This window comes from Catellatospora coxensis (assembly GCF_016862635.1).
In the GTDB taxonomy this organism is placed as follows: Bacteria; Actinomycetota; Actinomycetes; order Mycobacteriales; family Micromonosporaceae; genus Catellatospora; species Catellatospora coxensis.
Genome location: NZ_BONI01000076.1, coordinates 1 through 45,943, shown reverse-complemented (window position 1 = coordinate 45,943; position 45,943 = coordinate 1). Strand labels below are relative to the sequence as shown.

At 71.5% G+C, this 45,943-nt stretch carries 45 protein-coding genes and 2 pseudogenes; 29 read left to right on the top strand and 18 right to left on the bottom strand.

Annotation, left to right across the window (positions count from 1 at the left end; translation table 11 throughout):
• Positions 1 to 32: 32 nt before the first annotated feature.
• Positions 33 to 1,160: a sensor histidine kinase gene (locus Cco03nite_RS33250; protein ID WP_203697608.1), complete on the bottom strand. Its 1,128-nt coding sequence runs from the start codon at positions 1,158 to 1,160 to the stop codon at positions 33 to 35.
• Complete coding sequence (locus Cco03nite_RS33245) at positions 1,157 to 1,813, bottom strand: response regulator transcription factor (RefSeq protein WP_203697606.1); 657 nt, start codon at positions 1,811 to 1,813, stop codon at positions 1,157 to 1,159. Before Cco03nite_RS33245 ends, Cco03nite_RS33250 begins: the two co-directional genes overlap by 4 nt.
• Positions 1,814 to 1,916: 103 nt before the next feature.
• On the opposite strand from Cco03nite_RS33245, the gene Cco03nite_RS33240 reads away from it, so the two are divergent.
• From Cco03nite_RS33240 to Cco03nite_RS33220, 5 genes are all read left to right on the top strand, one after another.
• Positions 1,917 to 2,441 (top strand): hypothetical protein, encoded by a 525-nt coding sequence (locus Cco03nite_RS33240; protein ID WP_203697604.1) that lies wholly within the window; start codon positions 1,917 to 1,919, stop codon positions 2,439 to 2,441.
• Complete coding sequence (locus Cco03nite_RS33235) at positions 2,438 to 3,487, top strand: efflux RND transporter periplasmic adaptor subunit (protein WP_203697602.1); 1,050 nt, start codon at positions 2,438 to 2,440, stop codon at positions 3,485 to 3,487. The genes Cco03nite_RS33240 and Cco03nite_RS33235 overlap by 4 nt, the downstream gene beginning before the upstream one ends.
• A gap of 74 nt (positions 3,488 to 3,561) precedes the next feature.
• Positions 3,562 to 4,227: an ABC transporter ATP-binding protein gene (locus tag Cco03nite_RS33230; RefSeq protein ID WP_203697625.1), complete on the top strand. Its 666-nt coding sequence runs from the start codon at positions 3,562 to 3,564 to the stop codon at positions 4,225 to 4,227.
• Positions 4,228 to 4,421: 194 nt separating this feature from the next.
• The gene (locus Cco03nite_RS33225; protein ID WP_373314389.1) at positions 4,422 to 5,576 is read left to right on the top strand and encodes an ABC transporter permease; all 1,155 of its coding nucleotides are present in this window, start codon (positions 4,422 to 4,424) and stop codon (positions 5,574 to 5,576) included.
• A gap of 128 nt (positions 5,577 to 5,704) precedes the next feature.
• Positions 5,705 to 7,777, top strand: a complete 2,073-nt coding sequence (locus Cco03nite_RS33220) for a hypothetical protein (protein WP_203697598.1) — start codon at positions 5,705 to 5,707, stop codon at positions 7,775 to 7,777.
• 57 nt (positions 7,778 to 7,834) lie between these two features.
• On the opposite strand, the gene Cco03nite_RS33215 is transcribed toward Cco03nite_RS33220, so the two are convergent.
• Entirely contained in the window at positions 7,835 to 9,505 is a 1,671-nt protein-coding gene (locus Cco03nite_RS33215; RefSeq protein ID WP_203697596.1) for a DUF885 domain-containing protein, read from the bottom strand.
• Between the two features lie 120 nt (positions 9,506 to 9,625).
• Here Cco03nite_RS33215 and Cco03nite_RS33210 point away from each other — a divergent pair, with 120 nt between their 5' ends.
• Positions 9,626 to 10,570 carry a DMT family transporter gene (locus Cco03nite_RS33210; protein WP_239167865.1) on the top strand — a complete coding sequence of 315 codons (945 nt, stop codon included), beginning with the start codon at positions 9,626 to 9,628 and terminating at the stop codon, positions 10,568 to 10,570.
• 34 nt (positions 10,571 to 10,604) lie between these two features.
• On the opposite strand, the pseudogene Cco03nite_RS33205 reads toward Cco03nite_RS33210, so the two are convergent.
• Positions 10,605 to 11,387: pseudogene (locus tag Cco03nite_RS33205) on the bottom strand (PHP domain-containing protein); the annotation flags it as partial.
• A 164-nt stretch (positions 11,388 to 11,551) separates the two neighbouring features.
• Here Cco03nite_RS33205 and Cco03nite_RS33200 point away from each other — a divergent pair.
• A complete protein-coding gene (locus tag Cco03nite_RS33200; RefSeq protein WP_239167864.1) occupies positions 11,552 to 13,402 on the top strand; it encodes a M48 family metallopeptidase in 1,851 nt (616 codons plus the stop codon).
• Between the two features lie 40 nt (positions 13,403 to 13,442).
• Entirely contained in the window at positions 13,443 to 14,429 is a 987-nt protein-coding gene (locus Cco03nite_RS33195; protein WP_203697592.1) for a hypothetical protein, read from the top strand.
• 64 nt (positions 14,430 to 14,493) lie between these two features.
• On the opposite strand, the gene Cco03nite_RS33190 is transcribed toward Cco03nite_RS33195, so the two are convergent.
• Positions 14,494 to 15,645 (bottom strand): PQQ-binding-like beta-propeller repeat protein, encoded by a 1,152-nt coding sequence (locus Cco03nite_RS33190; RefSeq protein WP_239167863.1) that lies wholly within the window; start codon positions 15,643 to 15,645, stop codon positions 14,494 to 14,496.
• Between Cco03nite_RS33190 and Cco03nite_RS33185 the strand changes: the two genes are divergently transcribed.
• The 4 genes from Cco03nite_RS33185 to tadA all read left to right on the top strand — a co-directional run bounded on the left by Cco03nite_RS33185 (position 15,633) and on the right by tadA (position 18,520).
• On the top strand, positions 15,633 to 16,739 hold the full coding sequence (locus Cco03nite_RS33185; RefSeq protein WP_373314388.1) for a prephenate dehydrogenase/arogenate dehydrogenase family protein: 1,107 nt from the start codon (positions 15,633 to 15,635) through the stop codon (positions 16,737 to 16,739). The genes Cco03nite_RS33190 and Cco03nite_RS33185 overlap by 13 nt on opposite strands.
• A 43-nt stretch (positions 16,740 to 16,782) precedes the next feature.
• Entirely contained in the window at positions 16,783 to 17,091 is a 309-nt protein-coding gene (locus Cco03nite_RS33180; RefSeq protein WP_203697586.1) for a hypothetical protein, read from the top strand.
• A 449-nt stretch (positions 17,092 to 17,540) separates the two neighbouring features.
• A complete protein-coding gene (locus tag Cco03nite_RS33175) occupies positions 17,541 to 18,050 on the top strand; it encodes a tRNA adenosine deaminase-associated protein (protein WP_203697583.1) in 510 nt (169 codons plus the stop codon).
• Positions 18,047 to 18,520, top strand: coding sequence for a tRNA adenosine(34) deaminase TadA (gene tadA / locus Cco03nite_RS33170; RefSeq protein ID WP_373314386.1), 474 nt, complete (start codon positions 18,047 to 18,049; stop codon positions 18,518 to 18,520). Before Cco03nite_RS33175 ends, tadA begins: the two co-directional genes overlap by 4 nt.
• Here tadA and Cco03nite_RS33165 read toward each other — a convergent pair.
• Positions 18,510 to 19,310, bottom strand: a complete 801-nt coding sequence (locus Cco03nite_RS33165) for a MaoC/PaaZ C-terminal domain-containing protein (protein ID WP_203697582.1) — start codon at positions 19,308 to 19,310, stop codon at positions 18,510 to 18,512. The genes tadA and Cco03nite_RS33165 overlap by 11 nt on opposite strands.
• Positions 19,310 to 20,611 carry a 3-oxoacyl-ACP reductase gene (locus Cco03nite_RS33160; protein ID WP_203697580.1) on the bottom strand — a complete coding sequence of 434 codons (1,302 nt, stop codon included), beginning with the start codon at positions 20,609 to 20,611 and terminating at the stop codon, positions 19,310 to 19,312. Before Cco03nite_RS33160 ends, Cco03nite_RS33165 begins: the two co-directional genes overlap by 1 nt.
• Before the next feature lie 46 nt (positions 20,612 to 20,657).
• Here Cco03nite_RS33160 and Cco03nite_RS33155 point away from each other — a divergent pair, with 46 nt between their 5' ends.
• Positions 20,658 to 21,920, top strand: coding sequence for an acetyl-CoA C-acetyltransferase (locus Cco03nite_RS33155; RefSeq protein WP_203697578.1), 1,263 nt, complete (start codon positions 20,658 to 20,660; stop codon positions 21,918 to 21,920).
• A 119-nt stretch (positions 21,921 to 22,039) separates the two neighbouring features.
• Here the strand turns inward: Cco03nite_RS33155 and Cco03nite_RS33150 are convergent, their stop codons facing one another.
• Entirely contained in the window at positions 22,040 to 22,978 is a 939-nt protein-coding gene (locus Cco03nite_RS33150; protein ID WP_203697576.1) for a DUF559 domain-containing protein, read from the bottom strand.
• A gap of 123 nt (positions 22,979 to 23,101) precedes the next feature.
• Between Cco03nite_RS33150 and Cco03nite_RS33145 the strand changes: the two genes are divergently transcribed.
• Positions 23,102 to 23,599 (top strand): SigE family RNA polymerase sigma factor, encoded by a 498-nt coding sequence (locus tag Cco03nite_RS33145; protein ID WP_203697574.1) that lies wholly within the window; start codon positions 23,102 to 23,104, stop codon positions 23,597 to 23,599.
• Positions 23,596 to 24,327, top strand: coding sequence for a hypothetical protein (locus tag Cco03nite_RS33140; protein ID WP_203697572.1), 732 nt, complete (start codon positions 23,596 to 23,598; stop codon positions 24,325 to 24,327). Before Cco03nite_RS33145 ends, Cco03nite_RS33140 begins: the two co-directional genes overlap by 4 nt.
• Here the strand turns inward: Cco03nite_RS33140 and Cco03nite_RS33135 are convergent, their stop codons facing one another.
• Both Cco03nite_RS33135 and Cco03nite_RS33130 read right to left on the bottom strand, forming a co-directional pair.
• Complete coding sequence (locus Cco03nite_RS33135) at positions 24,328 to 24,750, bottom strand: PIN domain nuclease (RefSeq protein WP_203697570.1); 423 nt, start codon at positions 24,748 to 24,750, stop codon at positions 24,328 to 24,330.
• Entirely contained in the window at positions 24,747 to 24,962 is a 216-nt protein-coding gene (locus tag Cco03nite_RS33130; RefSeq protein WP_203697568.1) for a type II toxin-antitoxin system VapB family antitoxin, read from the bottom strand. Before Cco03nite_RS33130 ends, Cco03nite_RS33135 begins: the two co-directional genes overlap by 4 nt.
• Positions 24,963 to 25,057: 95 nt before the next feature.
• Between Cco03nite_RS33130 and purB the strand changes: the two genes are divergently transcribed.
• The 7 genes from purB to Cco03nite_RS33095 all read left to right on the top strand — a co-directional run bounded on the left by purB (position 25,058) and on the right by Cco03nite_RS33095 (position 32,680).
• Positions 25,058 to 26,500 carry an adenylosuccinate lyase gene (gene purB, locus Cco03nite_RS33125; RefSeq protein WP_203697566.1) on the top strand — a complete coding sequence of 481 codons (1,443 nt, stop codon included), beginning with the start codon at positions 25,058 to 25,060 and terminating at the stop codon, positions 26,498 to 26,500.
• Positions 26,501 to 26,672: 172 nt separating this feature from the next.
• Positions 26,673 to 27,275, top strand: a complete 603-nt coding sequence (locus Cco03nite_RS33120; protein WP_203697558.1) for a TMEM165/GDT1 family protein — start codon at positions 26,673 to 26,675, stop codon at positions 27,273 to 27,275.
• Positions 27,276 to 27,394: 119 nt separating this feature from the next.
• A complete protein-coding gene (gene purS / locus Cco03nite_RS33115; protein ID WP_120317757.1) occupies positions 27,395 to 27,637 on the top strand; it encodes a phosphoribosylformylglycinamidine synthase subunit PurS in 243 nt (80 codons plus the stop codon).
• Complete coding sequence (gene purQ, locus Cco03nite_RS33110) at positions 27,634 to 28,320, top strand: phosphoribosylformylglycinamidine synthase subunit PurQ (protein WP_203697551.1); 687 nt, start codon at positions 27,634 to 27,636, stop codon at positions 28,318 to 28,320. Before purS ends, purQ begins: the two co-directional genes overlap by 4 nt.
• Complete coding sequence (gene purL / locus Cco03nite_RS33105) at positions 28,317 to 30,815, top strand: phosphoribosylformylglycinamidine synthase subunit PurL (RefSeq protein ID WP_239167862.1); 2,499 nt, start codon at positions 28,317 to 28,319, stop codon at positions 30,813 to 30,815. Before purQ ends, purL begins: the two co-directional genes overlap by 4 nt.
• Before the next feature lie 157 nt (positions 30,816 to 30,972).
• Positions 30,973 to 31,491, top strand: coding sequence for an RNA polymerase sigma factor (locus Cco03nite_RS33100; RefSeq protein WP_203697549.1), 519 nt, complete (start codon positions 30,973 to 30,975; stop codon positions 31,489 to 31,491).
• Positions 31,484 to 32,680 carry a hypothetical protein gene (locus Cco03nite_RS33095; protein WP_203697547.1) on the top strand — a complete coding sequence of 399 codons (1,197 nt, stop codon included), beginning with the start codon at positions 31,484 to 31,486 and terminating at the stop codon, positions 32,678 to 32,680. Before Cco03nite_RS33100 ends, Cco03nite_RS33095 begins: the two co-directional genes overlap by 8 nt.
• Positions 32,681 to 32,725: 45 nt before the next feature.
• Here the strand turns inward: Cco03nite_RS33095 and Cco03nite_RS33090 are convergent, their stop codons facing one another.
• Together Cco03nite_RS33090 and soxR are read right to left on the bottom strand one after the other, a co-directional pair.
• Positions 32,726 to 33,385: a transglycosylase domain-containing protein gene (locus Cco03nite_RS33090; protein ID WP_203697545.1), complete on the bottom strand. Its 660-nt coding sequence runs from the start codon at positions 33,383 to 33,385 to the stop codon at positions 32,726 to 32,728.
• Between the two features lie 58 nt (positions 33,386 to 33,443).
• The gene (soxR, locus tag Cco03nite_RS33085; protein WP_203697537.1) at positions 33,444 to 33,881 is read right to left on the bottom strand and encodes a redox-sensitive transcriptional activator SoxR; all 438 of its coding nucleotides are present in this window, start codon (positions 33,879 to 33,881) and stop codon (positions 33,444 to 33,446) included.
• A 50-nt stretch (positions 33,882 to 33,931) separates the two neighbouring features.
• Between soxR and Cco03nite_RS33080 the strand changes: the two genes are divergently transcribed.
• A complete protein-coding gene (locus Cco03nite_RS33080) occupies positions 33,932 to 34,609 on the top strand; it encodes a thiamine pyrophosphate-binding protein (RefSeq protein WP_203697535.1) in 678 nt (225 codons plus the stop codon).
• 2 nt (positions 34,610 to 34,611) lie between these two features.
• The gene (locus Cco03nite_RS33075) at positions 34,612 to 35,487 is read left to right on the top strand and encodes a transketolase family protein (protein WP_203697533.1); all 876 of its coding nucleotides are present in this window, start codon (positions 34,612 to 34,614) and stop codon (positions 35,485 to 35,487) included.
• A 246-nt stretch (positions 35,488 to 35,733) separates the two neighbouring features.
• On the opposite strand, the gene purM is transcribed toward Cco03nite_RS33075, so the two are convergent.
• The 3 genes from purM to Cco03nite_RS33060 form a co-directional block, all read right to left on the bottom strand.
• Positions 35,734 to 36,876 (bottom strand): phosphoribosylformylglycinamidine cyclo-ligase, encoded by a 1,143-nt coding sequence (purM, locus tag Cco03nite_RS33070; protein ID WP_203697531.1) that lies wholly within the window; start codon positions 36,874 to 36,876, stop codon positions 35,734 to 35,736.
• A gap of 65 nt (positions 36,877 to 36,941) precedes the next feature.
• On the bottom strand, positions 36,942 to 38,465 hold the full coding sequence (purF, locus tag Cco03nite_RS33065) for an amidophosphoribosyltransferase (RefSeq protein WP_203697529.1): 1,524 nt from the start codon (positions 38,463 to 38,465) through the stop codon (positions 36,942 to 36,944).
• A gap of 192 nt (positions 38,466 to 38,657) precedes the next feature.
• On the bottom strand, positions 38,658 to 39,014 hold the full coding sequence (locus Cco03nite_RS33060) for a sterol carrier family protein (protein ID WP_203697527.1): 357 nt from the start codon (positions 39,012 to 39,014) through the stop codon (positions 38,658 to 38,660).
• Between the two features lie 551 nt (positions 39,015 to 39,565).
• Between Cco03nite_RS33060 and Cco03nite_RS33055 the strand changes: the two genes are divergently transcribed.
• The 3 genes from Cco03nite_RS33055 to amcA all read left to right on the top strand — a co-directional run bounded on the left by Cco03nite_RS33055 (position 39,566) and on the right by amcA (position 42,638).
• Complete coding sequence (locus Cco03nite_RS33055; protein ID WP_203697525.1) at positions 39,566 to 41,221, top strand: carboxypeptidase-like regulatory domain-containing protein; 1,656 nt, start codon at positions 39,566 to 39,568, stop codon at positions 41,219 to 41,221.
• A 159-nt stretch (positions 41,222 to 41,380) separates the two neighbouring features.
• Complete coding sequence (gene amcB, locus Cco03nite_RS33050; protein WP_203697615.1) at positions 41,381 to 42,469, top strand: cyclophane-forming radical SAM peptide maturase AmcB; 1,089 nt, start codon at positions 41,381 to 41,383, stop codon at positions 42,467 to 42,469.
• The gene (gene amcA, locus Cco03nite_RS33045) at positions 42,453 to 42,638 is read left to right on the top strand and encodes a multiple cyclophane-containing RiPP AmcA (RefSeq protein ID WP_203697523.1); all 186 of its coding nucleotides are present in this window, start codon (positions 42,453 to 42,455) and stop codon (positions 42,636 to 42,638) included. Before amcB ends, amcA begins: the two co-directional genes overlap by 17 nt.
• A gap of 20 nt (positions 42,639 to 42,658) precedes the next feature.
• Here the strand turns inward: amcA and Cco03nite_RS33040 are convergent, their stop codons facing one another.
• Both Cco03nite_RS33040 and Cco03nite_RS33035 read right to left on the bottom strand, forming a co-directional pair.
• The gene (locus Cco03nite_RS33040; RefSeq protein WP_203697521.1) at positions 42,659 to 42,907 is read right to left on the bottom strand and encodes a DUF3073 domain-containing protein; all 249 of its coding nucleotides are present in this window, start codon (positions 42,905 to 42,907) and stop codon (positions 42,659 to 42,661) included.
• 318 nt (positions 42,908 to 43,225) lie between these two features.
• Positions 43,226 to 44,287: a Glu/Leu/Phe/Val family dehydrogenase gene (locus tag Cco03nite_RS33035; protein WP_203697519.1), complete on the bottom strand. Its 1,062-nt coding sequence runs from the start codon at positions 44,285 to 44,287 to the stop codon at positions 43,226 to 43,228.
• Between the two features lie 189 nt (positions 44,288 to 44,476).
• Between Cco03nite_RS33035 and Cco03nite_RS33030 the strand changes: the two genes are divergently transcribed.
• Both Cco03nite_RS33030 and Cco03nite_RS33025 read left to right on the top strand, forming a co-directional pair.
• Complete coding sequence (locus tag Cco03nite_RS33030) at positions 44,477 to 45,304, top strand: DUF8083 family protein (RefSeq protein WP_203697517.1); 828 nt, start codon at positions 44,477 to 44,479, stop codon at positions 45,302 to 45,304.
• Positions 45,305 to 45,521: 217 nt separating this feature from the next.
• On the top strand, positions 45,522 to 45,731 hold the full coding sequence (locus Cco03nite_RS33025) for a BldC family transcriptional regulator (RefSeq protein WP_020522548.1): 210 nt from the start codon (positions 45,522 to 45,524) through the stop codon (positions 45,729 to 45,731).
• 100 nt (positions 45,732 to 45,831) lie between these two features.
• Here Cco03nite_RS33025 and Cco03nite_RS42615 read toward each other — a convergent pair.
• Positions 45,832 to 45,943 (bottom strand): annotated as a pseudogene (locus Cco03nite_RS42615) (ABC transporter ATP-binding protein); the annotation flags it as partial.

The following is a 45,943-nucleotide window of genomic DNA, read 5'->3' as shown; positions in this document are numbered from 1 at the left end:
AGCCTCTAAGAGTTGCGGCGGGTTGGTGGGCGTCAGAGGGTGGTGGTGAGGGTGAGGCCGCCGCCGGGGCGGGGGGTGGCGGTCACGGTGCCGCGGTGGGCCTGGGCGATGGCGCGCACGATGGACAGGCCCAGGCCGAGGCCGCGGGACGGGCCACCGACCCGCTCCCGGCCGAGGCGGCGGAACGGCTGGAAGATCGATTCCAGCTCGTACGCCGGCACGACCGGCCCGGTGTTCACCACCACCAGCCGCGCCCGCCCGTCCACGGTGGCCGTCTCCACCCGCAGCCACCCGTCGGGCACGTTGTGCCGGACCGCGTTCTCGACCAGGTTCTGCACCAGCCGCTCCAGCAGCACCGGGTCCCCGGTGACCGGAGCCGGGTCGAGCAGGCTGGTCACCGCGGGCCCGCCCGCGGGCAGCGCCTCCAGCACGTACTCGGCGACGTCGGCCAGGTCGACCGAGGTCTGCTCGGCCACCTCGTGCTCGCTGTCGGCGAGCATCAGCAGCCCGTCGATGAGCCGCTCGTGGCGCTCGTTGACCTTCAGCAGGGCGTCGCCGAGCTGCCGCGCGTCGGCGCTCGCCTCGGGGCGGGTGATGGCCAGCTCCACCAGCGCCCGGTTCAGCGCCAGCGGCGTACGCAGCTCGTGCGACGCGTTCGCGACGAAGCGCCGCTGCCCGTCGAACGAGTGGTCGAGCCGGCTCAGCATCGCGTCGAACGTGTCGGCGAGCTGCTTGACCTCGTCCTTCGGCCCCTTCAGCGCGATCCGCTCGTGCAGTCCCCGGCCTCCGGCACTCGCCGCGATACGCGCCGCGGTCGCCGTGATGCGGTGCAGCGGCTGCAGGGCCCGCCCGGCGAGGGCCCAGGCGACGCCGGTCGCGGCGGCCAGCACCAGGGCGAGGGCGATGCCGCCCTGGGTGAGGATCGTGGTGAGGGTCGCGTCGTTGGACTCCTCGGTCTTGGCCTGCAGCAGCTCGCGCAGCGCCTTGAAGTCGCCGCCGGTCTTCAGCAGGTCGGTGACGATCAGCTTGGTGTCGAACGGGTTGGCGTTCATCTGCCAGCGCACCAGGAAGTACGTGATGGCCAGCAGGGCCAGCCCGGCGACGGTGAACAGCACGACGTACAGCAGGGTCAGCCGGGCGCGGATGGTCAGCCTGTTCACGGTATGCGGTACCCCACTCCGGCGACGGTCTCGATCGGCTGCGGCTCGCCGAGCTTGCGGCGCAGTTTCATGACGGTGACCCGGACCACGTTGGTGAACGGGTCGATGTGCTCGTCCCAGGCCCGTTCGAGCAGCTGCTCGGCGGAGACCACGGCCCCGTCGGCGCGCAGCAGCTCGGCCAGCACGGCGAACTCCTTGCGGGCCAGGCCGAGGTCGCGGCCGCCGCGTTCGGCGGTGCGCCGGGCCGGGTCGAGCACGATTCCGGCCCGCTGCAGCACGGCCGGGTTCTTCACGACGGCCCGCCGGGCCAGCGCGTGCACCCGTGCCGCCAGCTCGACCATCGCGAACGGCTTGACCAGGTAGTCGTCCGCGCCGAGGGCCAGCCCCGCGACGCGCTCACGTACAGCGGCCGCCGCGGTGAGCATCAGCACCCGCGTCTGCGGCAGCCGGTCGGAGATCTGGCGGCACAGCTCGTCCCCGGGCACGCCGGGAAGATCACGATCGAGGACCACCACGTCGTACGGATGCACCGCGAGCCGCTCGTGCGCCGTGTCCCCGTCGTACGCCACGTCCACGGCGAACGCCTCCCGCCGCAGCCACTCGGCCACGGCGTCCGCCAGCACGTCCTCGTCCTCCACCACCAACACCCGCACGCGGCAATGATGCCCGCCCACCGGGTAACCCCGGCATAACCAAGATCATCGCGGCCGGCCGAGGTTACGCCGGGGTTATGCGGGGGCGGGTCTGATGGGCCGCATGAGGACGAGACTGACGGCCGTCGCGGCGGTGCTGGCGTTGGCGCCGGTGCTGGTGGCGTGCGGCGGGACGAAGGACGAGGGTGTGGCGACGGCGGGCGGGGCCCGGCCGGGCGCTTCGGCCTCGGCGGCGGCGCTGGACAAGCAGGAGCAGGGACGCAAGTTCGCCGCCTGCATGCGCGAGCACGGCGTGGACATGCCCGACCCCGAGCCGGGTGACCAGATGCGGGCCGACATCGCGAAGATCGACAAGGACAAGCTGCAGCCGGCGATGGAGGCGTGCAAGACGTTGCTGCCGAACGGCGGCGAGGCGGTGCAGTTCGACCCCGAGCAGGTGGAGAAGCTGCGGACCTTCGCCAAGTGCATGCGCGAGAACGGGGTGCCGGAGTTCCCGGAGCCCGACGACACCGGCAAGCTGCGGCTGGACGGCGCACTCGGCCAGTGGCGTACCAGCCCGGCGTTCACCAAGGCACTGGAGAAGTGCCGCGCGATCGTGCCGGACTTCAAGGGCGGCGGTGGCAAGTGAGGGCTCGCTACCTGGTCGGCGGCGTCGCCGTGCTCGCGCTCGCCACGGCGGCGGGGCTGGCCGTGGGCCTGCCGGGCCTGTCCGGCGAGACGGAGCCGGCCGCCGCCGGTCCGCCCGAGACGGCCACGGTGACCCGGCAGTCGCTGGCGGACACCGAGACGAAGAGCGGCACCCTCGGCTACGGCGCCGAGCACACCGTCGGCGCGCGCAGCGCGGGCACGGTCACCTGGCTGGCCGCGGAGGGCGCGGTGATCGGTCGCGGCAAGCCCCTGTTCCGCCTCGACGACCAGCCGGTGGTGCTGCTGTACGGGGCGCTGCCCGCGTACCGGCAGCTGCGCGACGGGGTCGAGGGCGCCGACGTGAAGCAGCTGGAGCAGAACCTCAAGGCGCTCGGGTACGACGGCTTCACCGTGGACCGCGAGTTCACCGCCGCGACGGCGAGTGCGGTGCGGCAGTGGCAGGAGGACCTGGGCCTGCCCGAGACGGGGGTGGTCGAGCCGGGCCGGGTCGTGTTCGCGGCCGGGCAGGCGCGGGTGGACGCGCTCAGCGCGACCGTCGGCGACCTGGTGCAGCCCGGCACGCCGATCCTCACCCGCACCGGCGTGGACCGCGCGGTCGTGGTGGAGCTGGAGGTCGCCGACGAGCGGCTGGCCGTGCCCGGCGCGACGGTGGAGGTCGAGCTGCCCGACGGCAAGCGGGTGCCCGGCAAGGTCGGCGCGGTGCAGACGGTCATCGCGCCGGGCGTCAACGGGGCCGACCCGACGACGAACCTGGAGGTCACCGTGTCGCTGACCGCGAAGGACGCGGTGCAGGGCTTCCAGCAGGCCGCCGTCGACGTCGACTTCACCGCGGAGACCCGCGAGGGTGTGCTGACGGTGCCGGTCGCGGCGCTGCTCGCGCTGGCCGAGGGCGGTTACGGCGTCGAGGTGGTCGAGGGCGGCGCGAGCCGGATCGTGGCCGTGCGGACCGGGCTGTTCGCGACCGGCCGGGTCGAGGTCAGCGGGGACGGCCTGGCCGAGGGCACGGTCGTCGGGATGCCGTCGTGACCGGCGTACCCCCGGGTGGGCCGAGCCGGGCCACCGGCCTGCCGGCCGAGGGCGACGGACCGGGACCGGCCGCGATGATCGCCCTCACCGACGTGGCCAAGGTCTATCCGGGCGGCGTGACTGCCCTGGCGGGGGTGAGTCTGCGGATCGAGCGCGGCGAGGCGGCCGCGATCGTCGGGCCGTCCGGCTCGGGCAAGTCGACGATGCTGCACATGATCGGAGCGCTGGACCGGCCGTCCGGCGGCCGCGTCGAGATCGACGGGTACGACCTGGCCGAGTTGTCGGACCGGCAGCTGTCCGCGCTGCGCGGCAGCCGGATCGGGTTCGTGTTCCAGCAGTTCCACCTCGCGCAGGGGACGTCCTGCGTGGACAACGTCGCCGACGGCCTGCTCTATGCGGGTGTGCCGTTGCGGGAGCGCCGGGAGCGGGCGACTGCCGCGCTGGACCGGGTGGGGCTGGCGCACCGGCTGACCCATCGACCGCACGAGCTGTCCGGTGGCGAGCGGCAGCGGGTCGCGATCGCCCGCGCCGTGGTCGGCGACCCGCCGCTGCTGCTGGCCGACGAGCCCACCGGCAATCTGGACTCGCACTCCGGCGGTGTGATCCTGGACCTGCTGCGTGAGCTCAACGCGGCGGGCACCACGCTGGTCGTGATCACCCATGACCGGGAGATAGCCGCGTCCTTTCCCCGCATGATCGCCTTACGCGACGGCGCGCTGATCACCGAGGCCCCCGCATGAGTACCCATGGCACCCGGCCCGCCCCCACGAACCGCCCGTCGGCCGCGACCCGGGCGGCGGCCTCACCAAGGTCGTCCGACTTGCCAGGCAACCGGGCGAAAGGACGGTCAAGATACGCACAGGTGCCGGGCAAGTCCGGTGATCAAGGACGGGGGGCGGGCCTGACCGCGCCGCGGCTGCGGTGGGCGGATCTCGTGCGGGTGGGGGCCATCGGGCTGCGTACCCGGCCGACCCGGGCGCTGCTGTCCGCGCTGGGTATCGCCATCGGGATCGCGGCGATGGTCGCCGTGGTCGGCATCTCCGCGTCGTCGCGGGCGGAACTGGACCAGACCCTGGACCGGCTCGGCACCAACCTGCTCACCGTCAGCCCGGGCAGCAGCCTGTTCGGGCAGGACGCGAAGCTGCCGGTCGAGGCGGCCACGATGATCGAGCGGATCGGCCCGGTCACCGACGTGTCCGCGGTGGGCCGGGTCGACACCAAGGTCTACCGCTCCGACCGGATACCCGCGGCCGAGAGTGGCAGCCTGGGCGTACGCGCCACCGACCTGGACCTGCCCGCCACCGTCGGCGCGGAACTGGCCGACGGGACGTGGCTCAACGCGGCGACGGCCCGTTACCCCGCGACGGTGCTCGGGGCGACCGCGGCGAGCCGGCTCGGGGTGCCCGAGGCCGGGCCGGACCGGCAGGTGTGGCTGGGCGGCCGCTGGTTCACCGTGGTGGGCATCCTGCGGCCGGTGCCGCTGGCCGCCGAGCTGGACACCGCCGCGCTGATCGGCTGGCCCGCGGCCGAGTCCTACCTGGACTTCGACGGGCACGCCACGACGGTGTACACCCGGTCCGCGGAGTCCCAGGTGGAGGCGGTCAGTGGCGTGCTCGCCGCGACCGCGAACCCGGAGGCGCCGAATGAGGTCAAGGTGTCCCGGCCCTCGGACGCGCTGGCCGCGCAACTGGCCACCGACAAGGCCTTCACCGGGCTGCTGCTGGGCCTGGGTGCGGTGGCGCTGCTGGTCGGCGGGGTCGGGGTGGCCAACACGATGGTCGTCTCGGTGCTGGAGCGGCGGGCCGAGATCGGCCTGCGCCGCTCGCTCGGGGCCACCCGGGGCCAGGTGCGCGGCCAGTTCCTCACCGAGTCGCTGCTGCTGGCGGCGCTCGGCGGAGTCGGCGGGGTGCTGCTGGGCGGGCTGGTGACCACGGCGTACGCCCTCTTCCAGGGCTGGCCGGGCGTCGTGCCCGCCTGGGCGACCCTCGGCGGTCTGTGCGCGACCCTGGTGATCGGCGGAGTCGCGGGCCTCTACCCGGCGGTCCGCGCGTCGCGGCTGTCACCCACGGAGGCGCTGTCCACGCCCTGAGCCGCGGGCACCGGGCACGCGTCGGAGCGCGACATCGCGGTGGGCCGAAATGGTGAGGCGACCTATCGGATCCTGTTGATAGCCTCCCCGTCGTCTCGGACACGTGTGCGAGACGACGGGGAGGTTCGATGTTCGCAAGAAGACTGCTGGCAGGTGCCGTCACGGCAGCCGCCGCAGCCTCCGCCGCACTGCTGAGTGGACAGTCGCCCGCCGCGGCCTACGAGGTCTCCTCGATCTCGGCGTCGTCGTGGGCGTACACGAACTCGCATGACTCGTCGGCGAGCTTCGTCAAACTCGCGGTCGACACGCCGGTCGGGCGCCAGGAGCCCGCGGGTGGCACCAAGTACAAGGCCCGGTTCTACTTCACGTTCGACCTGGCCAGATTGAACGGCAAGAAGCTCTACGAGGCGAACCTGCTCGCCCGGGAGCGGTCGGCGGCGGACTGCACCGCGCCGGCACCGTTGGAGCTGTGGCGCACCGCACCCATCGGCTCCGCGCCGACCTGGAACAACCCACCGGCCGAGCTGGAGAAGCTGGGCACCCCGGTGCCCGGCGTGAACTACGAGTGCCCTGGTTACCTGGTCTTCGATCTGCGGGAGACGGTACTCGCGGCCCAGGCGCGCGGCGACGCCCAACTGACGCTGGAACTGCGGATCGCCGACGCCGCGGAGGGCGACCGCCTGTTCGGCCGGACCTTCGTCTACCGGCCGGACCTGCAGTACAAGGCCAACACCGTGCCCGTCGTCAGCGCCGTGAAGCTGTATCACCAGAACACCTGCGCCACGCAGGCCGCGCCGACGACCGTGTCGGGCCTGGGCACGACGCTCTCCGCGAAGGTCGTCGACCCTGACGTCGAGCCCGTCGGGGCCGAGTTCGCCACGTGGCCGGTCGACCAGCCCGAACAGCGCCGCACCTACACCGGTTACGGCTACAGCCGGGGCGACATCCGCCGGGACGTCCCGACGAACGTGTACGCGCACGGCGCCGTGGTGGCCTGGTCCGCGCAGGCCACCGACACTCACGACCTGTCGGAATGGGCGGCGCCGTGCTACTTCACGGTCGACTCGGTCGCCCCGGCCAAGGCACCGCTGGTCAGCTCGGAGCTGTACCCGCAGGGCGGGCCGGCGAGCGGTGGCGTGGGCGTTCCGGGCACGTTCGTGCTCGACGCCCAGGGCGATCCGGACGTGGTCCGTTATGAGTTCCGCGACGGCCAGGGCGGCCAGCAGATCGTCGAAGCGCCCGCGCCGGGTGCGCCGGTGACTGTCACCTACACGCCGAACCGGCAGGGTCAGGCCACGCTGTACGCCAGGGCGATCGACCGGGCCGGCAACCGCAGCCCGGAGACGTCGTACTCGTTCCTGGTCCGGGACACCCGGCCCGGCGTGACGGTGGAGATGAACGGGCTGCACCTGACCAGCCGGCTCCTGCTCACCCCGACCATCGAGGGCGTCACGGAGTACCGGTACCGCCTCGACGGCGGTCCGGAGCAGACCGTGCCCGCGGGCCAGGACGGCAAGGCGGTCGCCGAGCTCGTCTTCACCGAGCCGGGCTGGCCGCGGCTGACCGTGACCAGCTACACGGCGGCAGGTCCGGCCGGCGTCTGGAGCGAGACCATCCGTGTGTCGGACGCGCCGGCGGTCGGCTCATCCGGATACGACGGCTTTGCCTGGCACATGGCGCTGGTGGGCAAGCCGTTGACGTGGACGTTCCGTCCTGGAGCGCCGAACGTGGTCGCTTACGAGTACCAGCTCAACTGGGACCAGGAGTTGCTGCGGGTCGACGCGGACACGAGCGGCGTCGCCGTGTTCGACTGGACGCCGACCGAGCCGGGGGTCTGGCAGTCGCTGATACGCAGCGTCTACGCCGACGGGACCACCTCCGAGTGGAACTACGACCAGTCGATCCTGATCCAGGACGCCCGCCCGTACATCGACTCGTACCTGTACAACCCGTGGTACGCCGCGGGCGGGGTCGGCGTGGCCTCGACGTTCACCGTCTACGAGGAGATCCCAGGCGTCACCGCGTTCGTCCTGAAACTCAATGACGGGGCGGAGTTCACCGTGTCGGCCGAGGGCAGCAACACCGTATGGGTGGAGCTCGCACCGGACCGCGCCGGGGAGAACGTACTGACTGCGCAAGCACGCTTCGAGGACGGCTCCCTGTCGCCCGCACGCGTGTGGACCTTCCTGGTCGCCGAGTAGAGAAAAATGTGAACGGGCCGGTGGTCGATGACCACCGGCCCGTTCACGTTGCCGAACTCAGAGGCGCGCTAGGGCCTTGCGGAGGGGGTCCAGGCCGAGGGAGCCGAGGTCGAGGGCGTCGGAGTGGAACTGGCGCAGGTCGAACGCGGCGCCCTTGCGGGCCTTGGCGTCGTCGCGCGCCTGCAGCCAGATGCGCTCGCCGACCTTGTAGGACGGGGCCTGTCCCGGCCAGCCGAGGTAGCGGTTGAGCTCGAAGCGCAGCGTCTCGTCGCCGATCCGGCAGTGCGCCCGCAGGAACTCCCAGCCCAGCTCGGGGGTCCACCGCTCGCCGGGGTGGAAGCCGAACGGGTTGTCGCGCGGGATCTCCAGCTCCAGGTGCATGCCGATGTCGACGATCACCCGGGCGGCCCGGAACGCCTGCCCGTCGAGCATGCCGAGCTTGTCGGCGGGGTCGGCCAGGTAGCCGAGGTCGTCCATGAGGCGCTCGCTGTACAGCGCCCAGCCCTCGCCGTGGCCCGAGGACCAGCTCAGCAGCCGCTGCCAGCGGTTGAGCTTCTCCGCCTGGTACGCCGCCTGGGCGACCTGCAGGTGGTGGCCCGGCGCGCCCTCGTGGTAGACGGTGGTCACCTCACGCCAGGTGGAGAAGTCGTTGACGCCCTGCGGCACCGCCCACCACATCCGGCCGGGACGGCTGAAGTCCTCGCTTGGGCCGGTGTAGTAGATGCCGCCGTCGCTGGTCGGGGCGAGGCAGCACTCGATGCGCCGGATCGCCTCGGGGATGTCGAAGTGGGTGCCGTTCAGGTCGCTGATGGCCTTCTCGGCGAGCTGCTGCATCCAGTCGCGGAACTGCTCCTTGCCCTCGATCCGGTACTTCGGGTCGGCGTCGAGCTTGGCCACCGCCTCGTCGATGGACGCGCCGGGACCGGCGATGACCGCGGACACGGCCCGCATCTCGGTCTCCAGCCGGTGCAGCTCCTCGAAGCCCCAGGCGTACGTCTCGTCCAGGTCCACCCGGGCGCCGAGGAAGTACTGCGAGGCCAGCTCGTAGCGCTCGCGCCCGGCGGCCTCCTTCTCCCGGCCGAGCGGGGCCATCTCGGTGCGCAGGAACTGCCCGAACTCGCGGGTCGCCTCGTTCGCGGCCGCCGCGCCGCGGTCCAGCTCGGCGCGCAGCGCGCCGTCGGCCTCGATGCGCCGGGCCAGGCCGAAGTAGAAGTCGTCACCGTCGGCGCTGGTCCAGATGTCGCACTGCTTGGCGACCTCCTCGATCTGGCGGCGCGCGCTGACCTTGCCTGCGCGCGCGGCGTCCAGCAGGGTCTGCCGGTACTGCGTGAGCGCGGTGGGGAAGGCGTTGAGCCGGGCGGCGATGTTCGCCTTCGCGTCCTCGCTGTCGGTCGACATCAGGTCGAACGTGGCCCGCAGGTTGTGCAGCGCGCTGGAGATCACGTTCAGCTCGCTGGTCACCTCGCCCGCGTCGAACCGGGCGACGCCCAGCTCCAGCCGCTCGATCATGGCTTCCTTGGCGACGAACTCGCGCTCGTTCTCGGGCTCGATCGACCGGAGTTCGGCCAGCGTACGGCGCTCCAGGTCGGCGCCGGCGGCGAAGCCGTCCGCGGAGAGGTCATCCAGTTTGTCGTCATAGCCGCTGATACCGACATAGGTGGCGCCGGTGGGGCTCAGCGGTGCCCACTCGTCGACATAGCGATCGGCCAGGTCATCAACTCGTCCCATGCGTGAAACCTAGCCGACCGGACCGGCCGGGCGCAGGCGACATAGTTGTGGCGCGAATCAGCTGTTCGATGTCTGGAACTCGCTGGCCCGGGACCCGGCGACTCTGGCAGTGTGTCAGGGGTGACTACCACTATCGCTCCTGACACCACCGCGTCCGCCACCAGGTCAGCCTGGTTGCCCGCATTCGCGGCGAACGCGGTGATCTGGGGCTCCAGCTTCATCTTCATCAAGATCGGCGTACGGGAGCTGCACCCGACCTGGGTGGCCGCCGGCCGGATCGTCATCGGCGCGTTGACGCTGCTGGCGCTGCTGCTCATCGCCGGGCAGCGGCTGCCGGGCGACCGCCGGCTGTGGGGTCACATGCTGCTGCCGGGCGTGGTCGGCGTGGCGCTGCCGTTCACCCTTTTCGCGTACGGTGAGGAGCGGGTCGACAGCCTGGTCGCCGGCATCTGGAACGCCACCACCGCGCTGTGGGTGCTGCCGTTCGCGGTGCTGGTGTTCCGCACCGAGAAGTTCACCGCCCGCGCCGCCGCGGGCCTGCTGCTCGGCTTCGCGGGCGTGCTCATCGTGCTCGGCTTCTGGCACGACGCCGGGGCGTCCTCGCTGAGCGGGCAGCTCATGTGCGGGGCGGCGGCCGCCTGCTACGGCGTGTCGATCCCGTACCTCAAGCGCTTCGTCACCGGCCGCGACTTCGGCGGCACCCGGCCGTCCGGGGTGTCGCTCGCGTTCGTGCAGACCGCGGTCGCGGCGCTCGCCTCGGTGCTGGCCGCCCTGCTGATCTCCGGTATGCCGCCCGCGGTCACCGACCTGTCCTGGCCGGTCATCGGCTCGGTGGTGGCGCTCGGCGTGTTCGGCAGCGGCATCGCGTTCGCCCTGAACATGCGCGTGATCACGGCCGCCGGCGCGTCCACCGCCGCGTACGTGACCTACCTCGTCCCCGTGGTGGCCACCCTGCTCGGCATCCTGGTGCTGGGCGAGTCCCTGCACTGGAACCAGCCCGTCGGCGCGCTGATCGTGCTGCTCGGCGTGGCCGTCGCCCAGGGCGCCCTCTCCCGCCGCCGCTGACCCGCCCGGTGCGGGCCGGGGGTGGGCACGCTGCTCAAGCCTGGTGGGTACGGGTCCAGTCCAGCAGCTCGTCGGCCGGCAGCGTGTTCACGATCCGGTCGGCGGTGAGGCCGGCCGCCTCGGCGCGGGCGCACCCGTTGCCCAGCCAGTCGAGCTGCGCGACCGCGTGCGCGTCGGTGTTGATCGCGAAGCGCAGCCCGGCCACCTTGGCGGCCTTGCGCAGCAGGTTCGACGGCGGGTCGAGGCGGTCCGGCCGAGAGTTGATCTCGATCGCCTTGTCGTGACGGGCCGCCGCGGCGAACACCGCGTCCACGTCGAAGCTGCTCGGCGCGCGACGGCGGAGCGTGCCGCCGCGGGCCGCGTGCCGCGCGTCGGTCGCGACGGGAAGCTTGCGGCCGGTGCAGTGGCCCAGGATGTCCAGGTGCGGGTGGGCCAGCGCGGCGAGCAGGCGCCGGGTCATCTTCGCCTTCTCCATGCGCAGCTCGCTGTGCACCGAGCCGACCACGACGTCGAGCAACGCCAGCAACTCCGGCTCCTGGTCGAGGCTGCCGTCAGGCAGGATGTCGACCTCGATGCCGGTCAGCACCCGGAACCCGGTGCCCGCCAGCGCCTCGTTCACCGCCCCTACCGCGTCGAGCTGGCGGCGCAGCCGCTGCGGGGACAGCCCGTGCGCGATGGTCAGCCGGGGCGAGTGATCGGTCAGCACCACGTAGTCGTGTCCCTGCGCGGCCGCCGCGGCGACCATCGCCTCCAGCGGGTCACCGCCGTCGGACCAGTCGGTGTGCACGTGGCAGTCCCCGCGCAGCAGCTGCCGCAGCCCACCTGATCCGCTCACCCCGCCAGGCTAGCCGCATGCCCCCAAACCCCAGGCGGGGAAGGGGATTGTCGCGGTCAGGGGGCCGCGATAGGGTCCGGCACGCCGCGTCACGCGGCGGGACGCCCGCGGCACGAACGGTCCGGGCACACGGGGAGGGACGTGCCATGAAAGCGGGTATGCACGCGCTGTTCAGCGTACTGATGCTGATCGGCTTCTTTGTCATGGTCCTGGTGGAGCTCGCGGTCACGGTGGTGCTCGCCATCTGGCTGATCGCGGTGGGACCGGGCGTGCTGGCGCTGAAGGTGACCGCGCCGCTGTTCGTCGCGATCGTCGGCGGCGTCGGCTGGGCGCTGTGGAAGGCGATCCGGGCCAAGAACGAGGCCATGCCCGGTGTGATCGTGACGCCCGACCAGGCTCCGCAGCTGTGGGCCGAGGTGCGCCGGCTGGCGGAGGGTGTGGGCACCCGGGCGCCGGACGAGCTGCGCATCGTGCCCGAGGTCAACGCCGCGGTGTCCGAACACACCAGGCTGCTGGGCCTCATCCCCGGACGCCGCTACCTCTACCTCGGCCTGCCGGTGCTGCAGGCGTTGAACGTCGACCAGCTGCGCGCGGTGCTCGCGCACGAGCTCGGCCACTACTCCGCCGCGCACGTCCGGCTCGGCGCGGTCGCCTACCGCGGGCGCATCGCGATGGAGGGCGCGATCAGCCGGATCGGCAAGTGGAACGTCGCGGGCTGGCCGATCCGGCTCTACGCGCGCGCGTACCTGCTGGTGGACAACGCGGTGTCGCGCCGCCAGGAGCTGGAGGCCGACGCCGCCGCGGTGCGGCTGGCCGGCCGGCAGGCCGCCGTCGCCGCGCTGACCGAGATCGCCGTCGTCGACATGGCATACGGCTTCTACCTGAATCGCTACGTCTCGCCCGGGGCCGAGCTCGGCCTGCTGCCGGACGACGTGTTCGCCGGCTTCGGCGAACTGCTGGCGGCCCGCCAGGACGAGATCGCCCGCCTGCGAACGCAGGCGGCCAAGCGGGAGACCGGCTCGCGCTGGAACACCCACCCGCCGCTGGCCGTGCGCATCGCCGCGATCAACGCGCTGCCCGAGGGTATGCCCAGCAACGACCGCCGCCGCGCCACCGACCTGGTCCCCGACCTGCCGACGATGAGCGCCCACCTGCACCGCCTGTCGGTGCGGACCGAGGGGCGGCAGGTGCTGACCTGGCCGCAGTTCACCGCCGCGACCGCGACCCGGCAGCTGCAGTCCACCGCCGACGACATCTTCCGCGAGCTGGCCCGGCGGATGAACCGGCCGCAGGTCGGCCTGTACGAGGTGATGGACGCGCTGGCCGCGGGCCGGGCGGGCGAACTCGGCGAAGCCTTCTACGAGAACGCGACCCGCAAGGAGGCCGCGGCCAAGTTCGCCGAGCTGCTGGAGCTGCTGCTGGTGCTGGCTGCGGTCCGTTCCGACCGGGCGACCTGGCAGACGTCGTGGACCGACTCCGCCGAACTGCTCGGCCTCGACGGCAAGCCGCTGGACCTCGCGCCGATCGCCAAGCTGGCGGTCGACGGGGCGACCACGGCGCTGGCCGTGAGCCGGCTTCGTGAGCTGGGCATCGAGATCAGCGCGGCGGTGGTGGTGGAGGCGAAGGCCACCGCGCGCGGCGGCGACGTCATCGCGGGCCTGGGCAACGTCACCTTCGACGGCGGCGAGGCCGACCTGCTGGTGCTCGACAACGGCCTGATCGCGGTGCCGACCAAGGGCGACAAGGACGAGGGCACCAAGCGGATGAAGGCCATGATCGCGTCGATGCCGCTGACCAAGATCGCCGAGATGAACCGCTTCGTGCCGTACGAGGAGGTCCGCAAGGTGACCATCGTCAAGCAGGTGCCTATCCGCGCCACCATCGAGCTCCACGATGGACGGAGCATCGAGCTCAAGGAGTCGTGGACCGGCGACGAGCTGCACAAGAAGAGCCGCGAGGTGCTGCACCAGGTGTTCGCCCAGTACTCCGGGCAGTGACCGGATGCCGGTCGAGCCGATGCCGACGGGAGAGTTTCGCGTGATCCAGCAACGCCAGCCCGACCCGCACCACCCCGCCGAACCCATGCCGCCGTCCAGTGGCCTGGTCAAGGCGTTCGACTACGGCGAGCCGGCCCGGCCCGCCGGGCACGGAGGTGTCGTGGCCGCCGCGCACGAGGCCGAGGCGCGTGAGGCGCGCGGCTGGTCGATCGGCGACTTCCGCCTGCTCACCATGCTTGCCGGGGTGCTGATCGGAGCGGGCATCGCCTGGACCAGCGAGGGCCACACCATGGCCTTCGTGACGGTCGCCGCTCTGCTGGGCGCGGCCGCCGGGGAGTCGTTCGGGTTCGGCCTGTCGCGGTGGGCCGAGGTGCGGCGGCTGCACGTCATCGTGAAGCGGCGGGTGTGGTTCTCGGTGGGAGCGGTGCTCGTGCTCGCCGGTGCCCTCGTCTACGCGACGCCGTTCGTGGTGGACCCCAATCCCGAGGCGGAGGCACTGACCGACCGCGGGATCGCGTTGTCGGCCCTGGCCATCGTCGGTGGTTTGACCAGTGCGGCGACGCTCGCCGCGGTGAAGCAGGTGGTCGCCGATCCGCTGCCCGGCACGCCCGGCCAACAGCTCGACGCGTTGCTGCGGCTGCGCCGGATGTGCTCGCGCATGATGAGCCAGCTCGGCATCCTGGTGCTGCTCGTGATGGCGGTCAACGCCACCGCGATCGGCTTCGGCCCGAAGCTGGACAAGGGTGTGGTGCTCTATTCCGGAGTGGTCGCCTCGTTCGTGGTGGGTGCCATGTTCGCCCCGACCGCGGCGACCCTGCGCCGGCGCGGCCAGCTCTACCTGGAGCGGCACTTCTCGCTCGACGAGGTGCCGACCGGCGAGCTGATCGAGGCGGCCGAGAACAAGGCGAAGCTGGAGAAGCTGCTCGGGCTGGACCAGACCACCTTCGGCGAGCTGAAGGCCGGTCTGGTGGTGCTCTCCCCGGTGGTGGCGGGCCTGATCGCCGTGATGATCCAGAACATCAAGTAGCCGTACGCATGAAGAAGGGCTCCCACCGCGCCGGTGGGAGCCCTTCTTCATGACCCGGGCCGCGTCACCAGCCGGTGTCCAGGAAACCCGGGCGGCTGACCAGGTTGAACAGGGCGAAGCGGCGCTGCGCGCTGCCGTTGATCGCGGTGTACGCCCCCGCCGCGACGAGCTGTCCCAGCTCCCGGCTGGCGCTGAGCGTGTTCACGCCGACCGAGCCGTTGCCGTTCGCGGTCCACGGCAGCAGGTCGCCGGACAGGGTCACCGCGGCCAGCTTGACCCGGCGGATCGAGCCGTCGAGGCATACCCCCTTGTTGCCGGTGTTGGCGCTCTTGCACACGTTGTCGAAGTGCCCGCCGAGGTAGACGGTACCGTCGAGGACCGCGATCGCCTGCACGTCGCCGTCCGTGGTGATGGTCCACTTCGCGTTGCCGGCCAGGTCCATCGCGGTGGCCCGGCCGCCGCCGCCGTCGATCCCGGCGTACAGCGTGCCGCCGTCGAGGGCCAGGTCGTGCACCATCGCCGTGACGTGGGACCAGAAGCCGAGGTCGACGTCGCCCCGCGCCGGGTCGACCGCGGCCACCTTGCCGGTGCCCTTGAGCCAGTTCACCGCGTTGAAGCGCCCGCCGAGGTAGACCCGGTCCGAGGAGACGAGCAGGGCGCGCACGATGTCGTTGACGTGCGGCCGCCAGTTCGGGTCCAGCGCGCCGGAGTTCGCGTCGAACGCGGCGGCCCGGGTGCGTTCCTGCCCGTCCACACTGGTGATGGAGCCGCCGAGGTAGACGCGGCCGTGCCCGACGGCGATGGCGTACGGCGTACCCGAGATCGAGTGCTTGAAGGTGCTCTCCACCGCGCCCGAGGAGCTGATCTTCGCGAGGTTGTCCCGGCTGACGCCGTCGACCTTGTGGAACGAACCGGCGGCGTAGACACCCCCGGAGTCCGCGGTCAGCGCGGTGACCCGGGCGTCCGCGCCGGGGTTCCACGGCAGCAGCGCACCGGTGCGCGCGTCGACGGCCGCCAGCCGCGACCGGCCGACCGACTTGCCGTTGCTGGTGGCGGAGGTGAAGTCGCCGCCGACGTAGATGGTGTTGCCCCAGTACGTGGTGGCGAGCACCTCCCCGTTGAAGGTGACCGAGGGTGCCGGGACCGGGTTGACCGGGGCGGCGAGGACGGCCGTGAAGGCCAGCGGTGAGACCAGCACGCCCAATGCGGCGGCCACCGTCATATTGCGCAATGCAGAACATTTCAGCACGTCATGCCCAACGAGGCACCCACCGGGCCGACGCTCCCACGCTCGCGGTGTGGCAGGCTGCGCGTGTGAACATCGCGGTGATCGGACTCGGGCTCATCGGCGGATCACTCATGCGCGCCCTGTCCGCCGCCGGGCATCGTGTGCTCGGCTTCGACGCGGACCCGGAGACCCGGGCCACGGCCCGCAGCGCGGCGGCCCGGGTGCCCGCGGCACAGCGCTGGCAGATCACCGCGACGATCCGTGACGCCGCGGCCGACGCGGAGCTGGTGGTGCTGGCGGTGCCGCTGCCCGCCCTCGACGACGTGCTCGACGCGCTGGTCGCCAGCGGCTACCACGGCCTGATCACCGACGTGACCTCGGTGAAGGGGCCGGTGCGGGAGGCGGTCGCGGCCCGGCTGCGCCGGGCGGCCAACCCGCTCGCCGGTTTCGTCGGCGGGCACCCGATGGCCGGCAAGTCCGCCTCCGGCTTCGCCTCCGCCGATCCGGCCCTGTTCACCGGCTGCGCCTGGGTGCTGTGCCTGGACGAGCAGACCGGCCTGGACGACTGGCTCACCGTAGCCGGCCTGGTCACCTCGCTGGGCGCCCGGGTGGTGCCGGCCACGAGCGCCGAGCACGACCGCGCGGTCGCCGCCATCAGCCACGTACCGCACCTGCTGGCGCTGGCTCTGGCCGCGACGGCCGCCACCGACCCGCTCGCGCTGACCCTGGCCGCGGGCTCGTTCCGGGACGGCACCCGGGTCGCGGGCAGCCGGCCGGAGCTGGTGGCCGCGATGTGCGGGGGCAACGCCACCGCGGTGCTGGCCGCGCTCGCCGATGTGCAGGACCGGCTGGACGAGGCGGCCAAAGCGCTGGAGGGACGCGACCCGCTGCGCGCGGTGCGCGACTGGGCGCAGGACGGGCACGCCGCCCGGCGGGCCTGGCCGCCCGCGCCCGGCCGCCCCGAGCAGGTCCCGGTGCGGGTGGAGACGCTGCTGCGGCTGGGCCGCGCCGGCGGCTGGATCAGCGAGGTCGCCGCGGACCGCCGTACCGTGACGGCGTTCCTGCCGGTTGAAGGGGCGTGAACAAGCGGAGCGCACGAGCCGGCGAGCGCGGCGAGGAGCGGGCATGACCCAGACTCGGACGCGTCCGACGCTGCGTGAACCCCATCCGGTGCGGCCGTGGGCGGTCGTCGCGGGCGCGCTGGCGGCGGGGGTGTGGCTGCTGTCGTTCGGCATGTTCGGGGCGACCCTGGGCGGCTACGTCGCCTGGACCCTGCTCGCGGGTCTGCTCGCCTGGGCGGCCGCGCTGGCCCTCACCCGGTACGGCGATCGCGGGGTCGCCGCGGGTGTCGCCGCGGCCACCGGAGTCGCCTGGACCGCGGCAGCACTCTCCGTAGTCGCTGAGTGGATCCGCCGAGGAGCCTGGCCACTGTGAGTGACCTTGTGTTAAAGCCCCGAAACAAGCTCGGCACCGGTGCCGCGCTGAGGAGCAGTGGTCACGGAGCGTCGCCAAACAACCGCGTTACCGGACTTGACGGAGGTCACACCGGCGCGGCACTCTCGGCTGTATGTGGACGCCGCAGCAGCCAGACCCGGACCGTTGTCGCCGGCGCCTGCAGCTGCTCGCCGAGCTGTCTACGGGCACCGGCCGCGAGCGCCAGCTGCCCGTCGTGGGCAGCACCAGCACCGCGCGTGCCGTCCGGGGGGCCGGCAGAGCCGTCGCGGCTGACAAACTCCGCGAGCTGATCGCGCTGCGTCGGCGACTGGCGGGCTGACTGGTCGTTGTCAGATCAGGGTCATCACTCGGCGAAACCCGCCGGATGGCCGTCTCGCGGGTGGCCTGTGGCCCGCCCGTAGCCCATATCGACATCATTTGGGGGGACCGTGTCGTACTTCGCCGCCGCGGTGGTCCGGGGCCGGTCCGGCTGGGCCGCCAGCGAACTCGACCTGCATGACGCGGCAGACGTGGACGAGGTCGCCGACCTGCTCCGCGACGCCGATCCGGCCGCCGACGTCTCCTTGATGTTCGTCGAGTCCGACGACGCCTACCTGGTCGTCCTGCGCCTCGACGAGGGTGAGGACCTGCGGATCTTCGGTTCCGACTCGGCCTTCGCCGACGAGTCCCGCCTCGGCAAGCTGCTGCTCAGCGACGTCGAGGCCCCGGTCGTGGAGATCGAGGAGGTCGAGGCGGCCGACGACGACGAGGACCGCCCGGCCGCCGACCCCACCGCCGACCCGGTGGGCGACGCCGACCTGCTCGCCGACCTCGGCGTCTCCGCGCACAAGCTGCTGGCCCTCTGCGCCACCGACGGGCTGCTGCCCGCCGACGTGACCGCCGAGGTGTGCCAGGCGATCGGCTGCGGCGACGAGGTCGAGGAGCTGCGCGAGTCTTGAGATCCCGGCCGCGGCACGAGCAGTGGATGCGCCGCGCCCTCGACGTCGCGGCGGGCTGCGACGACAGCGCTGACGTGCCGGTCGGCGCGGTGGTGTACGCCCCCGACGGCACGGAGCTGGCGATCGGCCGCAACGAGCGGGAGGCCGCCCACGACCCGACCGCGCACGCCGAGATCCTCGCCCTGCGCGCCGCAGCCGCCCGGCTCGGTGAGTGGCGGCTGGAGGGCTGCACCCTGGTGGTGACCCTCGAACCGTGCACGATGTGCGCGGGCGCGATCGTGCTGGCCCGGATCGCCACGGTGGTCTTCGGCGCGTGGGAGCCGAAGACCGGCGCCGCCGGCTCCCTCTGGGACGTCCTGCGCGACCGCCGCCTCAACCACCGCCCCGAGGTCTACTCCGGCGTCCTGGCCGCCGAATCCGCCGCCATGCTCCGCACCTTCTTCGACCGGCCCGGCCCGCTCACGCCGTGATCACACCGGTGAGGTGGGGTTTGGCGGTGCGGGCGTCGCGGAGGGTGAAGTCGCGGCCGGTGAAGGTGAAGCCGACCGTGGCCGGGAGCAGGATCGGCAGCTTGAACGAGACGTCCACGGTGTAGGACTCGGGCAGTCGGCCTTCCAGCGCGGCCAGGCAGCGGGCCTTGCTCCACATGCCGTGCGCGATGGGCTTCGGGAAGCCGAAGAGCCGTGCGCCGACCCAGGAGGTGTGGATCGGGTTGTGGTCGCCCGAGGCGTCGGCGTAGCCGGTGCCGGTCGACGTCGGCACCCGCCACGTCGCGTGCGGCGGCGTCGCCGGGGCGGGCTCGCGGGCCGGGCGCTCGCCCTTCGGCGTTTCCGACGGCCCCTTGCGCAGGTAGGTCGACACGTCCCGCCACACCACCGCCCCGTCCACCGAGGCCGTGGTGATCACGTCGTACTGCCGGCCGCGCGGATGCTCCCGCAGGTCCTGTGCGTGCACCGCGAGGTCGAGCACGTCGCCCGTGGTCAGCTGCCGGTGCTGCTCGATCCGGTTGGCCACGTGCACGCCGCCGACCACGGGGAACGGGAAGTCGCGCCGGGTCATCAGATCGAGCTGCAGCCCGAAGCCGAGCACGTGCGGGTACGTGACCGGCAGCCGGTCGCTCAGCCGGAACCCGCACACCCGCTGGTAGCGGGCCAGGTGCTCGGGGTCCACGGTGACCGTGGTGGTCAGCGTGTCCTCGGGCAGCGTGCTCGGCCGCGGGAACGGCACCACGGACAGCGCGGCGCGCAGCATGCTCGGCATCAGGCCCCCAGCAGCGACTGGCCGCAGACCCGCACCACGTTGCCGGTCACCGCGGCCGAGCCGGGCGCGGCGAACCAGGCCACCGTCTCGGCGACGTCGACCGGCAGGCCGCCCTGGGACAGGCTGTTCATGCGCCGCCCGACCTCACGGATGAGCACGGGCATCTTCGCGGTCATCGCGGTCTCGATGAAGCCGGGCGCGACCGCGTTGACGGTGACGCCCTGCGCGGCGAGCACCGGCGCGAGCGCGCGTACCCAGCCGATCACGCCGGCCTTGCTGGCGGCGTAGTTGGTCTGCCCGCGGTTGCCGGCGACACCCGCGATCGAGGCGACGCCGACGATGCGGCCGCCCGCCGGGATCAGGCCCGCGTCGAGCAGCGCCTCGGTGACGTGCGCGGGCGCGATCAGGTTGACCTTGAGCACGCTGTCCCAGCGGGTCTGGTCCATGTTGGCCAGCGTCTTGTCGCGGGTGATGCCGGCGTTGTGCACCAGCACGTCGAGCCGGCCGTGCCGCTCCCGGACGTGCTCGACCAGCCGCTGCGCGGCGTCGACCCCGGTCAGATCCAGCTGGTACGCCTCACCGCGCACCTCGTTGGCGACCTTCGCCAGGTCGTCCCCGGCCGCGGGCACGTCCAGGCAGATCACGTGCGCCCCGTCCCGCGCCAGCACCCGGGCCATCGCCGCGCCGATGCCCCGCGCAGCCCCCGTCACCAGCGCGACCTTGCCGGTCAGGTCCTTGCCGCCCGGCACCGGAGTCGCGTCCACGGTGATCGTCTGCCCGCTGACGTACGCCGACTTCGTCGAGATCAGGAACTCCAGCGTCGAGCGCAGCGCGGCGGTGTCCGCCTCGGGGTGCACCCGCACCAGCTGGGCGGTGGCACCCCGGCCGAACTCCTTGCCGACGCTGCGCACGAAGCCGTCCAGCGCCTGCTGGGCCGCGGCCTGGCCGGGGTCGGCGGCGGAGCTCAGCGGCAGGCCGAGCACGATGACACGCCCAGCCGGGGTGAGCGAGCGCGCCACCGGGTGGAAGAAGTCGTAGAGCGCCCGCAGCCCGGTCGGCGTGCTGATGCCGGTGGCGTCGAAGACCAGCGCGTGGTGCTTCTCGCCCTCCTCGTTCGACCCGAGCAGCTTGGCCAGCTCCTCGTAGCGCGGCCCGTCGGACGGCCCGACCAGCACCGGCCCCGGGATGAGCGCGTCGCCCGACCGGTAGCGGGGCAGCCGCGGCGGATCGGGCAGCCCGAGCCGCTTGACTATCGCCCGCCCCGGCCCGGACCTTGCGAAACTTGTGTAACGGTCGCTCATGCGGTAGACCTTACTCGCGAGTAAGGTCTGACACCAGGAGGCTGTTGTGACTGACAGAGTGCGCAAGGTCGCCGTCATCGGCGGCAACCGCATCCCGTTCGCCCGCTCCAACAGCCGCTACGCCCGAGCCTCCAACCAGGACATGCTCACCGCCGCCCTGGACGGCCTCATCGCCCGGCACGGCCTGGCCGGGCAGCGCCTCGGCGAGGTGGCCGCGGGCGCGGTGCTCAAACACTCCCGCGACTTCAACCTCACCCGCGAAGCCGTGCTCGGCACCGGGCTCGACCCGGCCACCGCCGCCGTCGACCTGCAGCAGGCCTGCGGCACCGGCCTCCAGGCGATCAACTACATCGCCAACAAGATCGCGCTCGGCCAGCTGGAGTCCGGCATCGGCGGCGGCGTCGACACCACCTCCGACGCGCCGCTCGCCCTCAACGAGCAGTTCCGCCGCATCCTGCTGCGCCTCAACAACGCCAGGACCACCGGCGAGCGCGTCAAGGCCGCGATGGCGCTGCGCCCGCTGCAGCCGTTCAAGCCCGAGCTGCCCCGCAACGCCGAGCCGCGCACCGGCCTGTCCATGGGCGAGCACGCCGCGATCACCGCCGAGCGCTGGGGCGTCAGCCGCGCCGACCAGGACGAACTCGCCCTCGACTCGCACCGCAAGCTCGCCGCCGCGTACGACGCCGGCTTCTTCGACGACCTGGTCACGCCGTACCTCGGCCTCACCCGCGACCAGAACCTGCGCCCGGACACCTCCCTGGAGAAGCTCGGCGCGCTCAAGCCCGTCTACGGCCTGCGCGGCAAGAACCCCACCATGACCGCGGGCAACTCCACCCCGCTCACCGACGGGGCCGCCGTCGTGCTGCTCGGCACCGACGAGTGGGCCGCCGAACGCAAGCTGCCCGTGCTGGCGCACTTCGTCACCGCGCAGACCGCCGCCGTCGACTTCGTGCACGGCGACCCCGAGCCCGAGGGCCTGCTCATGGCCCCCGTGTACGCGGTGCCGCAGCTGCTGTCCCGCCTCGACCTGAAGCTCCAGGACTTCGACTTCTACGAGATCCACGAGGCGTTCGCCTCGCAGGTGCTGGCGACGCTGGCCGCCTGGGAGTCCAACGGCCTGGGCTCGATCGACCGCTCGAAGCTGAACGTCAACGGCTCCTCGCTCGCCGCCGGCCACCCCTTCGCCGCCACCGGCGGCCGCATCGTCGCCACCGCCGCCAAACTCCTCGCCCAGAAGGGCCGCGGCCGCGCCCTCATCTCCATCTGCGCCGCCGGCGGCCAGGGCGTCGTAGCCGTCCTCGAACGCTGACCCACAGATGTTGGCGGTTTGTGGCCGCCATAGCGGCCACAAACCGCCAACATCCACACCCACGCAGTGGTTGTCCTGCGATCTTGACTGGTTGTCGTTGTTATGGCTGCGACAAAGCGTCAAGATTTGCGGCTCTCGGGCCAGCCGGCGGCGGTGAGAGCGGTACGAAGGGCGGCGGCGATCTCGGCGGGGCGGGTGCGGACCTGGTGGGCGGAGAAGCGAAGGATGCGGTCACCGCTGGTCCAGATGTCGTTCTGCCGTCGCATGTCGGCCTCCCAGTGGGCCGCCTCCATGTGATGCGCGCCGTCGACTTCGACATGCAGACGATATGCGCGCCAGTAGGCGTCGCGGTAACGCACTCTCCCGCTCGCATCCACGCGCCGGTCCTGCAAATCGGGCATCGGCAGCCGATACCGTCGGCACAGCCGTATGAAGTCGATCTCAGACAGTGCGCCCGCGCCGCCCGCCGCGTCTCGCGCGGTCGCACCGATCAATGCCCGCCGTGGCGCGCGCGGCACCCGCCCGAGCACTTCGAGCACCTCATCGGGTGTCACCAGACGCTGCTGGCATGCTGCGGCGACGATCGACTGCGCGATGTCGGGAAAGCGCGCCCAGGAGGCCGCGTCGACGACCGATCGGGCCATGGCGGTGCGCGGCGGCCGGGCCAGCTGGCAGTCCTGCTCCGGCAGGTGGGCGGGGCGGCGCACCCGCACCGCGGGCATGTCGAGGGGTAGTCGTCGGTAGAGCCCTTCTGGGTGTCGCCCAGCGGGAACCGTCACGTCGATGCGGTCATCACGGAACCGTCCTCGCAGTCCGCCTGCTTGCGCCGCGGCAAGCCCGGCGAGCCGTGCGCCCGGTCCCGCTGCCAGCACGGCGATCCAGCGCTGCTGGTCGACGGTGTACGGCCCGGTTCCAGCGACCAGGACGCCTCGGCAGACTGTCGTCCAGCGCCCCGATCGCACCCGATGCCGTACCTTGCCCGGTGTCAGCAGCGCACTCGCCTGCGCCCAGGTGAGCACGTTGCTCTGGGCGAACAGCGTCCACTCCAATTCCTCCATGGCAGCAGCCTGGTCGGGATCTGTGCGGCAGGTGGTCGCGATTGCGACAGCTGATCGCCTGGAATCCCGACCGAGGTGCAACCTCGCACCGCACGGGGCCGGTCGGGCGGGTGGAGGTGAGGGATGACGAAGTCCGAAGAGGAACGGTTCCGGGTGTTCGTCGCGGAGCGGATGGACCGCTGGCGGCGCACCGCGTACCTGCTCAGCCGGGACTGGCATACGGCGGACGACCTGGTGTCGGTCACCGTCGGCAAGCTCTACCGGCACTGGCGCAAGGTCCGGGCCGCCGACAATCCCGACGCGTACGCGCATCGGGTGCTGACCCGGGCCTGGCTGGACGAGACCGCCCGCCCGTGGCGGCGGGAGCGGGTCACGGCCGAGCTGCCGGAACGGGCGATGCACGAACCGCACGGCTTTCTGGACCGCGACAGCCTGAACGCGCTGCTGGGCTCGCTCGGGCCGGGCCAGCGCGCCGTGGTCGTGCTGCGTTACTACCTCGACTACTCGGTCGAGCAGACCGCCGAGGTGCTGGGCATCTCGGTCGGCACCGTGAAGAGCCAGTCCGCACGAGGCCTGGAGACGCTGCGGCGTCAGGCCGTCCCGATGGGAGGCATGTCATGACACAGCAGCTGTTCGACGACGTCATCGGTGAGGTCCCCGCACCTGGCGTGGACGTCGACCGGATCATCCGCCGGGAGCGGCGCGGGGCGGCCGCGCGCCGGCTTGCTGGCGTCTCGACGGGTGCTCTCGCCCTGCTGGCGGCGGGTGCCGTGGCGCTCGGCTCGGGAGCCTGGACCGGTGGCCAGACGGTGGTGGCGGTGCCCGTCACCGCCGCGCCCGGAACTGCCGACCCTGCGCCGGTGACAGGGTTCCGGCTGGTCTACGGCACGCCGGAGGAGGCCGCGGCCACCGCCCAGCGGCTCGCCGAAGAGTTCGACAAGGCGGTGCTGGCGGTCGTCCCGGACCGGGTCTGGATGGCGGACGGCGGGGTGCTCGTACGGTTCAAGGCCAAGGGCGAGACCGGGGACATCGCGCAGACCCTCTTCTCCGGCGGCGGCGACCTGTCCGTGGGGCAGCGCCTGGGCCACCTGCATCTGCAGGTCGCACCCATCGGCGTCGGCCCGTCCAGGCGGCCTGTCGAGACTGAGCGCCGGACGATCGACGGTGACCTGGAGCAGGTCTTGACGACGGCGTCGGTGCAGCTTGCGGACGGCCGGACGCTGCGGGTCTACGCGAGCAACCTGTACGGCGACCCGATCCCGACCGGACCGGTGCAGTCGGAGCCTCCGCTGACGGCGGACCAGCTCCAGGCCATCGCGCAGGCCGTGGCCGCGAAGGTCATCGCCTGATCAGCGGATGGTGCCGGGCGGAGCGAGCCACTGGGCAGGCTGCCCGGTGGCTCGCTTGATCACGTCGAAGTCCCCGTCGTAGTGCAGCACGGTCAGCCCGCTCAGCTCGGCGGCCGCCGCCACCAGCAGATCGATCGGCCCGGCACCGCGATGCTGACCCCTTTGCGTGAGCTGATCCTGCACTTCTGCGGCCCGCCGATAGACCCCGTCCGGGACTGCCACCCAGGGATAAGACACGCGCAGCGCCTCCAGCAGCACCTTCCGGTTGTCCGCTGATCGAGCGGAGTGAAGGAACTCCAGCTCGGTCAGTGCGCACACGCCGACGAGCCCTTGCCGGATCTGCTTGTCCCAGCCGAGGCTCGCGCTGTTCGAACGGAGGAGGCGCGCCAGCGCGCTGGTATCGACCAGATGGGTGACCGTCACGGCTGAGGACGATAGTTCTTCTTATCGAGAAGTTCGTCGAAGTATCCCTCGTCGCCGAATTCCCGCAGCTTGGCGAGTGCCTCTGCGCGTCGGCGCTCGGCCGCGCTCTCACGCAGAGCGGTGTTGACGGTGTCCTTCTTGGTCTTCGTGCCGAAGACCTCTGCCGCCTCGGCGAGCAGTTCCTCGTCGATGTCGATCAGCATCTTCGCCATCGGCTCCCCCTCGCATCCGCGTATATACGCTTTGGCTCCCGAGTATATACGCGGCCATGCGGCCTCGCCAGGGACGGCGATCGCTGCGTGCGAGAATGAGGCACGTGACAAAGCGCCCGCACGTTCCGAATGTCCTGGCCACCCGGTATGCCTCCGCCGAACTGGTGACACTGTGGTCGCCAGAGGAGAAGGTCCGCGCCGAGCGGCGGCTCTGGCTCGCGGTGCTCCGCGCGCAGCGTGATCTGGGCATCGCGCTCCCGGACGGCGTCATCGAGGCGTACGAGAGGGTGCTGGACACCGTCGACCTGGACTCGATCGCGCAGCGCGAGCGGGTGACCCGGCACGACGTGAAGGCGCGTATCGAGGAGTTCAGCGCGCTGGCCGGGCACGAGCAGATCCACAAGGGCATGACCTCGCGCGACCTCACCGAGAACGTCGAGCAGCTGCAGATCCGCGACTCGCTGCTGCTGATCCGGGACCGGATCGTCGCCGCGCTGACCCGGATGGCCGCCCGCGCCGCCGAGTACGACAACCTGATCATGGCGGGCCGCTCGCACAACGTCCCGGCGCAGGCCACCACGCTGGGCAAGCGCTTCGCGAGCGCGGCGCAGGAGATGCTCATCGCGTACGAGCGCCTCGACGAGCTGATCGCCCGCTACCCCCTGCGCGGCATCAAGGGACCGGTCGGCACCTCGGCCGACCAGCTCGACCTGTTCGACGGCGACGCCGCGAAGGTCGCCGAGCTGGAGCGCCGCGTCGCCGGGCATCTCGGCTTCCAGCGGGTGCTCGACAGCGTGGGCCAGGTGTACCCGCGCTCGCTGGACTTCGACGTGCTCACCGCGCTGGCCCAGGCGGCGTCCGCGCCGTCGAGCCTGGCGACCACGATCCGGCTGATGGTCGGCCAGGAGCTGGCCACCGAGGGCTTCAAGCCGGGCCAGGTCGGCTCGTCGGCGATGCCGCACAAGATGAACACGCGCTCCAGCGAGCGGGTCAACGGCCTGGCCGTGATCGTGCGCGGGTACGCGAGCATGGCCGGGGAGCTGGCCGGCGACCAGTGGAACGAGGGCGACGTGTCCTGCTCGGTGGTGCGCCGGGTGGCCCTGCCGGACGCCTTCTTCGCCCTGGACGGCCTGTTCCAGACGTTCCTGACGGTGCTCGACGAGTTCGGCGCGTACCCGGCTGTCATCAACCGCGAGCTGGACCGCTACCTGCCCTTCCTGGCCACCACGAAGGTGCTGGTCGGCGCGGTGAAGAAGGGCGTCGGCCGGGAGACCGCGCACGAGGCGATCAAGGAGCACGCGGTCGGGGTGGCGCTGGCCATGCGCGAGCGGGGCCAGGCCGACAACGACCTCTTCGACCGCCTCGCCGCCGACACCCGCCTGGGCCTGTCCCGCGCCGAGATCGACGCCCTGGTCGCGGACCGCTCCGCCTTCGTCGGCGCCGCCTCGGCCCAGGTGGCCGCCATCGTCGCCCAGGTCGAGAAGATCGCCGCCCAGCACCCCGCGGCCGCCGCCTACACCCCCGCCGCCATCCTCTGACGAGACAAAGGAAGGGCACCTTCTTAACGCTCCGCGTTGTAGAAGGTGCCCTTCTTAACACCAGACCGGCGGTGACCTGCACGGTTATTCGGCGGCCTCGTCCGGCGACGCGATCGCGCCGCGGCCGGCCGTCCGGACCTGCGACAGGTGCCGGGCCTGGGAGGATCGGCCCGTGGAGTTTCTCACCGCCCTGCTGGTCGCCTACGTCGCGATCGTGCCGGTGGAGCTGCCGGACAAGACGTTCGTGGCGACACTCGTGCTCAGCACCCGCTACCGCCCGCTGCCCACCTGGCTCGGCGTGGTGGCGGCGTTCGGCGTGCAGTGCGTGATCGCGGTGGCCTTCGGCGCGCTGCTCACGAAGCTTCCGACCCGGCCGGTGCAGCTGGTGGCCGCGCTGCTGTTCGCGACCGGGGCGGTCGTCCTGGCCCGGGGTGCGAAGAAGGCCGATGCGGAGGAGAAGGAGCAGGAGGCCGAGTTCGAGGCCAAGGCGGTCGAGCCGAAGCAGGGCTGGCGGGCCGCGGCGGCGAGTTTCGCGGTGCTGTTCACGGCCGAGTGGGGCGATCTGTCCCAGCTGCTGCTGGCGGGCCTGGTGGCCAGTGGACGGCCGATGTTGCCGACGTTTCTGGGCGGTTGGCTCGGTCTGGCGACGGTTTCCGGACTCGCCGTGCTCCTCGGGCGCTGGCTGTTGAAACGGGTGAGACTGGCAGTCATCCGTTACGTCGGAGCCGGGGTCTGTACCGTCCTCGCGGTCGTGACCTTGCTCTCAGCTCTGTGAAAGCAGTGAACTCCTGGGGGTTTTGGCGCTCCCCTGAACAAGGGGCGAATCAGCCGACCGGTAATCTGTGCATGCCCGTGGCGGACAGGCAGACATAGAAAAAAGTCAGGAGTTTCCCCGTGGCTCGCGTCGTGGTTGACGTCATGCTTAAGCCCGAGATCCTCGACCCGCAGGGGCAGGCCGTCGCGAACGCGCTGCCCCGCCTGGGCGTCAATGACGTCGCCTCAGTGCGTATCGGTCGTCGTGTGGAGATCGATTTCGCTGGAGATGCCGACCTGGAGAGGGCCCGCGAGATCGCGGACAAGCTCCTCGCCAACCCGGTCATCGAGGACTACGAGATCCGGGTAGTCGAAGCAGCATGAGCAAGATCGGTGTGGTGACCTTCCCCGGTTCGCTGGACGACGGGGACGCGGCCCGTGCCGCGCGCATCTCCGGAGCCGAGGTCGTACGGCTCTGGCACGCCGACCCGGACCTGCACGGCGTCGACGCCGTGGTGCTCCCGGGCGGCTTCTCCTACGGTGACTACCTGCGCTGCGGCGCGATCGCCCGGTTCGCGCCGGTGATGGAGACGATCGCCGACGCCGCCCGCGGTGGCATGCCGGTCATGGGCATCTGCAACGGCTTCCAGATCCTCTGCGAGGCCCACCTGCTGCCCGGCGCCCTGACCCGCAACCAGCACCTGCACTTCCGCAACCGCGACCAGTGGCTGCGCATGGAGAACTCCTCGACGGCGTGGACCAACCACTTCACCGAGGGGCAGGAGATCCTGGTCCCGGTGAAGAACGGCGAGGGCTGCTACGTCGCCGACCGGCGCACGCTGGACGAGCTGGAGGCCAACGGCCAGATCGTCGCGCGTTACATCCGCGGCAACCCGAACGGCTCGACCCGCGACATCGCGGCGATCCGCAACGAGGCCGGCAACGTGCTGGGCATCATGCCCCACCCGGAGCACGCGGTCGAGGCGCTGACCGGCCCGTCCCTGGACGGCCTCGGATTCTTCTCGTCGGTGCTCAAGCACCTGGCCGACGCTAAGGCGGCAGCATGAACCTGGAGTCGATGACCGTGGACACGGTGAAGAACGCCGAGTCCACCCCTGAGGAGCTGCAGCCCTACCTGGAGCTGGGCCTCAAGGACGACGAGTACCAGCGGATCAGGCAGATCCTGGGCCGCCGGCCGACCCAGTCCGAGCTGGCCATGTACTCGATCATGTGGAGCGAGCACTGCTCGTACAAGTCGAGCAAGGTGCACCTGCGCCAGTTCGGCGAGAAGGCTCCGCCGTCCGACCGCATGCTGGCCGGCATGGGCGAGAACGCCGGTGTCATCCAGATCAACGAGAAGATCGCGGTCACCTTCAAGGTCGAGTCGCACAACCACCCGTCGTTCGTCGAGCCCTACCAGGGCGCCGCGACCGGCGTGGGTGGCATCGTGCGCGACATCCTCGCCATGGGCGCCCGCCCGATCCTGGTGATGGACTCGCTGCGCTTCGGCGCGGCCGACCACCCGGACACCCAGCGGGTGCTGCCGGGCGTGGTGGCCGGCGTCGGCGGCTACGGCAACTGCCTCGGCCTGCCCAACGTCGGCGGCGAGGTCTTCTTCGACGAGTGCTACCAGGGCAACCCGCTGGTCAACGCGCTCAGCCTGGGCGTGCTGCCGGTCGACGGCCTGCAGCGCAAGGAGGCCGACGGCCCCGGCAACATCGTGGTGCTGATGGGCGCGAAGACCGGCCGCGACGGCATCGGCGGCGTCTCGGTGCTGGCCAGCGCGACCTTCGACGACGAGTCGCAGCAGCGCCGGCCGAGCGTGCAGGTGGGCGACCCGTTCACCGAGAAGCTGCTCATCGAGTCGTGCCTGGAGCTGTACGCGTCGAAACTGATCGTCGGCGTGCAGGACCTCGGCGGCGCGGGCCTGACCTGCGCGCTCACCGAGACCGCCGCGTCGGCGGGCACCGGCATGGACATCCAGCTGGAGAAGGTCCACCTGCGTGAGGCCTCGATGGAGCCGCACGAGATCCTGGCCAGCGAGTCGCAGGAGCGCATGCTCTTCATCGTGGAGCCGGCCAAGCTGGACGCGGTGCTCGGCATCGCCCAGCTGTGGGGCGTCATCGCCACCCCGATCGGCACCGTCACCGACACCGGCCGGGTGCGGATCACCTTCCACGGCGAGACCGTGGTGGACGTGCCCCCGGGCAGCCTCGCCGACGACGGCCCGGTGTACGCCCGGCCGCTACGCGAGCCCGCGGACCTGATCCTGCTGCAGGCCGACCGCGCGGAGACGCTGCCCCGCCCGCACCACGACTTCCAGCTCAAGGACACGCTGCTCAAGCTCGCCGCGTCGCCGAACCTGTCGGACCGCAGCTGGGTCACCGAGCAGTACGACCGCTACGTGCTGGGCAACACCGTGCTGGCGCAGCCGGAGGACTCCGGCATCGTCCGCCTCGACGAGGAGACCGGTCTCGGCGTCGCGCTGTCGCTGGACTGCAACTCCCGCTTCGCCCGCCTCGACCCGTACGAGGGCGCGAAGCTGGCCCTGGCCGAGGCGTACCGCAACGTGGCCGTGACCGGCGCGGAGCCGGTCGCCGTCACCGACTGCCTCAACTTCGGCTCGCCGGAGGACCCGGCGGTCATGTGGCAGTTCGCCGAGGCCGTGCGCGGCATCGCCGACGGCTGCCAGGAGCTGGGCATCCCGGTGACCGGCGGCAACGTCAGCTTCTACAACCAGACCGGCGCGGTGGCGATCCACCCGACCCCGGTGGTGGGCGTGCTCGGCGTGCTGGAGAACACGGCGCAGCGCATCCCGATGGGCTTCGGCCACACCGGTGACGTGCTGGTGCTGCTGGGCGAGACCGGCCTGGAGCTGTCCGGCTCCGAGTGGGCCTGGGTCGCGCACCGGCACCTCGGCGGTCGCCCGCCGAAGGTCGACTTCGCGCGGGAGCAGGCCATCGCCGGCTTCATGCAGAAGGCCGCCGAGACCGGCCTGGTCGGCTCGGCGCACGACCTGTCCGACGGCGGCCTGGGCCAGGCGCTGGTCGAGTCGGTGCTGCGCAAGGGCATGGGCGCGACGGTGACCCTGCCGGTCGACATCGAGCCGTTCGTGTCGCTGTTCAGCGAGTCGGCCGGCCGGGTGCTGATCACCGTGCCGGTGGGCCACCGCCAGGCGTTCGAGCAGCTGCTGGCCGAGCACGAGCTGCCGGCGACGATCCTGGGCCAGGTCGACGACGAGGGCGCGGACCTCACGGTCATCGGCCACGGCGAGGCGGGCCGGTTCACGGTGTCGCAGGCCGAGCTGCGGGAGGCCTTCTCCGGCACGCTGCCCCGGCTGTTCGGCTCGGGCGAGCCGGGCGCGGCCCCCGCACCTGCGGTCGAGACCGTGACGGTCGTCGAGACGGTGACGGTGGTCGAGACCCCGGCGGGCGTGGAGGTCACCGAGACCGTGCTGGTCGAGGCGGAGGCTCCGGTGGCACTGCTCGCCGAGGGCGAGCCGGCCGGGCAGCCCGGCGAGGTCGCGCACGCCGACGACGAGGGCCGCCGCACCGAGAGCTGATCCCCGCACCATCTGATCCGGGTGCCGTCCCCGCTGTTCGCAGCGGGACGGCACCCGAGTCGTTTATGCGGAAAGATCTTCGCAACCTTCGGGCGGGGCGCGGCGTGATGTCGCGACGGGCCGACGGGGCCCGCCACGGAGGGGAGAACGGGGAGTGATGGCCCCTTATCGCGACGACGGGCCGGGCCGCCGGGCCGACTTCGAGGAGTGCTACGCCGCGCACTTCCACAGCCTGACCCTGCAGCTCAACGCGTACCTCGGGAACCTGGGCGAGGCGCAGGACATGGTGCAGGAGGCGTTCGTCCGGGCACTGGCCCGCTGGGACACCATCGCGCGGTACGCCGACCCGCCCGCCTGGGTGCGCCGGGTCGCCTGGAACCTCGCCACCAGCGGCTGGCGCAGGCGGCGCACCGCGCTGAACTTCCTGCGCCGCCAGCGTGAGGAGCACGTGCCCGCCCCGGAGCCGGACCGGGTGGCGCTCACCCGCGCCCTGGCCACGCTGCCCGACGTGCAGCGGCGCGCGTGCGTGCTGTTCTACATCGCCCAGCTCACCATCGCGGAGATCGCCGAGCAGGAGGATGTCGCCGAGGGCACCGTCAAGTCCTGGCTGCACCGCGGCCGGACCGCGCTCGCCGCCCAGCTCACCGAGGCCCGGAAGGAGCACGACCATGCCTGAGCACGAGCACGACGACGTCCTGTGGTCGGCGGTGGACACCTACCGCGCCGACACCGATCCGCTGATCCGGCCGACGGGCACCGCCGCGGCGTACGCGACGGTGCGCCACCGCAAGCGGCTCCGCTCCACCGGCGTCGCCGCGAGCGCGCTGGTCGCGGTGCTGGCAGGCGGCGTCGCGATCAGCGCACTGGGTGGGTCCGGGCCGACGCCGCCGAGCCCCGGCGGGAGCACCAGCGCGCCGCCGGCGGCGAGCCCGAGCCGCACCCCTTCGCCTGTTCCGGTCGCCACCGGCGGGTCGCTGCACGGGCTGGCCGGGGCGGTGCTGGACCTGCCCACCCGGAAGGTGCTCGACAAGAACTGCCCAGCCGGGCCGACCTCCTTCCGGGACGGCAAGGCGGGCACGGACGTCTGGATCGACAGCGCGGTGGAGACGGACCTCGACGCCGACGGCAGGATGGAGCAGGTCGCCCTGATCTACTGCCGCCCCGGGGAGATCCCGCTGGGCCAGGTCGTCGCGTTCCGGCGGGACGGCGAGGGGTTCGCCACGCTCGGCGTCGTCGTGCAGGTGGAGACGCCGCTCGCCCTGCCGCCGCAGCAGACTCCCGGGACGGTCGAGCGGATCACGAAGCTGGCCGGGGACTCGTCCGGCGAGATCCGGGTCGAGGTGGGCAACCTGGAGACGACGTACAGCGATCTGTCCGGCGGGCCGATCGGGCTGTACCAGTGGCGCTCGTACCGCTGGAACGGCTCGGCGTTCGCGCAGTCGGGCGGCTCGTCCTCGTTCATGGCGGACACGGACGTGGTGCCGCTGGACGTGGTGCTGTCGTCGCCGGACCTCAGCCCCGCCCCCGGTGGCGGCACCCAGGTCGAGGTGAAGGTGCGGGTCGAGCGGGTGGCGTCGGCACAGGCGCCGGTGACGGTGCTGGTGTCGGTGGCGAACGCGTCCGGGGTCACGGTCGTGGGCGAGGCGGCGGGCGAGCCGCGGGTCGCGGGCCAGACCTGTGCCGAGGGTACGCGGCAGTGGGTGCGCTGCCAGGCCGACCGGGACCACGCCCACGCCTTCCTCACGTTCCACCTGACGGTTCCGGCCGGGATGACGATCAGCGAGCTGCGGCGCGACCTGGGGGACAGCTGGATCTACGTCCGGGTCGGTGACCAGGAGCTCGAGCGCCTGTCGGCCCCGCTCTGACCCCGGTGCGGCGGCTGCGGTCACGGGGCCGCAGCCGCCGCCGGTTCACTCCTGGATCGTCTTCGGGAACACCAGGCGGCCGCGTTCGCCGGTGTTCAGCCAGCCGTGCTCGACCATGGTGTCGAGCACCCGGTTCCAGGCGGCCCGCACGTCGCCCGGATCCGGGTCGAGGTGCACCCCGAGCAGCGCCGCCTCGGTGACGGTGAGGTCGCGCGGATGCTTGCCGAAGTACAGCGTCGAGGCTTGCTCCAGGCCCACCGCGCCCTGACCGTAGTGCGCGGTGTTGAGGTAGAAGTCGAGCAGCTGGTTCTTCGTGTACCAGCCCTCCAGCTTGTGCGCGCCGACGCGTACCCGCCAGCTGTCCAGGTCGTCCCAGGACTCCCACATCGCGACCACCGCGTACCGCTTGGTGAGCGCCGAGGACGGCCAGACGAGCTCGTCCGCCTGCTGGTAGAAGTCCGGGTCGACGGCGGCCACGATGGCGTCGGCGACACCCGGCCGCAGGTTCTCCGCCCGCACCTGCTGCGTTCCGGGTTCCCGCTCGCGCGGGAGGGGGATCGAGGCGTAGTAGTACTGGGCCAGGCCGTAGGCGACACCCGCGAGGAGCACGAGCAGCACCACTGCCGCCACCAGCCGGCGCAGGCCGCGCCGCCGCGGTGGCGGCATGGCGGCCGCCGCGGACTTCGGGAGTTCGACGATGGTCATTCCGTCACGGTAGACGCATCGATGATCCTTCGCTGTCCGGAAACGACGCCGGGATGCCTCAGCCGAGCAGTTTGCGCGGCCCGGAGCCCTGCGCGGCGAGTTCGTCGCCCGGGTTGTACAGCCGGCAGGACTGCAGGGACAGGCAGCCGCAGCCGATGCACTCGTCGAGGGTGTCGCGCAGCCGCTGCATGAGCGCGATGCGGTCGTCGAGTTCGGCGCGCCAGCGCGCGGACAGCCGCGTCCAGTCGGCCTTGGTGGGCGTACGCCCCTCCGGCAGCTCCTTCAGCGCGTCCCGGATCCGCTCCAGGGACACCCCGACCTGCTGCGCGATCCGGATGAACGAGACGCGGCGCAGCTCGCTGCGCTCGTACCGGCGCTGGTTGCCGCTGGTGCGGGTGGAGTGGATCAGCCCGCGTTCCTCGTAGAAGCGCAGCGCCGACGGGGCCACCCCGCTGCGCGCCGCCAGCTCGCCGATGGTGAGCGTCACCGGTTTCACAGATCCCCCGTACTTGAGTTCAAGTGCACTTGAACTTGCAGGCTACTCCCATGACGGTGCTGGATGTCGGGCCGCTGCTGCGGCGGTTGACCGGGGACGAGAAGCACGCGCCGAGCGCGTACTCGACCCTGGACGTGCTCTGGGTGCTCTACGACCGGGTGCTGCGGGTGGACCCGCACCGGCTCGACGACCCCGACCGGGACCGGTTCCTGCTCTCCAAGGGGCACGGGCCGGCCGCCTACTACGCGGTGCTCGCCGCGAAGGGCTTCTTCCCGCACGACTGGCTCGACGACCTGGCCGGCGCGGACAGCCCGCTCGGGCACCACCCGGACCGGCTGCGGGTACCCGGCGTGGAGATCAGTTCCGGCTCGCTCGGACACGGCCTCGGCCTGGGCGTGGGCACCGCGCTCGGCCTGCGGGCCCAGGGCCGCCTGGAACCGCGGGTGTACGTCCTGCTCGGCGACGCGGAGCTGGACGAGGGCAGCAACCACGAGGCGATCGCGTACGCGGGCGCGACCGGCCTCGACACGCTCACCGCCCTCGTGATCGACAACCGGAGCGCCTCCCACGGCTGGCCGGGCGGCATCGCGTCCCGGTTCGCGGTGCACGGGTGGACGGCGGTCACCGTCGACGGGCGCGACCACGACGCCGTCGAGGCCGGGCTGCGGCAGGCCAGGGACGGCGCGCCACACGTGGTCGTGGCGGTCGTCGAGACGAAAGGAAGCTGATCATGAGGCAGGCGTTCATCGACACGGCCACCGCCCTGATCGAGGAGGACCCGCGCACCGCCCTGGTGCTGGCCGACATCTCGGTCTCGGCCTTCGAGGAGGCCGCGCTCAAACACCCCGACCGGATCCTCAACGTCGGCATCCGCGAACAGCTCATGATCGGCGTCGCGGGCGGCCTGGCCCTGACCGGCCTGCGCCCCATCGCCCACAGCTACGCCACGTTCCTCGTCGACCGCGCCTACGAGCAGATCAAACTCGACCTCGCCCACCAGGGTGTCGGCGCGATCCTGGTCAGCGTCGGCGCCTCCTACGACGGCTCGTCCGCCGGCTACACCCACATGTCACCGATGGACGTCCAGCTCATCGACACCCTGCCCGGCTGGACCATCCACGTCCCCGGCCACCCCGGCGAGGTCCCACCCCTGCTCACCGCGGCCACCACCCATGACGACCCCGTCTACCTGCGCCTGTCCACCCAGACCAACGACATCGCGTACGCCGACGCGTCCCTGCTCCGCCCCGTGCGCCACGGTACGAAGGCCCTGGTCGTAGCGATCGGCCCGATGCTCGCCCCAGTCCTGGAAGCGACCCGGGGCCTGGACGTCACCGTGGCGTACACCCACACCCCCCGCCCCTTCGACACCACCGGCCTGCGCGCGCTCGCCGCCTCGGGCAACATCGCCCTGATCGAGCCCTACCTGACCGGCACCTCCGCCCACGTGGTCTCCGCGGCTCTGGCCGACCGCCCCCACCGCCTACTCAGCCTCGGCGTAACCCACCGCGACCTGCACGTCTACGGCACCCCCGCCGACCACGCCCGCCACCACGGCCTCGACCCCGCAGCCCTCCGCGCCTCCCTGACCACCTGGCTCCCCTGACCCGCCCCGCCCCGCAGCCCCGTCGGTCGGGATCGTCCCGATCCCGTGGCCCCCGCAACAGCCGCCGCCCCGCCCCGGATCTCCTCACCGAGCCCCCACAAAGCAAGATCGCGACGATCTTGCGTGAACTGTTGGGGATATGCCCGATCGGGGCGTGTCATCCCCACAGCTGGCGCAAGATCGTCGCGATCTTGGTGGGCGGTGGTGAGGGGGGTTGGGGGGGTGAGGGGGTGGGGGTGGGGGGGGTTAGCCGCGGGTGTGGGAGCCGAGCATGTGGACCTGGCCGGTGCCTTCGATGATGTCGCCTACGTGCCAGCATTCGACGCCGCGGCCGGTCAGGAGGGCCATGGCGCGGTCGGCGTCGGCGGCGGAGACTACGGCGAACATGCCTACGCCCATGTTGAAGGTCGATTCGAGGTCGTGCTGGTCGATGCGGCCCTTGCGCTGGATCAGGTCGAAGATGGGCTGGGGGGCCCACGTGGAGCGGTTGACCGTGGCGTCCAGGTGCTTGGGGAGCACGCGGACCAGGTTGCCGGGGATGCCGCCGCCGGTGACGTGGGCGAACGCCCGGACCTCGCACTCGGCGATCAGGCTCAGGCAGTCCTTGGCGTAGATCTTGGTGGGGGTGAGCAGCTCCTCGCCGAGGGTGCGCTGGTCGCCCAGGTCCTCGATGACCGAGTCGAGCTTCAGGCGGGCCTGGCCGAGCAGCACGTGCCGGACCAGCGAGTAGCCGTTGGAGTGCAGGCCCGAGGAGCGCATGGCGATGACGACGTCACCGGGCTGCACCCGCTCGGCGCCGAGGATCATGTCCTCCTCGACGACGCCGACCCCGTTGGCCGAGAGGTCGTACTCGTCCGGGCGCATCAGGCCGGGGTGCTCGGCGGTCTCGCCGCCCAGCAGCGCGCAGCCGGCGTACCGGCAGCCGTCGGCGATACCGGCGCCGATCTCGGCGATCCGGTCCGGCACGACCTCGCCGCAGGCGATGTAGTCGAGCAGGAACAGCGGCTCGGCGCCGCACGCGACCAGATCGTCGACGACCATCGCGACCAGGTCGATGCCGACCGTGTCGTGGATGTTCATCTGCTGCGCGATGGCCAGCTTGGTGCCCACGCCGTCCGTCGAGGAGGCCAGCACCGGGCTCTTGTACTTGGAGGTGTCGAGCTTGAACAGGCCGGAGAACCCGCCCAGCCCGCCCAGCACCTCAGGCCGGTGCGTCCGCGCGACCTTGTCCTTCAGCATCTCCACGGCCTTGTCACCGGCGTGGATCGACACGCCCGCGTCGGCGTAGGTGACGGTGCGGCGGCGGTTGGTGCTGCCCTCCGCCGTCCACAGCTGACGGTTCCCGTTCTCCGGTTGCCCGGACACGGGGCGCTCGGTCACGTGGGTCACGGTATTTCTCCTCTTTGTGCGCGGCACCGTTCAGGGAAGGGTCGGTGGTGCCGTGACGAGTGGTACTAGGACCGGCTGAGCTGCTCCGCGGACGGGGCAGCCGGCTGGTCGCCGCTGAGCTCTTCGGACTCGACCCGACGGCCGACCCCTTCGAGCACGTGCTTGCCGATCAGGTTGCTGGCCGGCAGCTTGATCGGGTATTCGCCGTCGAAGCAGGCCCGGCACAGGCGGTTCTTCGGCTGCTCGGACGCAGCGATGAGCCCTTCGAGCGACACGTAGCCGAGCGAGTCGGCACCGATGGAGCGGCGGATGCCCTCCATGTCCATGCCGTTCGCCAGCAGTTCGGCGCCGGTGGCGAAGTCGATGCCGTAGAAACACGGCCACTTCACCGGCGGAGAGGAGATGCGCACGTGCACCTCGAGCGCGCCGGCCTCGCGCAGCATGCGCACGATGGCGCGCTGCGTGGTGCCGCGCACGATGGAGTCGTCGACCACGACGAGGCGCTTGCCCCGCACGTTGTCGCGCAGCGGGTTGAGCTTGAGGCGCACGCCCAGCGCGCGGATGGTCTGGGAGGGCTGGATGAAGGTGCGCCCGACGTAGGCGTTCTTCATCAGGCCCTGGCCGTAGGGGATGCCCGAGGCCTCGGCGTAGCCGATCGCGCCCGGGGTGCCCGACTCGGGCACCGGGATGACCAGGTCGGCCTCGACCGGGTGCTCGGCGGCCAGCTTGCGGCCGATCTCCACCCGGGTCGAGTACATGTTGCGGCCGTTGATGGTCGCGTCCGGGCGGGCCAGGTAGACGTACTCGAACAGGCAGCCCTTGGGGTCCGGGGCGGCGAAGCGCGAGGAGCGCAGCCCGTACTCGTCGATGGCGATCAGCTCGCCGGGCTCGACCTCGCGGACCACGGAGGCGCCCACGATGTCCAGCGCGGCCTGCTCGCTCGCGACGACCCAGCCGCGCTCCAGCCGGCCCAGCACCAGCGGGCGCACGCCGTGGTGGTCGCGGGCCGCGTAGAGGGTGTTCTCGTCCATGAAGACGAAGCTGAACGCGCCCTCGACGGTCGGCAGCACCTCCATCGCGGCGGCCTCGACGGACAGGTCGGGGTGCCCGGCCAGCAGCATCGTCACGAGGCTGGTGTCGTTGGTGGAGCCGCGGCTGTCCATGCCGAGCTCGGCGGCGCGGCGGGCCAGGTCGGCGGTGTTCACCAGGTTGCCGTTGTGGGCCAGCGCGATCGTGGTGCCCGAGCTGGTCGACTGCAGCGTGGGCTGGGAGTTCTCCCAGGTCGAGTCGCCGGTGGTCGAGTAGCGGGCGTGCCCGATCGCGAGGTGCCCGCGCAGGCTGGCCAGGGTCGGCTCGTCGAAGACCTGGGCGACCAGGCCGACGTCCTTGTAGACCACCACACCGGAACCGTCGCTGACCGCGATGCCGGCGGCCTCCTGGCCGCGGTGCTGCAGCGCGTACAGGCCGAAGTAGGTGAGTTTGGCAACCTCTTCACCAGGGGCCCAGACACCGAAGACGCCACACGCGTCTTGCGGGCCTGGCCGGTGGGGGTCGAGTTCGTGGCTCAACCGGCCGTCGCCTCGGGGCACCCTGTTGCTCCTTGCGCTTGTCGCTTCAGTAGCTGGCTGGATGCCCTGCTCGGTGAGCCGGCATCGGTGGTGTGTGTCGGCGTCCGGCGGCGATCGCCGCCGCAGCTCAGTGTACGTGACCCGGCAGGGTGGGCACCCCGGTGGCCGGGCTGTGTGCTACGTGACTGAATAACGGAACCGCAGGCCGGATGGCTACACGATCGGGAAGAAAGCGCTGATGTCGGAACGAATGCCACTCGCCCGAATCCGCCCATCCGCCACCGCGGACGCCCAATCCACCCGTCCGGCGGCGAGCTGAAGAAAAGTGACCGGATCGGTCTCGACGAGGTTCGGTGGCGTTCCTCTCGTGTGCCTCGGCCCCTCGACACACTGAATCGCGCCATAAGGAGGAACCCGCACCTCCACCGAACGGCCAGGAGCCGTGGCCGCAAGATGTGCCAACAATGCCCTAACCGCATCGCGGAGCGTCAAACGTTCCGGAGTCAGCCCGTTGGCCAGGCAGTCCAGAGCGGTGCTGACGGCTGGGGAGATTTCCGGCGAGGGGGACATAAGCGGACGATACAAGATGACTTCGGCTCACTTTGTGGCGGCCCTGGGTCGCGCAATCCTTGCTTCGCAAGGCATAGTTGCGGTCGGTGTATTCCCGCAGCGCCCCCCACACCCCGATCGCTGTGGGATATCGAGGAGCTTGGAAGGCGGTGGCCGTGACTACCCAGCGACGGTCCTGGTTGGCACGCGTCGGAGTGGTAGCGATGGTGTCGCTCGGCACACTCGTCGGCATCGCCAGCCCATCTCAAGCGGTTGACCCGAACCTCAGTGTCAGCCCTTCGTCGGTCAGCATTCAGGCTGGTAGCGAGGCGGTTGTAACGGTCAAGGTCACCACGAAGGACGCGGCGGACACGTCAGTAACCCTCAGCGTGACGGGTTTGCCTCAGGGCGTGACTTGTTCTAGTGGCTGTGGCGCGTTGACGGTCGTTCCAGATCAAGAAAAGACGCAGCTCGTGCGTCTGAAGGCTGCGGCGGACGCGCCAGCCGCGAACGGCGTCTCTGTCACGCTGAGTGCGGAGACAACGTCGGGTGCTGAGACGAAGAACTTCTCGGTGAGCGTCACAGCGAAAGCCCAGGCGCAGTCGACCGGCAAGATCTCGGGCATCGTGCGGGACCAGAAGACCGGTGACCCGATCAGCGGGGCGCTCGTCGCGCTGTCCGACGACAGTGGCCGGACCTTCCCGACCAAGACGACCGGCTCTTCCGGCGCGTTCACGTTCACGCCCACGGCTTCCGTTCCGATCGAGCCCGGCCTCATCGTCATCACGGTCCAGAAGGACCCGTACAAGATGAAGTCCGTCTCGGTGAACCTGGGACCGGGCCAGTCGAAGACCGACATCAACGTCTCGATGCTCGATGCGAGCGCCACCGCCTCGCCGACCGCCGAGCTGTCGCCGATCGCCGAGGAGAGCGTGGCTCCCGAGGAGTCGGGCGAGGGCGGCGAGACCGTCGAGACCGACCAGGCCTCGAACAACGAGGAGGACTCGGGTCTCGGCACGATGACCTGGGTCATGATCATCCTGGGCGGCCTGCTCGTCGCCCTGGGCATCGGCGCGATCGTGCTGCTCGTGATGAAGCGCGGCGGCGACGACGACGACGATGACGATGATGACGACGACGATGACGACGACGAGCCGGTGCGCGGCCGCCCGGTGCGGCCCGCGGCCCAGCCCGCCCGCGCGGGAGCCGGAGCCGGCGTCTACGGCGGCGGTGCTGGTGGCGGCGCGTACGGCCGCCCGGCCGACCCGACCATGGTGGCCCGCCCCGGCGGCGCCGACGCGACGGTGATGCACCGCCCCGGCGAGTACGGCGGCGTGCCCGCCCAGCGCGGCCCGCAGCAGCCCTACGGTGCCCCGGCCCAGCCGACGCAGCAGTACGGCGGCGGCTACGGCTCGCCCGCCCAGCCGACCCAGCAGTACGGCGGCTACGACGGCCCGGCCAGCGGCGGCGGCTACGGCGGCTCCCCGGTCGCGCCGACGAGCGGCTACGGCAGCCCGGCCCCGACCTCCGGTTACGGCAGCCCCGCGCCGACGAGCGGCTACGGCAACCCGGCTCCGACGTCCGGCTACGGCAGCCCCGCGCCGACGTCCGGCTACGGCAGCCCCGCGCCGACGTCCGGCTACGGCAGCCCCGCGCCGACGTCCGGTTACGGCGGCAACGACGCCTACGGCTCGACCACCCCGACGTCCGGCTACAGCGGCGGCCAGCCCAGCTACGACCAGGGCTACGGCCAGCAGGGCGGCGGCTACGGCCAGCAGCAGGGCTACGGCCAGCAGGGCGGCTACGGGCAGCAGCAGGGCGGCTACCAGGGCCAGTACGACGAGCCCACGCACTACGCGGGCCCGACGTCCGGCGGCAGCTCCTACGACCAGCAGGGCGGCTACGGCCAGCAGCAGCAGGGCTACGGCCAGGACTCCTACGGCCAGCAGCAGGGCGGCGGTTACGGCCAGCAGGACCCGTACGGCGCCCAGCAGGGCGGTTACGGCGGCCAGCAGCAGGGCGGTTATGGCCAGCAGGACCCGTACGGCGCTCAGCAGGGTGGCGGCTACGGCCAGCAGCAGGACCCGTACGGCGGCCAGCAGGGCGGCTACGGCCAGCAGGACCCGTACGGCGCCCAGGGCGGCGGCTACGGCCAGCAGGGCGGCGGCTACAACGACGACCGCCGCAGCAACCGCGACAACCGCCGTCTCGACTGGCTCGACGACTGAGCCGCAGCGTTCGTGACACGCAGACGCCCCCCGGAGTCTCCGGGGGGCGTCTGCGTGTCCGGGTCCCCTGCCGCGGTGTTTCGGGCGGCACGGGGTGGGAGAGGGGAGACAGGAGTCGGCGCGGTTTGCTGGAATGGTCAGGTGGCCACCGTCAACGGCATGCGCGGGGTGTCCCGCGTGCCGGCATACGTGGTGATGCAGCCCACGACCCTGTGCAACCTGGACTGCGTCTACTGCTACCTGCCCCTGCGCGCCCAGGACCGCCGGATGACGGTCGAGGTGGCGCGCGCGGTGGCGGCCGACGCGAACGCCTGGGCGGCCCTGGACCGCTTCTCGGTGGTGTGGCACGGGGGTGAGCCCTTGGCGGCCGGCAGGGAGCATCTGGGGGCGCTGATGGCCCCGTTCGGCCCGGCGGTGGAGCAGCACGTGCAGACCAACGCGACGCTGCTGGACGACGCCTGGTGCGAGTTCTTCGCCGCGCGCGGGGTGCGGGTGAGCGTGAGCGTGGACGGGCCGGAGGAGCTCAATACGAGCCGGGTGTCGCGTGCGGGGCGGCCCGCGTACGACCGGATCGCGCAGGGGATCGCGGCGCTGCGCCGGCACGGCCGGTCCTTCGCCGCGCTGTGCGTGGTCGGCGACCCGCGGCCGGGCGTGGCGGCCCGGCTCTACGAGTACTTCCTGGAGCTGGGCTGCGACACGCTCGGCATCAACATCGAGGAACGCGAGGGGGTCAACGAGCGTCCCAACTCCCATGATCCGGAGTCGGTGCGGGCGTTCTGGGCCGAGCTGGTCGTGGCATGGCGCGCCGATCCGCGCATCCACGTGCGCGAGCTGGAGTGGAGCCTGCGCTACCTGGGCGCGGTGCTGGACGGCACGTCCGGCGACCTGCTGCCAGGCGAGCTGGACCCCATCCCGACCGTCGGCCATGACGGCGCGGTGGTGCTGCTCTCGCCGGAGCTGGCGGGCTTCCACGACCCGGTGCACGGCGACTTCAGCAGCGGGAACGTGCTGGACACGCCGCTGTCGTCGGTGCTGGCCGAGCCACGGCGCACCAGCTGGGTGCCGGAGTTCCTCACCGGGGTGGAGGCATGCCGGGACACCTGCGCGTACTTCGGCTTCTGCGGCGGCGGGCACGCTGCCAACAGGTACTTCGAGCACGGCCGGTTCGACGGCACACAGACCGAGCACTGCCGCAACAGCAAGATCAACCTACTGGAGGGAGTGCTCGACCATGTCCGACGCCCTTGATGACCGGATCCGCGACGCGCGTGGCGAGCTGGCTCCCCTGCTGGAGGAGGCGCGCCTGGCGAGACTGGCCCGTTCCGAAGCGCCAGGCGCAGACAGCAGCGCCGTCTGCGCCTGGAACCACTTCGAGAACATCCCGACCTTCTTCAACTGGAACAACCGGCCGCGCTGAGGCGGTGGTCGCACAGGAAGTCAGCGGCGGGGGGTCCAGTCCTTACCGTCGTCGTCATCGTCGTCGTCGACGGCATAGTTCCCGTACGGGTCGTACGGATCCGGCTCGTCGTCGTCTCGCTGGTCCTCGACAACAGCACTGCCGCTGCCGCTGCTGAGCTCGCTACCGGCAAGCTCGCGCTGCAAGGCGGCGAGGTCGGTGTTCGGGGAGTGGTACTTCAACTCCCGGGCCACCTTAGTCTGCTTGGCCTTAGCTCGGCCGCGCCCCATGGCCGACCCCCTCGCACATGAATGACGGGGCTACCCGAAGGCGGGCCCCGATGACGTCAGACATCTCTCGTGGGTCATACGGTACATGGGAGGAGGCCACTTCGGCATCTCGGGTTACCGGGTGTCTGGCGGCACATCGGAACCTGTCCGTTTTATTACTGGTAAGGAGTATATCGCTCCCCAGTAATGACGGCACCCCCGCCGGACCAGGGCCGCAGCCTGTTCTTGATCGCGAAAGTCGCCTGGCAATCGGGCGAAAGAGTGCTCAAGATACGCACGATTGCCAGGCAACCCGAATGATCTAGGTTCGGCGTGGCGCTAGATCCGGATGGTGCGCAGGCGGCCGACCTCGGCCATGCGCTGCTCGGCGAGGCGGTCGGCGGCGCCGGCCGGCGAGATGCCCTCGGTGTCGGCCAGTTCCAGGATCCGCTTGGTGGTGTCGTAGATCTTGGTGGCGCGCAGCTTGGCCCGGTCGAAGTTGAAGCCGTCGATCTCGTCGGCGACCTGGATCACACCGCCCGAGTTGACCAGGTAGTCGGGCGCGTACAGGATGCCGCGGTCGACCAGCAGCTTCTCGATGCCCGAATGGGCGAGCTGGTTGTTGGCCGCGCCGGCGACGATCTGGGCACGCAGCGCGGGCACCGTGTCGTCGTTGAGCGCGCCGCCCAGCGCGCAGGGCGCGTAGACGTCGATGTCGCTGGTGATCAGCGCGGTCGCGTCGGCGACCAGGCCCACCTGCGGGTAGGTCGCCTTGGCCCACTCCAGCGCCTTCGGGCTGACGTCGGTGGCCACCACCTCGGCGCCGTCCTCGATCAGGTGCGCGACGAGGTACTTGCCGACCTTGCCCAAGCCGGCCACGCCGACCCGCTTGCCCTTCAGCGACGGCGTGCCCCAGCGGTGCTCGGCAGCGGCGCGCATGCCCTGGAAGACGCCCCAGGCGGTGAGGATCGACGAGTCGCCGGCGCCGCCGTACTCCACGCTGCGGCCGGTGACGAACGTCGTCTCGCGGGCCACGACGTCCATGTCCTGCACGTACGTGCCGACGTCACAGGCGGTGTAGTAGCGCCCGCCGAGGGACTGCACGAAGCGGCCGTACGCCCGCAGCAGCTGCTCGGACTTGATCTGGTCCGGGTCGCCCCAGATGACCGCCTTGCCGCCGCCCAGGTCGAGCCCGGCGAGGGCGTTCTTGTACGCCATTCCCCGGGACAGGTCCAGCACGTCGTGCAGGGCCTCCTCCTCCGAGGCGTACGGGTAGAAGCGCGTGCCGCCCAGGGCGGGCCCCAGCGCGGTCGAGTAGATGCCGATGATCGCTTTCAGGCCGCTGGCCCGGTCCTGGCAGAACACGACCTGTTCGTGACTGCCGTCGGTGAATACGCCCACTGCTGGCTCCAAGGTGACGTCGATGGCCCTTGTGAGGCCGATCCTGTCTCGGTTCTACGGAAAGCGGCTCGTCCCGCCGAGCTGCCCTCCAGCAGCTCGCCAAGCGACTCCCCACCTTCCGCCGAGGGGTTAGGGCACGCCGCGGTAGCGACGCTCCCGCTGACAGCCTAATCGTGGGAGGATCGCGAGGTGCCGTCACAGTTCGCCGCGTACCTGAGGGTCTACGAGCCGCTCACCGCGTTCGCGCCGGAACGTGAGCGATTCTGGCGCCGCTACGTGGACGAGGGGCGCGCCGTCGGGCTGTCCGACGGGCCCGGCCGGCAGCGGGCGACCGTGCTCGAAGCGCTCGGCGCGGGCTGGTCGCGCCTGCCCGACCTGCCCGATGAGGCGTACGTCATGCAGGGGCTGACCGGCCAGACCGACGTCACCCTGGTCTGCCCGTGGAACCTGCGGGTGCGGGTGGCCGAGGCGGCGCTGCAGGCGCGCGACGGGGTGCCGCAGGTGCTGGCCGACGCGTTCGTGCCGCCGGTGCTGGTGGACCTGGCGCAGACCGTGGTCGAGCAGACCCGCGCCGAGGACCGCATGCACGAGCAGGTGGCCACCTGGGGGGTGCCGCTGCGCTGGTTCGTGCTGGTCTCCCCCGCGGAGCGGGACCTGGTGCTGGAGCCGACCCGGCGGGTGCTGCGCTACCGGACCGAGATCGGCAAGGCCCGCCAGCGGGCCCACAAGGGGCTGCGCGTGCTGCGCCGGACGCTGGGCGACGTGCCCATCACGGACTCGCTGCGGGAGACCGCCCGCTGGCTGGAGTCGTTCCACCCCGGTTCGGTGGTGGAGCTGGACTACGGCGGCCTGACCGGGCTGCTCTCCGAGGACGCGCTGCGTGACGACGACTCCGTCGAGCTGGTCGCCACCGGTCTGGCCGGGCTGGAGCGGGAGGACGGCGACGCCGCCACGGCGGCGTACGAGCAGCTCGTGCAGCGGTGGCGGGCGATCCAGTTGATGGAGCGCAGCAACTGACGTTCAGTAGTTTTTGAGTCACGTGCAGTGATCGAAAGCTATGAAATTGTTGTCTTCATCCGCTAAAAGCGGACATGTCGTTCATTCATCATCCGTCCATCCACGGACCTTCACCCGTTCGGCCCATGTCGGACATCGGGGACTAGCCGGACTATGGGTAGCGCGTTGGCCGGCGGGACCCCGGCCTACGTCTATAGGTACTTGTGGAGGAGACCGCATGGCGTCGCGTACGCACGAACCAGAACCCCTGCTCACCCCGGCAGAGGTCGCATCGATGTTCCGCGTCGACCCGAAGACGGTGACCCGGTGGGCCAAGGCGGGCAAGCTCAGCGCGATTCGCACGCTGGGTGGCCACCGTCGCTACCGTGAGTCGGAGGTGCGTGCTCTGCTCCAGGGTCAGATCCCGCACCAGCGTCAGGGCGACTGAGCTGCACAACCGGGGAGCTGACGCTCTCCTACATACCCCCCATGGCCAAAGCTCCGCCACGCTGCCCCCGCAGCGGGACGGAGCTTTGGTCATTTCCGGGTCAGGGGACGAGGGCGCCGTCGCGGAGCGTGACGACCCGGTCGGCCATCTCCATCAGCGCCGCGTCATGGGTGGCGACCAGCGCGGTCATGCCCCGGGCGTGGACCAGGGCA

Bases quoted from the DNA above. Each gene is read 5' to 3' on its own strand.
- Cco03nite_RS33080 (WP_203697535.1), top strand. From the start codon at position 33,932: ATGACGGTGCTGGATGTCGGGCCGCTGCTGCGGCGGTTGACCGGGGAC.
- Cco03nite_RS33200 (WP_239167864.1), top strand. From the start codon at position 11,552: ATGAAAGCGGGTATGCACGCGCTGTTCAGCGTACTGATGCTGATCGGC.
- Cco03nite_RS33220 (WP_203697598.1), top strand. From the start codon at position 5,705: ATGTTCGCAAGAAGACTGCTGGCAGGTGCCGTCACGGCAGCCGCCGCA.
- Cco03nite_RS33230 (WP_203697625.1), top strand. From the start codon at position 3,562: ATGATCGCCCTCACCGACGTGGCCAAGGTCTATCCGGGCGGCGTGACT.
- Cco03nite_RS33215 (WP_203697596.1), bottom strand. From the start codon at position 9,505: ATGGGACGAGTTGATGACCTGGCCGATCGCTATGTCGACGAGTGGGCA.
- amcB (WP_203697615.1), top strand. From the start codon at position 41,381: ATGCGCGGGGTGTCCCGCGTGCCGGCATACGTGGTGATGCAGCCCACG.
- Cco03nite_RS33060 (WP_203697527.1), bottom strand. From the start codon at position 39,014: ATGTCCCCCTCGCCGGAAATCTCCCCAGCCGTCAGCACCGCTCTGGAC.
- Cco03nite_RS33185 (WP_373314388.1), top strand. From the start codon at position 15,633: ATGCGGCGGCCACCGTCATATTGCGCAATGCAGAACATTTCAGCACGT.
- Cco03nite_RS33150 (WP_203697576.1), bottom strand. From the start codon at position 22,978: ATGGAGGAATTGGAGTGGACGCTGTTCGCCCAGAGCAACGTGCTCACC.
- Cco03nite_RS33075 (WP_203697533.1), top strand. From the start codon at position 34,612: ATGAGGCAGGCGTTCATCGACACGGCCACCGCCCTGATCGAGGAGGAC.
- Cco03nite_RS33240 (WP_203697604.1), top strand. From the start codon at position 1,917: ATGAGGACGAGACTGACGGCCGTCGCGGCGGTGCTGGCGTTGGCGCCG.
- Cco03nite_RS33140 (WP_203697572.1), top strand. From the start codon at position 23,596: ATGACACAGCAGCTGTTCGACGACGTCATCGGTGAGGTCCCCGCACCT.
- Cco03nite_RS33025 (WP_020522548.1), top strand. From the start codon at position 45,522: ATGGCGTCGCGTACGCACGAACCAGAACCCCTGCTCACCCCGGCAGAG.
- Cco03nite_RS33180 (WP_203697586.1), top strand. From the start codon at position 16,783: ATGACCCAGACTCGGACGCGTCCGACGCTGCGTGAACCCCATCCGGTG.
- purB (WP_203697566.1), top strand. From the start codon at position 25,058: ATGAGGCACGTGACAAAGCGCCCGCACGTTCCGAATGTCCTGGCCACC.
- Cco03nite_RS33100 (WP_203697549.1), top strand. From the start codon at position 30,973: ATGGCCCCTTATCGCGACGACGGGCCGGGCCGCCGGGCCGACTTCGAG.
- purL (WP_239167862.1), top strand. From the start codon at position 28,317: ATGAACCTGGAGTCGATGACCGTGGACACGGTGAAGAACGCCGAGTCC.
- Cco03nite_RS33090 (WP_203697545.1), bottom strand. From the start codon at position 33,385: ATGACCATCGTCGAACTCCCGAAGTCCGCGGCGGCCGCCATGCCGCCA.
- Cco03nite_RS33165 (WP_203697582.1), bottom strand. From the start codon at position 19,310: ATGCCGAGCATGCTGCGCGCCGCGCTGTCCGTGGTGCCGTTCCCGCGG.
- Cco03nite_RS33130 (WP_203697568.1), bottom strand. From the start codon at position 24,962: ATGGCGAAGATGCTGATCGACATCGACGAGGAACTGCTCGCCGAGGCG.
- Cco03nite_RS33040 (WP_203697521.1), bottom strand. From the start codon at position 42,907: ATGGGGCGCGGCCGAGCTAAGGCCAAGCAGACTAAGGTGGCCCGGGAG.
- Cco03nite_RS33145 (WP_203697574.1), top strand. From the start codon at position 23,102: ATGACGAAGTCCGAAGAGGAACGGTTCCGGGTGTTCGTCGCGGAGCGG.
- amcA (WP_203697523.1), top strand. From the start codon at position 42,453: ATGTCCGACGCCCTTGATGACCGGATCCGCGACGCGCGTGGCGAGCTG.
- Cco03nite_RS33160 (WP_203697580.1), bottom strand. From the start codon at position 20,611: ATGAGCGACCGTTACACAAGTTTCGCAAGGTCCGGGCCGGGGCGGGCG.
- Cco03nite_RS33095 (WP_203697547.1), top strand. From the start codon at position 31,484: ATGCCTGAGCACGAGCACGACGACGTCCTGTGGTCGGCGGTGGACACC.
- purQ (WP_203697551.1), top strand. From the start codon at position 27,634: ATGAGCAAGATCGGTGTGGTGACCTTCCCCGGTTCGCTGGACGACGGG.